Raw genomic sequence first — 54,632 nt, 5'->3', positions numbered from 1 at the left:
AAGAAGGGCGACCTGCACGCTCGCCGTCAGGCCATCAGCGCCGTGCGCGACGTGACCCAGGTCGGCAAGCTGTTCGACACCCTGGCTCCCCGCTACGCCGAGCGTAACGGCGGCTACATCCGCATCATGAAGGCCGGCTTCCGCCACGGCGACAACGCCGCCATGGCCGTGATCGAGTTCGTCGATCGGGACGCCACCGCCAAGGGCGTGGACTCCGGTCCGGTGCTTGCTTTCGAGGGCGACGACGAAGCCTGATAAGGCTTTATCGTTGGGGCAAAAGAGGCCTCGCCGCATCCGCGGCGGGGCCTTTTTCTTTGGCCGGTGGCGAAGCGCAGCCGTCGGCGAGTGTCAGGGCGGCGATGCCGGCGATGACGAAGGCCCAGAGCGCGTAGGCGATCTCGTCAGGTCGGGTGCGGCGGGGCGGGGGAAGGGGCGAGGGCGACATCGTCCAGTCTCAACCCGATTTGCCGATCCCGCGAAATCGATTAGATGGGCGCGAGGTTGTGAGCTGAGATCACATGTCGACCCATGCGCCGCCGCCGCTTTCCGCATTGAGAGCCTTCGAGGCCTTTGCGCGCCATGGCTCGATGACGCAGGCGGCGAAGGAACTGGCGGTGACCCACGGCGCCGTCAGTCGCCAGATCGCCACGTTGCAGGCCGCGTTGGGCGTCGAGCTGGTCGAGGGACCTCGGCATCGATTGGCGCTGACTCGCGCCGGCGTCGCTCTGGCTGAAGACCTGACGCCAGCCTTCGCTGCGATCCGCCGGGGCGTACAGGCGGCGCGGGGGGCTGGCCCGGTGGAGATCGAGGTGTCGTGTCTCGGGACGCTGGCGGTGAAATGGCTGATCCCGCGGCTGCCGGACTTCGTCGCTCGCCATCCCGATGTCCGGGTGCGGCTATCGGAGTCTTACGCGCCGGTCGACTTCCGCAAGGACCGGTTCGGCGCCGCGATACGCATCTTCGAGGCCGGCCAGATCGCGCCGGCTGCCCGGGCCGTGGACATCATGCCCCAGATGCAGGGTCTCGTCGGGGCACCCCGCCTTGCGCCGCTCGGGAGCCATTGGGCCGATCTGGCCGGTTTGCCGCGTTTGCACGCCAGCACCTTTCCTGAAAGCTGGCGGGTGTGGAGCGAACTCGCCGGCGTGAAGGCGGGCAGGGCGACGGTCGAGCGGGAGTTCGGCCACAACCACTCCCTGATCGAGGCGGCGGCGTCCGGGCTGGGCCTCGCCATCGTTCCGTGGGTCTTTGTCGCGCCGGATCTTGAGGCGGGCCGGCTGGTGGCGCCGTTCGGCTTCGTGCGGCGCACGTCTCGCTTCGTCTTCCTGAAGCCTGCGGACCGGTCGAGCGCGGCCGTGGACGCGTTCGGGGACTGGCTGGCCGAACAGGGCGCGGCGACGGACCAGCCGGAGCCGGGCGTCGCCGCCTGAAGCCTATTCCTTCGACAGATCCTGCCGTTTGAACCACGTCAGGGCGCCGATGGCCGGAAGCAGGGTCCACAGGGCCATGCAGATCCACGCCTTCATCACCATGCCGGCGGGCAGACTTGCAGCGTCCGGACCACCCTCGGCCCAGGCCTTCAGCGCGTCCGTCGCCGCGGCCGGGTTTAGAAGGGCGGGGACCCAGTGATCCGGTGTCATGCCCATTCCGCCAAACAGCTGGGGCGAGAAGAACTGCGCCACACCCACCACCAACGGCACGAACAGGGCCGCCAGCAAGGACCGCGTCACCGTCGCGGCCAGCAGGCCGAGGATCGTGAACTGCACGATCCGCAGCAGCGACAGGCCCGAGAAGGCGAGGAAGTGGCTGAACATCGCGCCGGTCGGCTGGAAGACCAGTCCGCGCTTGAAGATCGCAGCCTGCACCAGCGTCTCTGCGACGCTCGACAGCAGCATGATCAGCATGGCCACGACCGCCAGCAGGGTCGTCACCGCGATCTTGCCGATGACCAGATTGGTGCGCCCGTTTCGGGCGCTGATCAGACGCCAGGTCTCCCAGCGATAGTCGGCGGCGTAGAGTGTCGCCGCGCCGATCAGCATGAAGGCCAGCAGCATGGGGTTGTCCAGCTTGGACGCCGCCTCGGTCAGGCTTTCGGCCATGTTGATCGGCGCCTTGCCGAACATGGCGATCGCTTCTGGCGGCAGCTTGGTCGCTGACGCCATGATCTCGGTTTCCTTGGCCTGCATGAACCAGGCGGCGATGACGCCCAGCACCAGCGAGACGATGGGCACGAAGAAGACCGACCAGAACCAGGTCGTGCGGCTCTTGGACAGGCGGAAGCTTTCCGCGCGGATGGCGTCAGCCAGCATGATCGGCCTCCACGGTTTGAACGGAGCCGGTCTCGGTGAAGAAGATGCTTTCCAGATCGGTGCCGACCCAGCGCGCCTCGGTAATGTCGACGCCCTTTGACGCCAGCGCCCGGATCAGGGCGGGAGCCTCGGCGCGGGTGACATCGGCCATGACGGCCTCGCCCTCGACCGCGCCCTTGGCGCCCAGCGTATCCAGCACCTGCGCCATCGGGGTGACGGACAGACGCAGGCGTTCGCCGACGGCGGTCAGCTCATTGACCGTCCCCTCGCGCACCAGCCGGCCCTTGTTCAGGATGGCGACGCGGTCGCAGACGCGCTGGACCTCCAGCAGCTGGTGGCTGGCCAGAACGACGGTCACGCCATCGTCGGCCGCAAGGCTGCGGATCAGGGCGCGCATCTCCTGAATGCCGGGTGGATCCATGCCGCTGGTCGGTTCATCCAGAATGACCAGATCGGGCCGGGTCATCAGCGAGGCCGCGACGCCCAGCCGCTGGAGCATTCCGACCGAGAAACCGCGCACCCGCCGGTCCGCCGCTTCGGTCAGGCCGACGCGTTCGAGCCAGTGCGGGATGTCCGCCGTCTTTCCGGCGCCGTGCTCCAGCGCCAGCCAGCTCAGCACCTGACGCGCGGTCAGATAGGGCGGGAAGCGAGGCGTCTCGATCATCGAGCCGGTCTGGCGCATATGGGCCACATCTCCGACGGGCCCACCCATGATCGTCGCCGAACCGCTGGTCGGCCGGATAAGGCCCAGCAGGATGCGGAACAGGGTCGACTTGCCCGCCCCGTTCGGTCCCAGCACGCCATAGACGCCGCCTCGGGGAATGGTCAGGTCCAGACCCGCGAGGGCGTGGACGGTTCCGTAGGTCTTGGTCAGCCCACGGGTTTCGATCACAGCGTTCATTGGGGGAGCTTGGCTTTGCTCAGGGCGAGAGGCAAGGCGTTGCAGGGCTGTCGCAGATTAAGCTTAGGCAATGTCCGCCCCAATCCGGAGTTCAGTATGCTTGTTCGCCTTCTCGCCTCGCTTGCGTTCGCCGCCGCGCTCGCAGGTGGTTCACCTGCCTCGGCGCAAGAGCCATATCGGCCGGTCATCCTGATCGGCATCGACGGCTTCCGTGCGGACTATCTGGATCGCGGGCTGACCCCGACCTTGTCGCGGCTGGCGCAAGAGGGCGTGCAGGCGGAGGGCGGCATGCGTCCCTCGTGGCCCAGCGTGACCTTTCCGAACTTCTATACACTCGCAACAGGTCTGCATCCCGACCACCACGGCCTCGTCTACAACACCATCACGGACCGGGACCTGCCGGGCCGCCGCTTCTCGCTGGGCAACCGCGCCGAGGTGATGGACCGGGTCTGGTACGACGCCGGGGAGCCGATCTGGGTGACCGCCATGAACGCGGGCCTGCGTACAGCCACCCTGTTCTGGCCCGGTTCCGAAGCGCCGATCCGCGGCGTACGGCCAACCTACTGGCTGCCGTTCGAGCAGACGGTGCCGTCGCTGGCGCGGGTCAATATCCTGCTCGCGTGGCTGAGCCTGCCCGAAGCCGAGCGGCCGCAGCTGGCGACGCTGTATTTCGACGTTCTGGACTCCGCAGGACACAAGTATGGCCCGGATGCGCCGGAGACCGATGCGGTGCTGTCCGATGTCGACGCCGCGGTGAAGGCGCTGCTCGACGGGCTGGCGAAGCAGGGCGTTGAAGCGAATCTGGTGATCGTCGCCGACCACGGCATGGCGCCGATCTCGGGCGAGCGACTGGTTTTCCTCGACGACAAGGTCGCAGCTGATGCCTTTACCGTCACAGCCCATGGCCCGGTGGCGACGCTGGACCCCAAACCCGGTCGCGAAGCCGAGGTGGAGGCCGCGCTGCTGGGCCGCTCCGACCATTTGGAATGTTGGCGCAGGGGTGAAATCCCGCCGCGGCTGGCCTACGGGACCAACCCGCGTATTCCCGCGATCGTCTGTCTGGCTGAAACCGGCTGGATGGCGACGACGCATGAGCGGACGCCAGACCCCGCCCGCATACGGGGCGGCGCCCACGGGTATGACAATGCGTCGGAGGAAATGCGCGCCCTGTTCATCGCCCACGGCCCTGATCTGGCGCGTGGCGCGACCCTGCCGGAGATGGACAGCGTAGACGTCCAGCCCCTGCTGGCCCGTCTGCTGGACCTGTCCGCGCCCGCGGGCGACGGTCAGGCGCAGGATACCGAAGCCGCCATGGCGCGATGATCGCGGGAGCCTTCGACGGCGGCGTTTCCGTCGGCTAGAAGGCGCGTCCCATGTCCGCACTGAACCGTTTCCGCACCAAGCGGGCCGCCTTGGCCTTCATCCTGATCACCGCGATGCTGGACATCGTGTCGATGGGGTTAGTCATTCCGGTACTGCCGTCCCTGATCGAGGAGTTCGCGGGCTCGAACGCGGCGGCGGGCATCTGGAACGGCGTGTTCGTGGCCCTGTGGGCGGCGATGCAGTTCTTCGCCTCGCCAGTGATCGGCTCTCTGTCCGATCAATACGGGCGACGGCCGGTGATCCTGATCTCCTGCGCCGGGCTGTCGCTCGACTGGATGCTGATGGCGCTGGCCCCAAACCTCTGGTGGCTGGCCTTGGGGCGCATTCTGGGCGGGCTCACCTCGTCCAGCTTCACCACGGTCTACGCCTATATGGCCGACATCACCGAGCCGGATAAACGGGCCAAGGCCTACGGACTGATCGGCGCGGCCTTCTCGGGCGGTTTCGTGCTGGGCCCGGTGATGGGCGGGCTGCTGGGCGAGATGGGGCCGCGCATTCCGTTCTGGGTAGCCGCCGGAATGTCGGGCGTGGCTTTCCTGTACGGCTGGCTTGTGCTGCCCGAGAGCCTGCCGGTCGAGAAACGGATGCCGTTCAGCTGGGCGCGGGCCAATCCGGTCGGGTCGCTTGTGTTGTTGAAGCGGCATGCCGAGCTGGCGGGCCTCGCGATGGTGAACTTCCTGCTCTACTTCGCCCACCACGTCTTTTCGGTCGTATTCGTGCTGTACGCGGCGCTGCGCTACGGCTGGGGGCCGCTGCAGGTCGGCCTTCTGCTGGCTGCGGTGGGCGTACTGGACATAATCGTGCAGGGGCTGCTGGTCGGAAAGGCGGTCAAGCGGTTTGGCGATCGCGCGACCATGGTCTTCGGCCTGTTCGGCGGTACGGTCGGCATCGCCATGATGGGCTGGGCGCCGACCGGCTGGATGTTCATGCTCGCCATGCTGCCGAACGCGCTGTGGGGTCTGGCCATGCCGACGCTGCAGGCCCTGATGACCCGTCGTGTGGGCGAGGACGAGCAGGGCCAGCTTCAGGGTGCGAACATGAGCGTCGCCTCGATCGCCGGGGTGGCGTCGCCGCTGTTCTTCGGCTGGATCTATGCGCAGTCGGTGTCGGGGCAGTTCGCCGGGTTGGCGCGCTGGTTTGAGGGGCTGGGTCTTCCGTCCGCGATTGTGAAGCCGCTCGTGGGCGGCCTGTTCGATCCGGGTCTCGCCTTCTACATCGCGGCGGCGGTCCTGCTCCTGGCGGCGGCGGTTGGGTGGGTTACGGCGCGACAGGCGGAACGCGACGAAAGCGTGGCCGTTTGAAACGGCGCCGCCATCATCCCGTCGAAATGCGGGGACGTGATGGGCGGATCGACCACCGACATTTCCAGCGGACGATGATGAAGACCAGCTCGCTTGCCCTCGCGCTCTCCCTGACCCTCGCCGCCTGCGGCCAACCCGACCCTTCCAAGGCCCAGGACGGCGCATTTGCCGACGCCAATCGTGTCGTGCCCGGCGACTCCGCCTCGATGAAAGCGAGCTTTGCGCCCGTGGTGCGGCGTGCGGCCCCGGCGGTCGTCAACATCGCGGCGCGCGGCGTCCAGCGGGTGCAGGACCCCTTCTGGTCCATGTTCGGCTACAACGCCCAACGGGCGCAGCAGGTGGGCTCGATCGGCTCCGGCGTTATCGTTAGGCCGGACGGCGTGGTGGTGACAAACAACCACGTCATTCAGGGCATGAGCGACATCCGCGTCACCCTGACCGACCGGCGCGAGTTCTCGGCGCGTGTGGTGCTGGCGGACGAGCGGTCCGACATCGCCGTGCTGCAACTGGAAGGCGTGGACGGCCAACTGCCGACGCTGAACATCGACGATCGCGAGCAGCAGCAGGTCGGCGATCTGGTTCTGGCCATCGGCAACCCGTTCGGGGTCGGCCAGACGGTCACCAACGGCATTGTTTCCGCTTTGAACAGGACCGAAACCAACATCGCGGACTCCGGCTCGTTCATCCAGACGGACGCAGCGATCAATCCCGGCAACTCCGGCGGCGCGCTGGTAGACATGGACGGCGATCTGATCGGCATCAATTCGGCGATCTTCTCGCGGTCGGGTACATCGTCAGGCGTTGGCTTCGCGGTGCCTGCGGCGCAGGTACGCCGGGTCGTGGACAGCGCCGTCGGCGGCGCCACAGCGGTGGTGCGGCCGTGGCTGGGCCTGAAGGGCGACACGGTCACCGGCGACATCGCCCGCAGTCTCGGTCTGGACCGGCCACAGGGTCTGGTGGTCACCCAAGTCTACCCGGGCGGCCCGGCAGCGGACGCCGGCATTCGCGAAGGCGACGTGGTCACCTCCGTCGACGGGCAAGAGGTCAACGATCAGGGTGGCCTGAACTACAATATCGGTCTGCGCGATCCGAACACGCGAGTGCCGGTCACGCTGTTGCGGGATGGACGGTCGGACACGGTGCAGGCGCGTATAGAGCCGCTGCCGGGCGACGCTGACCCGAAAGGCGGTCAGGTCATCCAGTCCGGCTCGTTCGCAGGCGCCCGTGTGCTGACCCTCAACCCCGCGCTGGCCGATCGGCTGGGCGGCGACCCGTTCGCGTCGGGCGTCATCATTGGTGAGCTGGTCGGCAACAGTTACGCCGCGGCCAACGGTTTCCAGCCGGGCGATGTCGTTCTCCGGGTCAACGGCAGTGCGGTGACCTCGGCGGGCCAACTGAACGGCGTGCGTCGGGGGTCGGAAGTCTCGATCAACCGTGGCGGACAGCTGAGAACCGGCCGGGTTGGCTAGACCTCAGCTCTTCCGGCTGGGCGACCCGATTGACCAGATGTGGCCGAACGGGTCGGTCATCCGGCCGTAGCGGTCTCCCCAGAACTGGTCGGCCAGCGGCATGACGGGCACGCAGCCAGCGATGATGGCGCGGCTCCACCACTCGTCGGCGTCGTCTACCTGAAGGTGCAAGGTTACGCCTTTCGGTGTAATGTCGGCCTCGTTCCCGTACTCCGGAAACTCATCGGACAGAAAGATCAGCCCGCCGTTGATCAACAGACGGCTGTGCATCACCCGCTCGCCGTCCTCGGCCAGCGTACGCATCAGCTCTTCGGCCCCGAAGGCAGCGCGATAGAACTCGACCGCCGCCTGTCCGCCGCGCGAGGGGATGGTCAGATAGGGGATCGCGCCGGAACCTGTGGGCGTGACGTGGGCGGTGGTCATGCGTACTCCGTGAAGGCGACGGCACAGTAACGCGTGAAATGAGCGCCGCGAACGCCTATCTGAATGCGCTCATGAGCGATCTGTTCGAAGCTTCCGGCATCCATCCCCCCGACGCCCCGCTAGCCGACCGCCTGCGGCCGAAGTCGCTGGAGGAGGTTGTCGGTCAGGATCACCTGCTGGGCGAGGGCGGTCCGATTCGGCGGATGATCGAGGCCGGACGGCTGGGGTCGATGATCCTGTGGGGGCCGCCGGGCACCGGCAAGACCACCATCGCCCGCTTGCTGGCCCAGGCCGCCGGCTATCAGTACCAGCAGATCAGCGCCGTCTTCTCGGGCGTGGCGGACCTGAAGAAGGTGTTCGAACAGGCTCGCGTGCGCCGCGCCGCCGGTCAGTCGACCCTGCTCTTCGTCGACGAGATCCATCGCTTCAACCGCGCCCAGCAAGACGGCTTCCTGCCGTTCGTGGAGGAGGGGGTGGTCACGCTGGTGGGCGCGACGACCGAGAACCCGTCCTTCGAGCTGAACGGCGCCCTGCTGTCGCGCAGTCAGGTTTTCGTTCTGAAGCGGCTGGACGACGAGGCGCTGGATCAGCTGCTGAGCCGGGCCGAGGCGCAGGAGGATCGCAAACTGCCGCTGACCGTCGAGGCGCGGCAGGCGCTGACCGCGCTGGCCGACGGCGACGGCCGCTATCTGCTGACCATGGCCGAAACCCTGTTCGCCTTGCCTGACGGGACCGAGCTGGACGTGCAGGGTCTGGCCGGCACGCTCCAGCGCCGCGCGCCCGCCTACGACAAGAGCCGGGAGGAGCACTACAACCTCATATCCGCCCTGCATAAGTCGGTGCGCGGCTCGGACCCCGATGCGGCGCTTTACTGGCTGGCGCGGATGCTGAACGGGGGCGAGGACCCGTTGTATCTGGCCCGCCGGATCGTGCGGATGGCGGTGGAGGACATCGGTCAGGCCGATCCCCTGTCCATCCTCGTCGCCAACGCGGCCAAGGACACCTACGACTTCCTCGGCAGTCCCGAGGGCGAATTGGCGCTGGCGCAGGCGGTGGTTCATCTCGCCACCGCGCCGAAGTCGGTGGCTGTCTACAACGCCTGGAAGGCGGCCTCGAAGGCGGCGCGTGAGACGGGCTCGTTGATGCCGCCCGCCAACATCCGCAACGCGCCGACGAAGCTCATGAAGCAGCTCGGCTACGGCAAGGGCTACCAGTATGATCCGGACGCCGAGGATGGCTTCTCGGGCGCCAACTACTTCCCCGAAGGCATGGAGCGCCGCACCTTCTACGATCCCCCGGGCGAGGGACACGAGGCGAAAGTCAGGGAGCGGCTCGAGCGTTGGGCTGAGCTGAGGGCCCGGAAGCAGGGCGGGTCCGCCACCTCAGATTCTGAATAATTACACATTTGAAATCAAAGTGTTGTGGCACGTGACTTGCTAGGTGTCTCCGGTCAGGGAGGTCACCATGCCCGCGCCGATCACCAGTTCAGTCTATCAGGCGGACTATTCCAGCCCGTTCCGCGAACGCTGGGCGGGGCGCACCGTTAATGACGGCGATGTCCGCGATATTCGCGGCTTCCATATCGATGTCTCCGGACAATCGACGCGTGGAGAGAAGACCTACCGGTCGACGGTCACGGGCGGATCGGGGACGACTCTCTACGATCCAGAGCACCCACCCCATGCGCCGCGGCCATTGGACACGGGATTGCCCAGCTCCAGCCTGTTGATCCTGCAAGATAATTTTAACGACCGGTTCCAAGCCGCGCAGCAGGCGGATGCTGCGGGCGTCCTGTCACCAAAACAGAACCCCTATGCCGTTTCCATGCCCGCATGGGTCGACATCCAGCAGCGCGAGGAGACCCGTCCTGAGCAGATCACTTCAGTCGGCTACTTCAACGGCGTCGAAGATATCACCGACCTCGATTCCCAAAAAGCCTTCACTTCCACTCAGGTGGAGCGACTAAAGGCGCTGGCTAAGATCGAGCGGGACCTGGGCTCTGAATACGGTGAGCCGGTAAAACTTGCCTGGGACGGCGCGGCCGGTGAGTACATGATGCTTCGTCCGGGGCAGGCAGGTTACGACGAAGTGCTCAGCGTGAATGACCTCGTCCGAAATCTGGGAAAGGACCTCGGGCGACTGGGTTTGTTCAACCCTGATGAGATCGCCCGTCTGATCGCGTGACACCCTGTCGGTCGGCCGGTTAACGCTGTTCATTGTCGTCAGGCGCATGCCGACCTACCCTTCCCTGATCAGGAATCCTTGGGAGGGGACGATGACCGATACGACAATGACTGTGAGAACGCCGTGGCACCTGTGGGTGGTGGGGATCATATCCCTGCTGTGGAATGGCTTCGGCGCCTTTGATTTCATCAACACCACGACGCGCGGCGAGGCCTATATGCGCGAGATGAAGTTCGATCAGGCGATGATCGACTACTTCATCGCCATGCCGAACTGGATGTATGTGCCGTGGATCCTCGGCGTCTGGGGCGCGGTGCTTGGCTCGATCCTGCTGCTGTTGCGCAACAAGCTGGCCTTGCCTGTGTTCGCGCTTTCGCTGCTGGGGGCGGTGGTCAGCCTGATCTACGGGCAGTTCATCAATCCGCCGCCGCTGGCGCCCGAAATGGCGGCGATGAAGTGGATGCCTTACGTGATCACGGCCATCGCCGTGTTCCTGCTCTGGTACGCCTGGTCGATGCGCAAGAAGGGCGTGCTGCGCTGAGCCTGATCGGACGGTTCTCGCCTTGAGGGCCGTCCGGCGCTAAGCGGGGCAGGTGAGTACGCGCCAGCCCGTCCAGTTGTCCGAACAGGAAATCGCCGCCGTCCGCTCGTGGGTCATCCACGAGGACGCGCAGGTGCTCGCCTTCAGCAAGCCGGCCGGCCTGTCCAGTCAGGGAGGGCGTATTCAGGCGCATACGCTGGACGACCTGTTGTGGGCCTTCATGCGCTCGAACGGCAAGCGGCCGGAGCTGGTGCACCGTCTGGACCGCGACACATCCGGCGTCATTCTGGCGGCCAGGACGAAGCCGGCGGCGGGTTTTCTGGGCAAGGCGATCCAGATGCGACGGTTCAAAAAGACCTATCTCGCTCTTGTGTCGTCCGCGCCGGAGCCGGCGTCGGGCCGGATCAACAAACCTCTGGTGCGTCAGGAGATTGGACGCGAAAGCTATATGCGAGTCTGCGAGTTCGACACGCCGGGCGCCCAGGGGTCGGAAAGCCGGTACCGGACGCTGTCCGCCTCGGACGGCGGTGCGCTGGTTGAGCTGGAGCCGCTGACAGGACGGATGCACCAGCTGCGGGTCCATATGGCCTCGATCGGCCGGCCGCTGGTCGGAGACGTCCGCTACGGCGGCGCCCTTACCTTCGCCGGACGCTCGGCGCCACGGCTGATGCTGCATGCCGCGAAGCTGACCTTCCCCCATCCCGACGGCGGCGAAGTGACCGTTGAGGCGCCACCGCCCGAGGATTTTCAGGGCCTTGTCCAGGAGGCCGGCCTCTAGCGCCCGGCGTACACAGGAACCGTCCTGTCGGGCCGGCGCTTTGTCTGGACAGAGTTTCGGAGCCCCGCCATGAAGCGTTTCGTTCTTCCGGTCATCGCCGCCTCCGCACTGGCGTTGTCGGCCTGCGCCAGTCTCGCGCCCTATTCCGCCCAGACAGGGCCGGGAGGGCAGGGCTATACCGAACAGCGGATCGAGAATGACCGCTACCGTGTCACCTATTACGGTGTCGGCGCGCCGGGCCCTGTGGCGGATTTCGCCCTGCTGCGCGCCGCCGAGCTGGCGACGGCCGAGGGCTACGACTGGTTCGAGGTCACCCAGCGCTGGACCGACGGCCGTCCTGACAGCGCGGGCGGCGTGCGACCCAGCGTCGGCGTCGGCTACGGCTCCAGCCGCTATGACGGCCGGTACGGGCGATATTCATCGTCCGGCGTCGGCGTGGGGGTTGGTCTGAACTTCAGCGGTCCGTCGCCAACCTCGACCTCGCTGGAAGTGGTCATGGGCCGCGGTTCGAGGCCCGACCGGCCGAACGCCTATGATGCGCGCGGCGTGCAGGACGCCATCCGCCCGCGACTCTAGAGCGGTCCCTTCGCTTCGCCGCAATCGGCGCTATAAGCCAGCGGATGACACGTTTCCTCATCGTCGCCGCGGGAGGCGCGCTGGGCGCCATGGCGCGCTACGGGCTCGGACGGGTATTGCCCGCGACCGGTTGGCCGTGGCCGACGCTGTCGGCGAACGTGGTGGGCGGTCTGACGATGGGCGCACTGACAGGCTGGCTGGCGTTCCGGGGTGGCGCGCACGCTGAGAGCATCCGCCTGTTCGCCGCTGTCGGCGTGCTGGGCGGCTTCACGACCTTTTCGGCCTTTTCACTTGAGACAGCGCTGATGATCGAGCGCCGCCAGCTAGCGATGGCCGGCGGCTATGTCGCCGCCTCGGTCGCCCTTTCGATCCTCGCCCTGTTCGTCGGCCTGTTCCTGGCCCGCCGCGCCTTCGGAGCCGCCCTTTGACCGACGAGACCCCCGCCTCCGATGCGCCGAAGCGCGAGGTCCAGACCATCTATGTCGCGGAGGCCGAGGACGGCATTCGTCTGGACCGTTGGTTCCGTCGTCGCTGGCCGCACCTGTCCAACATCCAGGTGCAGAAGATGGCCCGCAGCGGCCAGATCCGCGTGGATGGGGCCCGCATCAAGCCCGAAGGCCGCCTGACCGCCGGCGCCGCGGTGCGCGTGCCGCCGATCCCGGACGACACCTCGAGACAGGCCGGTGACGCCCATACTCTGTCGGCCAAGGACATCGCATTCGCCAGGTCGCTGGTCCTTTATGAGGACGACATGGTCATCGCCATCAACAAGCCCCACGGGCTGGCGGTGCAGGGCGGGACGAAGACCAGCCGCCACGTCGATCGCCTGCTGGGGGCCTGGGGTGAGGGGATGGACCGGCCGCGGCTGGTGCATCGGCTGGATCGAGACACCTCCGGCGTCCTGCTGCTGGGCAAGGGGCCCGAGGCGGCAAAGCGGCTGGCCGGCGCCTTTGCGCGGCGTCAGGCCAAGAAGACTTACTGGGCGATCGTCATCGGCAATCCGAAGCCGGCGGCGGGCCAGATCGACATGCCGCTGAAGAAGACCGGCATCAATGACTTCGAGATGATGCGTCCGGCCGACCGCAAGGACCCTCGCGCGGAGCCCGCCGAAACCGCGTTCGCCACCGTCAGCCGGGCGGCGCACCGGGCCGCGTGGATGGCTCTGCGCCCGTTCACCGGCCGGACGCACCAGCTGCGGGCGCACATGGCCGGCATCGGGCATCCGATCCTCGGCGACCCGAAGTACGGCGACGACAAGTCCCGCGAGCTGTCGGGGCCACTGAAGCTGCAACTCCACGCCCGCCGCATCGAGCTGGATCACCCGTCCGGCGGCAAGCTGATCGTCGAGGCGCCGCTGAGCCCCGAGATGAAGGCCGGCTTCACCCATTTCGGGTTCGACCCGCATGAGGGCGACGAAGACCCCTTCGAGGGCGTCAGGCGGATGCGGTGACGGATCTGGCCGCGCGCGCCAAGGCCCTCGCCGATGCGGGGCAGATCGCCGAGGCGGTGGCGCTGCTGAAGGCCGAACAGCGGCTGGATCTGGTTCTGGAACTGCGTGAGGCCGCGGTGGCGGCGCGCCCGGCCAGCGCGGTCGCCGAGCACAATCTGGCGGCCATTCTCGGCGATCTCGGACGCGGCGCGGACGCAGAGGCTGCGGCGCGCCGGGCGCTGGGCAAGGGCGGCGATGCGCCGGAGACCTGGCTGGTGCTGGCCCGCGCGCTGTTGGCGCAGAACCGACACGAAGAGGCGGAAGACGCCTATCGCCACGCCGTGCGGCGCAGGCCCGGCTACGTCGACGGGGTACGCGAGCTGTCCCAACTGATCTGGATGCGGACCGAGGATCGCACGGCGACTCTCGCGCCGTTCGGAGATGCGAGGGTGCAGGGGGCGGAAACGCCGCCGCTGGCCGCCGCATGGGCGCAGGCGATGGAATACGCGGGCGCCCCGCCCGAAGAGATCCTGCAGGCCCTCAGGCCAGCCGCGGGCGATCCCAACATCGCGGCCGTTTGCGCCCACGCCGCGATGTCAGTCGATCTGGACGAGGCGTTGATGCATGCCCGGACCAGCCAAACCGTGCGTCCGGGGTTGGCGTCGATGCTGAAGCTGGCGGAAATCCATCTGGCGCGCCACGAGGTAGAGCCGGCGCTGTCGCTGATCGAAACGGTCCTGACCGCTGTGCAAGAGGATCAAAACGCCCTCAGCCTGAAGGCCGTCGCCTTCCGCCTGCTGGACAGTCCGCGTGCGCACGAGCTTTACGCCTATGACGCCATGGTCGGCGCGTATCTGATCGACACCCCTGAGGGGTGGCCGTCTCTGGAGGCTTATCTGGTGGACCTCGCGCCGGCCCTGCGTCGGCTGCACGCGCTGCAGACCCATCCGGTAGGACAGAGCCTTCGCCACGGGACCCAGACGACGGCGCCCCTGACCGCCAGCGACGACCCCGTCATCCGGGCCTTCTTTCGGGCCGTCGATCGTCCGATCCGTCACTACATCGCAGCCTTGGGCCACGGGAACGACCCACTGCGTCGGCGCATCACCGGTGACTATCGCATCGCGGGTGCGTGGTCGGTCCAGTTGCGACCCGGCGGTTTCCACGCCAGCCATGTGCACCCGGAGGGCTGGCTGTCGTCGGCCTGCTATATCGACCTGCCGGACGCGATCGCGGAGGGGCGACAGGGCTGGATCGGCTTTGGCGCGCCGCCTTTCCTGCCGGATTTGCGGCCCGAATACTTCCAGAAGCCCGAGCCCGGCATGCTGGTGCTTTTCCCCTCCTATATGTGGCATGGCACCCAGCCCTTCGCGGGCGAGCAGCCCCGTCTCACCATCGCCTTCGACGTCGTTCCCGCATGACCCGACCCCTCGCCATCTTCGATATCGACGGCACACTCGTCGACAGCCGCGCCTCGATCCATCGCGCCGCCTGCGAGGCTGCACGGGACATCGGCCTGCCCGAGCCTGAGTATGACCGCGTCCGCATGATCGTCGGCCTGTCGCTGGAGCACGCCATGGCGGTGCTGGAGCCCGGGTTGAACCCCGACGAGCTGGCCCGCTTCGTCGCCGGCTTCCGCGCCAGCTTCAACCGCATGTACGCCGAGGGGCACGAGGAGCCGCTGTACGACGGCGCGATGGATCACCTGCGCCGCCTGCACCGCGACGGCTGGCGGCTGGCGCTGGCGACGGGCCAGAACCGGCGCGGCGTGGCCCGCAATCTGGCGCGTCAGGGCTGGGCCGACCTGTTCCTGTCATCCCACTGCGCCGAGGACGGGCCGGGCAAGCCGGATCCGGCCATGCTGCACGCCGCCATGGCCGCCTGCGACGCTGATCCGACCACGACGGTGATGATCGGCGACACAGCCCATGACGCCGAGATGGCGGTTAAGGCGGGCGTGCATCCGCTGGGCGTCGCCTGGGGCTTCCATACCGCCGAGGAGCAGATCGCCGCCGGCGCCCGTCATGTGGCCACAAGTTTCGGCGAACTGTCCGTCGTGCTGGACGGCTTCGCCGCCCGCGCCCGCGCCGCCTGAGAGACCGCGAATGAGCCACATCCCGCCGCTTGATCCCAATGTCGCCGCCCGCAAGGGCTTCCGCGAATCCGAGGAACGGCTGAAGCGCTTCTGGACGGCGGTAGATGTAGCCGAAGGGGAGGGCGGCTGGACGGTCATGCTGGACGGCCGCGCGCCGAAGACGCCGGCGCACGCGAAGCTGACCCTGCCGACCGAGGCCGCCGCCCGACTGGTCGCCGACGAATGGGCGGCGCAGGGCGAGTTCATCGACCCGGCGACCATGCCCGCGACGCGTCTGGCCTCGACCGCCATCGACCGCATCAGTCAGGCGCGCGAGCCCGTCGCCGACGAGATCGCCGCCTACGCCGGTTCGGACCTGCTGTGTTATCTGGCCGAGGCTCCGGGATCGCTGGTGGAGCAGCAGGCGCGCGAGTGGGGGCCGTGGCGCGCATGGGCTGCGGTCGAGCTGGGCGTCCATCTCGAGCCCGCAGAGGGCATCGTCCACAAGCCTCAGGATCCCGCCGCGATCGCCCGCGTGCGCGAACTGGCTCTGCGGCTGGACGATTTCGCCCTGACCGGCCTCGCCACGGCCGTGCCCCTGCTGGGCAGCGCCGTCCTGGGGCTGGCGGTGCAGCGGGCCGCGGTGTCGGGCGAGCTGGCATTCGACCTGTCGCGTCTGGACGAGGCGTTTCAGGAGGCCCGCTGGGGCGTCGACGCCGAGAACGCCGAACGGACCGCCGCCCGACGGGCCGAAGCGGTCCTGGTCGACCGGTGGTTCCGCGCGCTCGAGGGCTGACATCCGCTCCGGACGTCCCATCCTTGCCAGCCTGACCGCGTCTCCTTAAGCCAGCACCCAAGGAGACGCCCGATGAAAGACATCCTCGACCAGCTCGAAGCCCGCCGCGCCGGGGCCCGCCTCGGCGGCGGCGAGACCCGCATCGCCAGCCAGCACGCCAAGGGCAAGCTGACCGCTCGCGAGCGGATCGAGGTGTTGCTGGACGAGGGCTCGTTCGAGGAAACGGACATGTTCGTCGAGCACCGCTCGACCCAGTTCGGCATGGAGAAGCAGCGTATCCCCGGCGACGGCGTGGTCACCGGCCGCGGCACCATCGGCGGTCGTCTGGTCTACGTCTTCTCCAAGGATTTCACAGTCTTCGGCGGCTCTCTTTCCGGCGCGCATGCGGCCAAGATCGTCAAGATCCAGAAAATGGCCCTGACCAACGGCGCGCCCATCATCGGCCTGTTCGACGCCGGCGGGGCGCGGATTCAGGAAGGGGTCGAGGCGCTCGCCGGCTATGCCGACATCTTCCTTCAGAACACACTCGCCTCGGGCGTCATCCCGCAGATCAGCGTAATCATGGGCCCCTGCGCAGGCGGCGACGTCTATTCGCCCGCCATCACCGACTTCATCTTCATGGTGAAGGACACGAGCTACATGTACGTGACCGGCCCCGATGTGGTGAAGACGGTCACCAACGAGGTCGTCACCCACGAGGACCTGGGCGGCGCCCGCGTCCACTCCCAGAAGTCCGGCGTCGCGGACGGCGCCTTCGAGAACGATCTGGAGGCCTTGTCCGAGGTCCGCCGTCTGATCGGCTTCCTGCCCCTGTCGAACCGCGAGAAGCCGCCGGTTCGCGACAGCTATGACGATCCCGAGCGCGACGAGGCCAGCCTCGACACCCTCGTCCCCGCCAATCCGAACCAGCCCTATGACATCAAGGAGCTGATCCTGAAGACGGTCGACGAGGCCGAGTTCTTCGAGATCGGCGCCGACTTCGCCCGCAACATCGTCACCGGCTTTGGCCGGCTGGACGGTCAGTCCGTCGGCGTCGTCGCCAACCAGCCGCAGGTGCTGGCCGGGGTGCTGGATATCGACAGCAGCCGCAAGGCCGCCCGCTTCGTGCGCTTCTGCGACGCCTTCGACATCCCGATCGTGACCTTCGTCGACGTGCCCGGCTTCATGCCCGGCACCCGTCAGGAGTACGGCGCCCTGATCAAGCACGGCGCCAAGCTGCTGTTCGCCTACGCCGAGGCCACCGTGCCCAAGCTGACCGTCATCACGCGCAAGGCCTATGGCGGCGCCTATGACGTGATGAGCAGCAAACACCTGCGCGGCGACGTCAACTACGCCTGGCCCTCGGCCGAGATCGCCGTCATGGGCGCCAAGGGCGCGGTCGAGATCATCTTCCGCAAGGAAGCCGGCGACCCCGAGGCGCTGGCGGCCCGCGAGGCCGAGTACAAGGAGAAGTTCGCCAACCCGTTCGTGGCGGCGGGGCTGGGCTACATCGACGACGTGATCATGCCGCACGGGACGCGGCGGAGGCTGATCAAGGCGCTACGGACGCTGAAGAACAAGCAACAGGATAACCCGTGGAAGAAGCACGATAATATTCCGCTTTAGACGGGCTGTAGCGGGAAAGGTCTACCGTGAAAAGATTGAGAACGTCCGGATTCATTCTCGCTGTCGCGGTTCTGTCCGCTACGACCGCAATCTGGGAAACGGCGGCAGCCTGCTCTTTGGTCAGGTACTCCGACAATGGGCGTTATGTTGGCGGCAACCTCGTCGCGCAGGTCGCCGCAAAGGCTGACCTGATCCAGCTCGTCAGAGTGACGGAGAAGCGTGTTGTCTATCGCACCTACTCGCTGGGCCGTTGGTACCGGGACTATGGCGACACGGAACTCCCGGCTGGCCAGCCGGAGTACGTCGACCACTTCGTCTTCACGTTAGAGGCAGTCGACACGCTCAAGGGAACCTTGGACTCGGAGCCTTTCCTGATCGAGGATCCCCTTCGCGTCGTCGGATACGATTCTTCGACATTCGGGTCAGGCGCCTATCCAACGTCGAGGGAAGGTGAGTCCCATCCAAATCAGCTGCCGACGTGGGTCTTTGACCGTCCAGCAAACGCTGGGTACGCCTTCATCGGCGCCAGCGAGGAGGCGGGCTTGGGTAGCGGCGAATGCTCCTTACCCTACTTCGTGGAAGTGGGTCAGTTGTTCGTGGCCCTTCGGATGTCGGATGGGCGTCTCTATCCGCCCGGTGGCGGCTTCCCCCTTGAACTCGATGTGGAACTTGCGCGGGAACGTGGTGGCAGGCGACGTGAATCGCTGAACATGCAGTCTCTGATCCCCGTCACCTCTGCCGACGATCCATTGATCGCACAGCTCCGGCAGAGCATTGCGGGGGTCGATTAGCTTGGTCATGGTCGCCTGACCAACGTGCTCTTCCTGCTCCCGCAAAAGCCTCCGCTCTGAACGGCGGAGCAAGTATTCGCCTTTTGACCGAGGCCGAGACAGCGTCCGCTTATGCGGAGGGCATTGCTCGGCCGAACTGTTGAGCCTCCTCCCCTCGGGGGAGAAGGTGGGCGGCGGAGCCGTCCGGATGAGGGATAGGGCGGTTTCGGATATGCTGGCGGCGAGCCTGACCTTGGCAGCCCCCTCATCCGTCTCGCTTCGCGAGCCACCTTCTCCCCCGAGGGGAGAAGGCGCATGATCAGGGGATGATCACCCTCCACGCCTTCGCCAACATGTTCCCCGGCGGGATTGGCGAGACCAAGGACATCCGCATCCAGTGGGCGCTGGAGGAGATGGGGCTGGCGTATGAGGTGCGCGGGCTGGACTATCTGGGCGGGGAGGCGGAGAGCCCCGAGTTCTCGGCGATCAGCCCGTTCAACCAGATTCCGGTGCTGGAGGACGACGGTTTGGTCGTCGCCGAGTCCTGCGCGATCCTGATCCATCTGGCCGAAAAGTCCGGCCGGCTGATGCCCGCTGACCCGGCCGGAAAACTGAAGGTGATCCAGTGGTGTTTCGCGGCGACGGCCACCGTCGCGCCGGCCTTGTCGATGATCGCGATGGTCGACGCCGGCTTCATGGGCAAGGACCCTGCGGCGCGCGAGTTTCTGGTCGGCATCGCGACCCGCTGGCTGTCCGGGCTGGAGCGTCAGCTGGAGGGGCATGAGTGGATCACGGGCGACGACTTCACCACCGCCGACATCGCCATGGCCGACGTCCTGCGCGAAATCCGCGAGACCGATCTGATGGACGGCTACCCCCGGGTGAAGGCCTTCTACGCCCGCGCCTTCGCCCGCCCGGCGCGGCAGAGGGCCCGCGAGCTGACGGCGGCGCGGATGGGCGTCGCGCTGGACCAGATCGCCTAGGTGTTCAGGCGGCTCATTCCACCAGCGTGTTGGCGGCGATCACCAGCCCGGTCGTGAACATGTACAGCGCCACCGCCCAACCCCACGCTCTCAGTTGGGTCATGCCGGGTATGAAGGTCAGCCACAGGTGCTGGACGGCCACGTACCAGACCGTGGTGACGACCACGATGGCGATCCCGGCGATGGTGCTCCAGATCGCGGGGTCGTTCACGCCCAACGTCCCCAGACTGACCAGTATCGAGGTCGCGCCTGACAGGTAGCACTGGGCGAAGAAGGGCGTGCGCAGGCTGTCGCGATCGATCTTGTGTTTCGACAGCTTCAGGAACGCCCACGAGAACACCAGCGGATGAAGGCTGAACATCAGGGCGCGGAAGGCGAGCAGGTTCTGCTGGCTGGCGGTGATGAAGCGGCTGACGACGTTCGGCTCATTGGTCATCGCAACGCCGAAAAGCAACTCGAGCCCGTGCGCCAGAAGGATGCTGAGCACCAGAAACAGCGGCGGGCTCAGCGTTTCGAGATACTGTTTCTCGGGCTTGTCCCTCTGTTCCGCGTCCGAATACTGCATGGTCCGCAGCGGGTGCTGAAGGGTCATCAGCAGGGTGCGCGGATAGAAGAGCAGCCAGGACATCACCTCATAGAGGAGTTCCTCGACCGACTGCAGGATCTTCATCGCGTTCATGCGTCGGCCCTCCGTCGCTAAGCCTAACGCCGATCCGCGCGCCACGGAAAGGGCTCAGATCACGCCTTCGATTAGGCCGAGATCCATCGCCTCCTGCGCCTCCAGATACCAGTTCTCCGTGGCCCGCGTCTTCAGGTCGTCAGCGCTCAGCGTAGAGCCGAGCGCCAGCCCCTCGAACCCTTCATTCTGGATTTTGATGGAGTGCTCCAGCTCATGCAGCAGGGCCTTCACCGAAGCGACGCAGTTGGTCAGCGGACCGACCACGTGGAGATGCTTGTCCATCTTGCGCTCGTGGATCATCAGCCTGGTGCCGCGCGTGAGATAGCGATTGGGGCGGGCGAAAAAGCTCATGAAGGTCGCGCCGGCCGAATAGACGGCCGCCTTGCCCAGAAACACATAGCGGCAGGCCGGGTTGGTGTCGGAATGAAAGCGGATGTCCTCGCCCATCATCCGGGCGACCTCAGGATCGCCGCCCAGCGTCGACAGCTCGACCACCACCAGCCCTTCGCGCGGCGCGGCGACCAGCTGGGTGCGAAACCGCTGGTACAGATTGTAGTCCACCTCTCCGGCCAGCAGGATCGCCGGCCATCGGAACTGACTGGCTTCGAGCGGCGCGTTCATGGTCGTCTCCTTGAGAGGAGCGATAAACCCTGTCCGCGCGGCTGGTTCCGGCATCGGGGGATCAGGCGACGGCGCGCAGGCCCTCGCGCAGAGCGTCGCCGCGACCGTCCAGTTCGTCTTCCAGACGCCCGTGCTCCGCGATCCAGATGGGCCACGCCTGCTGAAGCAGGGTTCGTCCCTGATCCGTCAGTCCGATCCGCCGCCCGCGGCGGTCCTTCTGGTCCACCGCCGAGACGACGAGCCCGGCCCGTTCCAGCGGCTTGAGGTTGGCCGTCACCGTCGACCGGTCCATGGCCAGCAACTCGGCCACCGCGCCGATGGTCGGCGGCTCCGGCCGGTTCAGCCCGTTCAGCAGCGAGAACTGGCCGGAGGTGACGCCCAGCGGTCTGAACGCCTCGTCGAACCGCCGCGCCAGGGTCCGTGCCGCCCGCTGGGCGTGCAGGCACAGGCAATTGTCGCGGATATGAAGGGTTGTCGCGTAGGCGGCGTTTGACATGGGTCAAAGTATGTTGATATCAACCTTTCAAGTCAATCGCTTCAGAAGGAGCCGGCCATGATCAAGGTCACCGCGTTCAAATGGGTGCCGCCGTTCGCGCAGGGCTCGGTCCGCGACATTCGGGTGCGCTGGGCGCTGGAAGAGGCGGGGCTGGGCTACGACGACCACCTGATCGGCTTCGAGGATCAGGCGACCTCCGAATACCGGGCCATGCAGCCCTTCGGGCAGGTGCCCGCGTTCCGGGACGGCAAGGTCGAGATGTTCGAGAGCGGCGCCATCGTTCTATACATCTCCCAGAACTCCGACCAGCTGATGCCGTCCGACGATGCTGGACGGGCGATGGTCATGACCTGGCTGTTCGCCGCCATGAACAGCGTCGAGCCCTTCGTGGCCGAGCTGGCGGGAATCGACCTGTTCAACGCCGGGAAAGACTGGGCGAAGGCGAGGCGTCCCGACGTCGAGACGCAGTTGCGGAAGCGGCTGGCCGACCTTCAGACCGCGCTGGGCGATCGCAAGTGGTTCGCCAACGACGTCTTCAGCGGCGCCGACATCCTCATGACCCACGTGCTCCGCGACCTGCGCCACACGGACATCATCGCGGACTATCCGGCGCTGGCGGCCTACGTCGCCCGCAACGAGGCGCGGCCGGCGTTCAGACGCGCGCTGGCGGACCAGCTGAAACCGTTCAGGGCGGCAGAAGAGAAGAACCCGGCGCTGGTGGGAGGCTAGACCCATGGCCCGGATCGTTTTCGGAATGAACGTGTCGCTCGACGGCTATGTCGACCACGATCGTTTCGCCCCGGGCGTCGAACTGTTCCGGCACTGGATCGAGCAGGTAGGCGGTCTGACGGGTAGTCTCTACGGACGACGACTCTATGAGCTCATGAGCTACTGGGAGGAGGACGATCCCGAATGGGGCGACGATCACCGCGTATTCGCGGCGGCGTGGCGTAAGCAGCACAAGTGGGTGGTGTCGCGCACCCTGACCTCCGTCGGCCCGAACGCCACCCTGATCAACGATGACGTCGAAGCTGCCGTGCGGAGGCTGAAGGCCGAGCAGCCCGGTGAAATCGATGTCGGCGGTCCGGTGCTGGCGAAGACGCTGACCGATCTGGGTCTGATCGACGAATACCGGCTCTATTATCGGCCCGTCGTGCTCGGGAACGGGGCGCCCTTCTTCGTCGGCTCACCGCCGCCGCTCAGGCTCGTGGCGCACGAACGGTTTGGCGAGGACGCGGTGAGGCTGACCTACGTTCCCGGGTAGGAGGGTTCAGGCCAGCAGCGCCGTTCGTTCGGCTATCGTCAGCATCCGCCAGCGCCCTTCGGGCAGGTCGCCGAGTTCGAGCGGGCCAATACGGATACGCAGCAGGTCAACGACGTCCAGCCCGACCAGCTCGCACATGCGCCGGATCTGTCGGTTACGGCCTTCCTTCAGGATGAAACGCAGGCGGTTTGGCTCAATCTGCGTCACGCGCGCTGGCTTCAGCTGGCGACCGTCCAGCTCCAGCCCATGGCGCAGCTTTGACAGCTTCGCCTCGGTTACCTGACCGGAGACCTCGACGAGATATTCCTTGTCCAGTTCCGACTGCGGCCCGATCACCGCCTTGGCCACGACGCCGTCCGAGGACAGCAGCAGCAGGCCGCGGGAATCCTCGTCCAGCCGGCCGATCGGGGGCAGGACGGCGCGGCCGGGCGGCTCGCCCTCGCCGATGCGGTTGGCCATGTTCAGCAGCCGGGCGGCCGGAATCTTGCCGGGCTCGGGCTGGCCGGAGACGTAGCCGACGGGCTTGTGCACCACCAGCGTCTGACCCTGCGCCAGCGCTGCCGTCGCCCGGTCGTTCAGGGTCAGAGTCTGGCCGGCTTCAAGCTTGCGGCCCGCGTCGCGCACCACCTCGCCGTCGACGGACACCAGCCCGTCGGCGATCAGGGCGTCCGCCTCGCGCCGGGAGCAGACGCCGGTCTGGCCCAGCCATTTATTGATGCGAACCGGCTCGGGTCCGTCATAGGTCCGTGTGAACGCCATGCGCCCTTAAGGCCCGAGCCGTCGTCGCGTGCAAGCCTATCGCGCGGCGAGCGCCGCCTGGGCGATCTCATGATCTTCCAGCGAGGCGGCGCCGGAGACCCCCAGCGCGCCGACGATACGGCCGTCGACGAGGATCGGCACCCCGCCGGCGATCGGCAGGCTGTCGTCATTGGCCAAGGTCACCGTGCGTCCGGCCAGCGTCCGCTCCTCCATTGTCAGCGTCGCCAAGCGGTAGCGCGCCGCGCTCCACGCCTTGCGCTGGGCGACGCGGATCGAGCCGTACTGGGTGTCGTCCATGCGGGCGAAGGCGACCAGTTCGCCATTGGGCTCGACGATCGCGAAGGCCATGCGGAATCCTCTGGCGCGCGCGGCCTCGACGCCCCGTTCGATCAGGGTCTGGGCCGCTTCCATCGAGATGGGTTGGCCATAGGCGGGCGCGGGCGGCGTCTGGGCCACGGCGGGTGCGGCGACGGCGACGCTGGCGGCGAGGGCGGAAAGCAGGCGTTTCATGGATTCGTCTCCCGATTATTGGCGTTGGTAGATCAGCGACACGTTGTTTGAGGGCATCTCGACCCGCTCGATGAAATTCATACCTGCGTCTTCAGCCAGCCGGGTCACGGCCTCGACCTCACGCAAGCCCCAGTCAGGGCTTCGGGCCTTCAGACTCTCGTCGAAGTCGGCGTTCGACGGCGCCAGCGGCGTTCCGGCCTCGCGATATGGCCCGTAGAGGTAAAGCAGTCCGCCCGGCGTGAGCCGCGTCTCCGCCAGCCGCATCAGGCCCTCGGTCGCAGCCCACGGGCTGATGTGGACCATGTTGATGCAGAGGATCGCGTCGAACTCGCCTGCTGGCCAACTCGCCGGGTCCGTTGCGTCGAGCGCCAGCGGAGGCTGCAGGTTCGGCAGCGATGACGTCTCCCTCCACGCCGCGATGCTGGCCCGGGCCTCGGCGCTCGGATCGGCGGGCGTCCATTCCAGCCCAGGAAAGGCCGCCGCGAACGTTGCGGCGTGCTGGCCGGAACCGGCCGCGACCTCCAGCACACGGCCCCGGCTCGGCAGGATGCGAGCCAGCACCGCACGGATCGGACCCGCGTTGCGAGTCGACGACGGGGAGGCGAGGGCGCCCGAGGGAGTCGCGACTGGCGGGTCCATCGTTTCCATGCGTCCGGCATACCGCGTCTCGCTGAAGCTTGCACCAGTCGAGCGGCGACACCGGTTTCCAGCGGTGGAAAAATGCTTGGTTTGACGCCTGTCGCCCTTTCGCGGCATCTCCCGCCTGTAACATTGCGTGATCAGCACGCGGGCCACGCTCACGGCGGCGGAGATCGCCGGGCGACCTTCAGGAGAGCTTCAGTGACCGCTTCGTCGATCCCGGGCCTGCACCCGGCGCCCACCCGTCATTCCGGCCTGATCGCCTGGGTCGAGCAGATCGCCGCCCTGACGAAGCCTGCTCGCGTTCATTGGTGCGACGGCTCGGAGGCCGAGAAGGAAGAGATCGTCGCCGACCTGATCGGCAAGGGCACTCTACGCGCACTGGATCCCATCAAGCGCCCGGGGAGCTATTACGCTGCCTCCGACCCCCGCGACGTCGCCCGGGTCGAGAGCCGCACCTTTATTTGCTCAGCCAATGAAATCGACGCCGGCCCGACGAACAACTGGGCCGATCCGGTCGAGATGCGCGCCCGCATGAACGGCCTGTTCGACGGCTGCATGGTCGGCCGGACTATGTACGTCGTGCCCTTCTCCATGGGCCCGCTTGGCTCGAAGATCAGCCCGCTGGGCGTCGAGATCACCGACAGCGGCTACGTCGCCGTGTCGATGGGCATCATGACCCGCATGGGCAAGGCGGCGCTGGACGTGCTGGGCGATGACGGCGAGTTTGTTCCGGCGGTGCACACCCTCGGCGCACCGCTGGCCGATGGACAGCAGGACGTCGCCTGGCCCTGCAACGACGACAAGTGGATCGTCCACTATCCCGAAACGCGCGAGATCTGGTCCTACGGCTCGGGTTACGGCGGCAACGCCCTGCTCGGGAAGAAATGCTACGCCCTGCGCATCGCCTCGGTCATGGCCCGCGACGAGGGCTGGCTGGCCGAGCATATGCTGATCCTCAAGCTGACCGATCCGAAGGGCCGCGCGAAATATGTGGCCGCCGCCTTCCCGTCAGCCTGCGGCAAGACCAACCTCGCCATGCTTCAGCCCGCCATTCCCGGCTGGAAGGCGGAAACGGTCGGCGACGACATCGCCTGGATGCGTTTCGGCGAAGACGGCCGTCTGTACGCCGTGAACCCCGAGGCCGGCTTCTTTGGCGTCGCGCCGGGCACGAGCCGCAACACTAACCACAATGCGCTTGAGACCCTGAGCCGGAACACCGTCTTTACCAATACGGCCCTGACCGCCGATGGCGACGTCTGGTGGGAAGGGCTGTCCAAGGATGCGCCTGAGGGTCTGACCAACTGGAAGGGCGCGGCCCACGACGTCGCCTCGGGCCAGCCCGCCGCCCACCCGAACGCCCGTTTCGCCGCGCCGGCGCATCAGTGCCCGACCATCGCGCCGGAATGGGAAGACCCCAGGGGCGTGCCGATCGATGCGATCCTGTTCGGCGGCCGCCGCGCCTCCGCGGTGCCGCTGGTGACAGAGGCGTTCGACTGGGAGCACGGGGTGTTCATGGGCTCGACGGTCGCCTCCGAAGGCACTGCCGCGGCCGAGAACGCCATCGGCGAACTGCGTCGCGACCCGTTCGCGATGCTGCCCTTCTGCGGCTACAACATGGGCGACTATTTCGCCCACTGGCTGGCCATGGGCGGCCGGACCGATGCGGCGAAGCTGCCGCGCCTCTACTTCGTCAACTGGTTCCGCAAGAACGACGACGGCAAGTTCGTCTGGCCGGGCTTCGGCGATAACGCCCGCGTGCTAAAGTGGATCGCTGAACGTCTGGATGGCGAGGCGACCGCCGTCGACACCCCGGTCGGCCGCGTGCCGTCTGTCGAGGCGCTCGACCTGTCGGGCCTGAGCCTGAGCGACGCCGATCTGTCGACCCTGCTGGATGTCGACGCCGACGTCTGGGCCGAGGAAGCGGCGCTCATCCCCGCCTTCTACGAGAAGTTCGGCGATCGCCTGCCGAAGGCCCTGTGGGACCAGCATGCGGCGCTGACCGCGCGCATTGACGCCCGTCGCTCGGCGGCCATCGCGGCCGAATAGGGCCTTGCATTCAGAGGCGCGGCGGTCGATCTGACCGCCGTGACTTCCCCGGATGTGATCGTTGTCGGCGCCGGCGTGCTGGGCCTGTGCACCGCCGCCGAACTGGCGAGTCGGGGGCGTCGGGTCGTGGTCGTCGATCCGGGCGGGCCCAACGCCTCATCCGTGGCCGCCGGCATGTTGGCCCCGGCGCTGGAAAGTCTTCTGGATCGCGCGACGCCTGAACGCGCCGCCCTGCTGTTGCGGGCGCGCGATCTGTGGCCGGCCTTTGCCGCCGCGCACGACATCATAGTCCATCGCGAAGGCGCGGACTGGCGGGGGCCGGGCGCGTCCGGCCATGTCGCGGACCTGAGGGCGCTCGGTTTCCACGTCGAGCCGGCCGACGGCGGCCTGACGACGCCCGACGACTGGCGGGTCGAGGCGAAGGCGGCGCTCGACTCTCTGGCGCGAACGAAGGGGTTGGAGGTACTGCGGGCTCATGTACGCGGCGCGGATCATAGCGGGACCGGCTGGCGGATTGAGACTGATGGTGGCGAGGCGCTCTCGGCCGTCGATCTGGTCATTTCGACCGGCGCGGCGAACAGTCTGCCGGGGTTGCCCGAGCCGGCGGCGCGGCTGATCGATTCCGTCCAGCCGATCAAGGGGCAGCTGACTTATGTTCGGGTCGATCCGCCGGAGCGGGTCCTGCGCGGGCCCAACTCCTACGTGGCGCCGACGCGGCAGGGGGTTCTGATCGGCGCGACCATGCAGGCCGGCCTGCGCGATCTCGAGCCCGACGCCGCGGAGGCCGGGCGTCAGGTGGCCGAAGGGCTTGGAATGCTGGGGCGAACGGCGGCTGAGGCGGGCGACATACGGGTCGGCGTCCGCGGCTCGGTCGCGGACGGATTGCCGATGGCGGGCAGGGTGGGGCCCGGCCTCTATCTCGCGCTCGCCCCTCGCCGGAACGGCTGGCTGCTGGGGCCGATGGTCGGCCGGATCGTGGCGGACGAGATCGAGGGCGCGGCGCGGTCACCCGACGCCGCGGCCCTCGACCCGCTCAGGTTCACTCCGGCAGGTTGAAGCGCAGGTTGATGTTGACCCGCGAGCCTTCCGCCGCACCGTTCACCGTCCGGGGATTGATCCGGAAGTAGCGCGACAGGCTCTGCGCCGCCCGGCCGAAGCCATAGCTGCCGGGCGTTTCGCGCACGACGTTGCAGTCGCTGACGCTGCCGTTTGAGTTGACGAGGCAGTTCATTCCGACCGAGCCCTCGATGTTCGCCTGCACCGCGCGGTTGGGATAGGCCCGCATCATCTGCTCGCCGCTGGGCTGGCTGCTCCAGCTAGGATTTCGGATCAGCGGGGGCTGGGGCGGTTGCGGCGGGGCCGGCGGCGCCTCAGGCGTCGGCTCCGGAACGGGAATCGCCAAGGTTATGGTCGTGCCGGTGGTCGGCGTATCGCCGCTGACCGCCGTGATGACCTCCGTGTTCACCGGGGGCGCGGGGGTTTCGTTGAACACGGTGTTGGCGGGTTGAGGCTTGATCTCCGGCTCGATCGTCGGGGGCGGTGGCTCCTTTTGCGGTCTCCAGATCTCCACGTCGATCGGGTTGGGCGGCGTAGCGACCGGCGGCTTCAGCTCGAAGCGCTGGGCGTAGAGCACCGCGCCGAGCCCGACATGCGCCGAGCCCACGATGGCGATGGCGATCCAGGTGTTGCGCGTGAAGCGGGGTGTCTTGCGTTCGTTGAAGTCGATGGGGCTGACGCTGGGTCCGCCCGCGGTTCTGATCATCATGGCCGTCACTCCCTGTCACCGCCCCCGCAGCAACACCCATGGATGAAAGTGGAGCGCTGCCGTTGCGGCGGGTTTGCGGCGGAGCGGTGTCCTGTGGATGGCCGGGGTCCTGTGTGTCGCTGCAGCCACGCGTTAGGAAGTCGTTAACCATCGTAAACGACCGTAAACCCTATGAGCATCGGAGCGATTCCCTCGTCCGGCGGTGTGGAGGCGGCGATCAGACGCGCCTCCAACGCGACCGGCGTGGACGCAGAGTTTCTGATCAAGACGGCGCGTCGCGAAAGCGCGATGAACCCGTCCGCGCGCGCGCCGACATCCTCGGCCGCGGGCCTGTTCCAGTTCATCGAGCAGACGTGGCTGGGCACGGTGAAGGCCCATGGGGCGAAGCACGGCTATGGCCAGTACGCAGACCTGATCTATCGGGGCTCGGACGGACGCTGGAAGGTCGAGGGCTCGGCGCGGAACGTCGTGCTTGATCTTCGCTTCGATCCGCAGGCGGCCTCGACAATGGCGGCGGAGCTGACGGCATCGAACGCCGCCTATCTGCGCGGACGCACGGGGCAGGAGCCGGGCGCAGGCGATCTCTACGCCGCCCACTTCCTCGGACCAGCGGGCGCCGCACAGCTGATGGAGGCGATGAATCGCAACCCGTCCGGTAGCGCAGCAGCGATCTTCCCGCAGGCCGCGTCGGCGAACCGGTCGATCTTCTTCAAGGGCGGCCGTCCCGCCACGGTCGCCGAGGTCCACGCCAACCTGCAACGCACGGCCGGCGAGGGCGCGCCGGCGGCCATGACCGGGGGGCCTTCCGCCCTGCAGCGCGTGCCGGACCTGTCCGAGAAGGACCAGATGCTGGCCGCGCGGCTGGATCGGTTGAAGCAGGATCAGAACCTGCTGGCCCTGCTGCTGGGTCAGGACGGCGAGGGCGGCAAGAGCACAGGCTTCGGCGGCGCGTTCGGACCCGGTCAGAGTACGGGCGTCTGAGCGCGAATCTGGACATGGTGAACCGATCGTTAAGCATGACCGGTTCAGAGTGCCGGCTACCTCTGTTCCAGAACGTCCATTCATGACCGCCTATCGCGCCTCCCTGACCGAGATAGACCTGCGCCGCCTGATCAAGGCGACGGACGAGGACGAGCGCGCGGCTGCTGCTCACAAGCTGTGCCGGAACATGGACCGCGCTGAGCTGGGCGAGGAAGAGCGCGAGGCCGCGCAAAAGATTCTTCGCCTGCTGGCCCAGGATGCGGCCGAGCTGGTGCGGCGGGCGCTGGCGGTGACGTTGAAGGCGTCCGACCTCATTCCCCGGGACGTGGCCCGCAAGCTGGCCGCCGATGCGGACAGCGTGGCCTTGCCGCTGATCGGCTTCTCACCCGCTTTCACCGACGATGATCTGATCGAGATCATCGAGGCGGGGTCGGCCGTGCGCCAGACCGCCGTGGCCGCACGTCCAACCGTGGGGCGTGACGTGGCGACGGCGATCGCCGAGGTCGGCTGCGAACAGGCGGTGCGGGCGCTGGCTTCCAACGACAACGCCGATATCTCCGAGAGCGCGCTCGGTCGCTGTGTCGACCGCTTCGGGACGTCGCAGGACGTGGTGGCGGCGCTGGCCTATCGTCAGGTTCTGCCGATCTCAGTCACCGAGCGGCTGGTCGAGGCGGCGTCGGATGCGGTGCGCGCGCACCTGATCTCGCGGCACGCCATCGCGCCTGAGACGGCGATTCGGCTGGCCGCCTTCGCGCGCGAGCGGGCGACCGTCGATCTGGTTGATCAGGCGTCGGCGCAGGCAGATCTACCGGCCTTTGTCGCCAATCTGAACGCTCGCAAGGCGCTGACCGGCTCCCTGCTGCTTCGTGCGCTGGCGCGTGGGCAGATCGCCCTTTTCGAGCACGGGCTCGCGGAACTGGCGGGTACGCCGCACCATCGGGCGTGGCTGATGATCCATGACGCCGGCCAGCTGGGGCTCAAGGCGATCTACGACCGGGCTGGCTTGCCGCCACGGCTGTTCCAGGCGGTTCGTGCGGGGATAGACACCTGGCGCGATCTCTCTGCAGAGGGCGCCGATACGTCCAGTGACGAGTTCCGGCAGAAGATGCTCGAGCGCTTCATGACCCAGCGGCCGAACGCGCCGCGGGACGATCTGGCCTATCTGATGGAACGGCTCGACCACGCTCCGCTGCCGGCGCGTCCCGGGATTACCGAAGCGGCCTGATCTGAAAACAGAAACGCCCGCGCAAGGCGGGCGTTTGCAGTCGTTTGAAGTTCGGCTTCAGGCGAAGTGTTCGGCGACCCGCGCTTCCAGAGTTTCCACCAGCACCTTGCCAGTCGGGTGATCGGCGGTCTGGATCTTGTCGCGGACCACGGCCTTGATGGCGTCGATGTGGGCGTCGAGCAGCACCATCGGGGCGGCCATGCGCTTCTCGGGATCATCCATCATCTTGCACAGCGATCCGGCCATGCGGGTCACCAGCGGATACTGGTAGGTGGTGCCGAGACCCTTCAGATCGTGGGCGCGCATGTACAGGAACTCGGCCGTCTGGACGTTGTAGCCTTGGGCGCGGATGTCGGCTTGGGCCTTGTCCAGCTTGACGATCTCGTCGTCCAGCCACTGGGCGAACTGACCGGACATCGCCTTCAGGGCTTCTTCGGCCTTGGCGATCGCCAGGGCGTCGATGCCGCCGAAATTGCCGCCGACCTTCAGCCGGAGGGTGTTTGGCGGACGAATGACCTGGGCCGGGTTGCTCACGGGGGACTCCCAAATTTAGAGCCCGAACCGTCGCACGTTGACCTTAAGAACCGGTTTCCGGTTGGTTTCAGGACGCGAATTGTTCCGCCAGCACCCGCTCCTCGAAGGATCGGCCTGCATCGAATAGCATGGTCAGGGCGATGTCGCGGCGCTCGCGCACGTCGACCCGGGTCACCCGCCGGACCTCGAAGCTGTCCGCCGTGGCGCTGACAGGACGCTTGTCCGCTTCCAGAACCTCGAAACAGACCTTTGCGGCATGAGGGAGCAAGGCGCCGCGCCAGCGCCGGGGGCGGAAGGCGCTGATCGGGGTCAGGGCCAGAGCCTGCGCATCCAGCGGAATGATGGGGCCGTGGGCGGACAGGTTATAGGCGGTCGATCCCGCCGCTGTGGCGACCATGCAGCCGTCGCAGGACAGCTCTTCCAGCCGCACGCGGCCATCGACCGTGATCTTCAGCTTGGCGCTCTGACGGGTCTGGCGCAGCAGGGAAACCTCATTGATCGCCAGCCCGCTGTGCGCCTGACCGCTCTCGGTCCATGCGTCCATCTGCAAGGGGTGGATGACCGCGCGACCCGCGGATTCCAGCCGCTCCACCAGGCCGTCTTCTTCATAGTCGTTCATCAGGAAGCCGACCGAGCCCCGGTTCATCCCGAACACCGGCGTGCGGCGCTGCAGGTTGGCGTGCAGGGTCTCCAGCATGAAGCCGTCACCGCCAAGGGCCACTATGACGTCGGCTTCTGACGGGTCGACCGAGCCATATCGCTCCACAAGGCGAACACGCGCCGACTGGGCTTCCGGGCGGTCCGAGGCGGAGAAGGCGATGCGCTGGGTCACGCCACTACGCAAGCCGAGGCGGGAGGCGAAGTCAAACGGGTTGCGTCAGGCCGCCATCAGGGTGCGGAAGGCGCGGATGGCGGCGGCGGGCTCGATCGCCTCCTGTCGCCACACGCGTTCACCGCCGTCGCCGGGCCTGCGCTCGTTCAGAAGGCGGATCTCGGTCAGCAGGGCGGGGAAGACCGCCCGGTCGATGCCGACGGCGGCGCAGATGTAATACAGCGCCTCTGGCGTGCCGCTAACCAGCGCCTTGTGAATGTGGGCGACCGGCTGGCCGCTGAGGGCCGATAGACCGTGCACGAACAGGCCGAGCCGACGTTCGCGGATCGATCGCACGAGATATCCCGCCTTCAGCTGTCCGGCCGCCTGCAACTTGTCGATCAGTCGCCGCTCCATCTCGTCGCGCTCTTTGTCAGGAGCGGCGCCGGTCAGGGGACGTTCGCCGCGGTGAGCGTCGGCAACGGCCTGATCGACGACACTCGCCAGTCGCGCCTCGTCGACGTCAAACCGGGCGCAGATGGACTGCCGCAGGGCCACGCCGACCCACTGGTACATCTGTTCCGCCAGCTGCTCGGTCAGGCCGGGGTGGCGGGTCAGGGGGCCGCGCAGGGCGGCGACACGGCGGGAATGCTCGACCAGCCTGCGGACGCCTTCCAGACTGATCTCGGCCGTCCGGTTGGAGGCCAGGGCGGTCAGGGTTGCAGGGTCGCCCTTGTCGATGATGGCGTCGGCCACGCGACCGGCGAGGTTTGGACGTCGGGCGACCGCGATTTGGTGCTCCAGCGTCGCTTCCACGAGGACGCGCAGCAGGTCCTCGTCCTGCAGGACAGGACTGGCCGCAAGAATGGGGCGCGCGATTTCGATCTCGTCCAGCGCCAGCACATTGATCAGCTCCCGCGGCGCCCAGTCGGCCTCGGCCAGCCGCATCGACAGCGCCTTGCGCACGTCGCGTTCGGCCTGACGGGCGAGGGTGAGGAAAATCTCGCCGAGGATGGGCGACAACTCGCCGACCGGTGGATGGGCGTCGCAGAGCGAAAGCACGCCCAGAAGAAGGCGTTCGCGGGCGTCCGCCGACCGATCCCGGGCGAGCGTCAGCAGTTCCTGCACTGCCGGAGCCTCGGCGGATGTCGGACGAAGCTGGACCAGGACCGACAAAGGCGTCTCCGCGCGCCGGGGATTCGACGGCCAAGGTTAATGCGCCGGACGTTTCGACAGGGTTAATGGAAGCTGAATCCTTGACGCCGTCCCGGCCCGGCGCGACCGTGCTGAAAAAGGACGAACCTCGGGAGGTCCGGCATGGCTGACGGCGCAATCACATCACTGAAATCCAGGGTCTCTGAGGCCGAGTGGCAGACCCGCGTGGATCTGGCGGCCCTGTATCGGCTGGTCGCCCTCCATGGTTGGGACGACATGATCTTCACCCATATCTCGGCGCGCGTGCCGGGGCCGGAGAAGCATTTCCTGATCAACCCCTACGGCTTCTACTTCGAGGAGATGACGGCCTCGTGCCTGGTGAAGGTCGATCTGCAAGGCAACATCGTTCAGGAGACGACCAACTTCATCAATCCGGCCGGCTTCACGATTCACTCGGCGATTCACGAGGCGCGGAATGATGCACACTTCGTCATTCACCTGCACACCATCGCCGGTGTGGGCGTCGCCGCGCAGCAGGAAGGGCTGTTGCCGATCGGCCAGAACGCCTGCCTGCTGCAGCATCAGATCGCATACCATGGGTATGAAGGTCTTGCGCTGAATCATGAGGAGAAGGAGAGACTTGTCGCGGACCTTGGCGACAAGCCTCTAATGCTGCTACGCAACCATGGGACGTTATCTGTGGGGCAGACGGCGGCGGCGGCATGGATCGGCATGTTCTTTCTGGAGCGGGCCTGCGCGCAGCAGGTGGCGGCTTTGTCCGTAGGTCGCGATCATGTGCTGTTCGCGCCGGAAGCCGCTCAGGCCGAGACGAAGGAGCAGGGGCGGGGCATCGGCTTCATCTCGGCGCTGGCATGGCCTGGCGCGCTTCGAATGCTGGAGCGTCGCTCGCCGGGATACGACGCCTAGGGCTGGCTCTCGCCGGCCTGCTGGCGATCGCACAGCCGGCCCACGCCGGCGCATGGACCAAGCCAAAGGGCAAGGGGCTGGTCATCGCCAAACATGAGGCGATGCGCGCGGATGAGGGGTTTGATCCGCTGGGACAACCTGTCCATTTGCCCGCGCCGCGACGGGACCGGTCCACAGGCGTGTTCGCAGAGTACGGTCTCTCCGACCGGATCACGGTCCAGTTCAAGGGCGACTGGCAATCGGGCGAGGACGCCTTCGTCGACTACGAAGGTCGCGGGCCGCTTGAATTGGGCGTGACGTGGCAGGCGTGGCGTGACGACCGGACGGCAGTCAGCCTTTACGCGGCTTACGCAGACGGCGGCGAGGGACGCAACGCGGGCTATGCGGCGCCAGGGCAGGGCGACAGTGATTGGGAAATACGCGCCGAGGTCGGCCGCCGCTTTGACGGTCGCCGCTGGTTGCCACCCGGCTTCGTCGAGATCCAGGCGGCGCGGCGAATGCGAGCTGGCTTGCCGGATGAGACCCGACTGGATCTGACGCTCGGCGCCCATGTCAGACCCGGCTGGATGGTGCTCAGTCAGGCTTACGCCGGACAGGCCGACAGGAACGGCGCCCGCTGGCTGACAGGCGAGACTTCGGTCGTGAAGGATTTTGGGCCGTGGAGCGTTCAACTCGGCTGGCGGGAGACGGTTGAAGGCCGCGAGACGCCACGATCCCGGGGCCCGGTCATCGGCATCTGGCGCAGGTTCTGAAGCCGCGACAAATTGGCTGGCGGTTTCCGCGACGGAATTGGGAACGCCAACCGTTACTGACTCTTTAGTTGCGTCGACGGCGGTAGCCGCTAAGTCGGCCGTTCCAACATCGTGGAGACCGCCCCGCGTGATCAAGCGTCACTTCTTCCTGATCGCAGCCGGCGTGCTCCTGATCCTCATGGTCGTTGCGGTCATTTTCCGCATGGCGTTCGCCGGCGACGAAAAGGCCGGCGGACCGGGTGGTCCCGGTGGCCGTGGCGGCCGCGGCGGCGGTCAGGAAGTGTCCGTGGCCGTAGCGACGGCGCGCGAGTTCAGCGACCAGATTCGTGTGCTGGGCGTCGCCCGTGGCCGCCGGTCGGTCAACATCACCTCCTCCACCAGCGAGCTGATCACCCGCGTCCTGTTCACCGACGGCCAGCGGGTCGCCGCGGGCACGCCTTTGGTCGAACTGCAGGCCGGGGAAGAAGACGCCGCCATCTTCAACGCCCGCGCCCAGGTCGCGCAGGCGCGCCGGAACTACGACCGATACAAAACCCTCTCCGACAGGGGCTTCGCCTCGGCGGCCATGCTTGAGCAGTATGAAACCGAGCTGGAGGCGGCGCAGGCCACCTTGTCGGCGGCGCAGGCGCGTCGCGGCGACCGGATCATTCGTGCGCCGTTCAGTGGTGTACTGGGGCTGAGCACCGTCACCGCCGGCACTCTTGTGAACCCGGGCGGCGTCATCGCCACGCTGGACGACATCGATGTCGTCCGCGTCGATTTTCCGATCCCCGAGCGCTATCTCGGCATCCTCCGCACCGGCCAGTCGATCACGGCCACGGTGGACGCCTATGGCGACGAGACGTTCAGCGGCCGCATCGCCCTGATCGACACCCGGGTGAACGAACAAACGCGTGCCGTCACGGCCCGCGCGGAGATTACGAACCCCGGCGGTCGTATCCGGCCCGGCATGGCGATTCGTGTCGCCGTGGCCCAAGGGCAGCGGACGGCTCCGGGCGTGCCCGAGGCGGCCGTGCAGTATGAAGGCGACGGGGCCTTCGTCTATCGCATCGCCGCCGGTGAGCGGGGCTCGACCGCCCAACGCGTCGAGGTGGAAACCGGCGCGGTTGAAGGCGGCTTCGTCGAGATCGTTTCGGGCCTCAGCGCCGGTGATCGCGTCGTCGGTTCGGGCCTGAACCGCATCCAGCCGGGCGCGCCGATCCGCGTGGCCGGGCAGGGCGGGGGCCGTCAGGCCGGCCGGCCCGCCGCCCAGGGCGCCGCCAAATGATGCTCTCCGACGTCGCTGTCCGGCGTCCCGTCTTTGCGGCCGTGGCCGCGATCGTGCTGTGCGTCATCGGCGCGGCGGCGTTCTTCTTCCTGCCCGTCCGGGAACTGCCGGACGTCGATCCGCCCGTGGTTTCGGTCAACACCACGTACGCCGGCGCCTCGGCCGAGGTGATCGAGAGCCGGATCACTGAGCCGATCGAGCAGCAGATCGCCGGCATCCAGGGTGTCGACCGCATCACCTCGACCAGCCGCGACGGTCGCTCGAGCGTGAACATCGAGTTCTCGCTGGACCGCAACATCGACGACGCCGCCAACGATGTGCGCGACCGCGTGTCCCGCGTCGTGGGCCGTCTGCCGGATCAGGCCGACCCGCCCGAAGTGGCCAAGGCCGACACCGACAGTCAGCCGATCATGATCCTGTTCCTGCGCTCCACGTCGATGAACCGGCTGGAGCTGACGGACTACGCCGACCGCTATTTGATCGACCGTCTGGCGACCGTGCCGGGCGTGGCGCAGGTCAACATTTTCGGCGAGCAGCGCTACGCCATGCGTATCTGGCTGAACGCCCCGGCTCTGGCGGCCCGTGGCCTGACCGTCACCGACGTCGAAACGGCTCTGACAACCCAGAACGTCGAACTGCCCGCGGGATCGCTGGAGTCCGGCCAGAAAGACTACACCGTCCGCGTCGCCCGCACCTACGCCCGCGCCGAGGACTTCCGTCAGCTGCCGATCGGTACGCGCGGCTCGGCGTCGAACGCCGCCTCATCGAACAACACCAGCGGTCTGGCCTCGAACACCGGCGCCCTGCCCAGCGGCGCGACCGGCGCCATTCAGGGGCAGGCCGGCTACGTCACCCGTCTGGGCGATATTGCTCGCGTCGAAGAGGCGCCTGCAGAGGATCGCCGCCTGTTCCGCGGCAACAGCCAGGACCAGATCGGTCTCGCCGTCACCCGTCAGGCCCAGTCGAACGACCTCGCCATTTCCGAGGGCGTGGAGAAGATGATCGAGGAGGTCCGGCCCAGCCTGCCGCAGGGCGTTGAGTTGACGATCGGCTCGGACAACTCCGTCTTCACCAAGCACGCGATCGACGAGGTGTGGATCACCATCGGCATCTCGATGGCGCTGGTGGCGCTGGTGAACTTTATCTTCCTCGGCAGCCTGCGGGCCGCCTTCATTCCGTCGATTGTGGCCCCGATCTGCCTGCTGTCGACCTTCATCGTGCTGGCCCCGCTCGGTTTCTCGCTCAACCTTCTGACCTTGCTGGCGCTGGTTCTGGCGATCGGTCTGGTGGTCGATGACGCCATCGTCGTGACCGAGAACATCCAGCGACGTCTCGATCACGGCGAGCCGCCTCTGGTCGCCGCCGAGCGTGGCGCGCGTCAGGTGTTCTTCGCCGTTGTGGCGACGACGGTGGTGCTGCTGGCGGTGTTCGCGCCGCTGTTGTTCCTGCCGGGCTATGTCGGACGCCTGTTCGTGGAGCTGGCGGCGGCGATCGCGGCGGCCGTGGCCTTCTCGGCCTTCCTCGCCCTGACCCTCTCGCCGATGCTGGCGTCGAAAATTCTGAAGCCCGCCACCAACAGCGGTTTCGTCGCCCGCAAGGTCGACTGGGCGATGGACAAGCTGCGCTCGTCTTACGGCAATTCGCTTCAGGCTCTTCTTGGCCGGCGGATCGCCGTGTGGGGCGTGGCGGGTCTGATCCTGCTTGTCGGCGCCGGCGCCGCGACGATGTTCCTGACCTTGCCGGACGAACTGGTCCCGGCCGAAGATCGCGGACGGGTGCAGATCCGGGTTCAGGGCCCCGAAGGCGCGGGCTTCGACTACACCCGCCGCATCATGCTGGGCCTCGAACCCATCCTCGCCGAGTACAAGAATAACGGCGAGGCCGACAGCTATCTGGTCTCGGCGCCCGGCTTCGGCGGCGGCAGCTTCAACTCCGGCAGCGGCAACCTCGTGCTGGCCGACTGGTCGAAGCGCCAGCGCTCTGCCGACGAGATCGCGCAGGAACTGAACGGCAAGCTGCGCGGCCAGACGGACGCCCAGGTCAACGCCTCGGTCCCCGGCGCCTTCCAGCGCGGCGGCGGCAACTCGAACTCCGTCGAGATGATCGTGACAGGGTCGGAGTACAGCGACATCTACAACTGGCTGCAGCCGGTGCTTGCCCGCGCGCTGGAAAACCCCGGCTTCTCGCGGCCCCGCCTGAACTATGAGCCCAACGCGCCACGTCTGTTGGTCGACGTCGATCCGGAGAAGGCGGCGTCGCTGGGAGTCTCATCCCAGTCCATCGGCCGGACGCTCGAGACCATGTTCGGCTCCCGTCGCGCCACGACCTACATCAAGGGCGGGCAGGAGTACGACGTCATCCTGCAGACGGAGCGCGACAACCGCCGCAACGTCGGGGATCTGGAGGCGCTGTACGTGAACACGGGCGCCGGTCAGCTCGTGCCCCTGTCGTCGGTCGTCACAACCAAGACCTCGGGCGATACGCCGGATCGTCGCCGGCTGGATCGCCAGCGGTCCATCAGCCTCTCGGCCGACCTGAACCCGGGCTACACCATCGCCGACGCCGTCCAGTTCCTGAACCAGGTGGCGGCGGAGCAGCCTCAGGGCGCCGTGACCACCCAGTGGGGCGGTGCCGCGCGGGACCAGCAGGAGGCCGGCGGCGCCGTCGCGGCCGCCTTCGGTCTTGCCCTGTTGCTGGTCTTTCTTGTTCTGGCGGCCCAGTTCGAGAGCTGGATTACCCCGGCGGTGATCATGCTGACGGTGCCGCTCGCGGCGGCTGGCGGTCTGTTCGGCCTGACGATGGCGGGCTCCAGCCTGAACATCTACTCGCAGATCGGCCTGATCATCCTGATCGGGGTGGCGGCGAAGAACGGCATCCTGATCGTCGAGTTCGCCAACCAACTGCGGGATCAGGGTCGGTCGATCACGGAAGCCATCGTCGAGTCCTCGACCCTGCGTCTGCGCCCGATCATCATGACCTCCATCGCCACAGCCTTCGGCGCGCTGCCGCTGGTGCTGTGGCAAGGGGCGGGGGCGGGCAGCCGTCAGACCATCGGCGTGGTGATCTTCGCCGGCGCCATGTTCGCCACCCTGCTGACCCTGTTCATTGTGCCGATCATCTACGGCGTGCTGGCGCGCTTCACCAGGTCGCCCGAGTACACCGCCCGCAAGATCGAGGAGTGGGAGGCGCAGGAGATCACGGCCAACGACGGCGTTCCGCAAGCTGCTGAATAGCGGCTGCGGCGTCTCGTCGGGGTGGACGGTGCCGCTTCGCACCTGATAATCACTGTCAGGAAGGCCGCCCCCCGGCGGCGATTGCGAGCGTCATGTCCGATACCGTTTCCCTGAGCCAATTCCGCCCCGGTGACCGCGGCGTCATCGTGAAGGTCGGCGAGCACTGCCACCATCAGGACCATGGGGTGGAGCTGGAGCGCCGGCTGATCGAACTGGGCTTTGTCGAAGGCGCGCGGATCGAACTGTTGCACGAGGGCCTGTTCGGCCGGGATCCGATGGCGCTGAAGGTCGACGACATGCGCGTGGCCCTTCGACGGCACGAGGCCGCAAGCCTGATCGTCCGCGTCGACGGAGCCGTCGCCTGATGGACATGCAGGTGCGCACGGCCCGGGTCGCCCTGGTCGGGAATCCCAACAGCGGCAAGACGGCCCTGTTCAACGCCCTGACTGGCGCACACCAGAAGGTCGCCAACTATGCGGGCGTCACCGTCGAGCGGAAGGAAGGCCTGATCCGCGCCGGCGACGGCCGGTCGATGTCGGTGCTCGACCTGCCTGGCACCTATTCCCTGCGCGCCCGCAGCCCGGATGAGGAAGTCACCCGTGACGCCGTCCTGGGCCAGCTTGAAGGCGAGATTCCGCCAGACGTGATCGTGGCTGTGGCGGACGCCACCAACCTGCGACTGGTGTTGCGTCTGGTCCTTGAGCTGAAGGCCGTCGGGCGACCCATGGTGCTGGCGCTCAACATGTACGACATCGCCCAGCGCCAAGGGCTGCGGATCGATCTGGAAAAACTTCAGGCCGAACTGGGCGTGCCTGTCATCCCGACTACCGCCACCCGGCGGCGGGGGATCGAGGACCTGATCGCCGCCATCGAAGGCGTAGCCGGCGTACAGTCCGCGACGGCCGAGAACGTCTGGTCCGCGCCTGATGCCGACGCCCTGCGCGGCAAGGCCCGTGAGGCCGAGCGGATCATGCGGGCCTGCGTGAAGCCGCCAGAGCGGCCGGACACGCTGACGGGCCGGATCGACTCCGTGTTGCTGCATCCCGTGGCCGGGCTGGCGATTCTGTTCGCCCTGCTGTTCGTCATGTTCCAGGCCGTCTTCACATGGGCGACGCCGCTGATGGACGGGATCGAGGGCAGCCTCGGCGCGCTGGGCGGGCTGGTGGCGACCGTCGTTCCCGACGGGATCTGGCAGAGCCTGATCGTCGACGGCCTGATCTCGGGTGTCGGCAGCGTGCTGGTCTTCCTGCCGCAGATCCTGATCCTGTTCCTGTTCATCATCCTGCTGGAAGACTTCGGCTATATGGCCCGGGCCGCCTTCCTGATGGACCGGATCATGGGTGGGGCCGGGCTGCATGGCCGCGCCTTCATTCCGCTTCTCTCCAGCTTCGCCTGCGCCATTCCCGGCGTCATGGCGGCGCGGGTGATCGACAGCAAACGCGACCGGCTGACGACTATTATGGTCGCCCCGTTGATGACCTGCTCGGCGCGCATTCCGGTCTATGTGCTGATCATCGGCGCCTTCATTCCCGACCAGACGGTCTGGGGCTTCGTCAGCCTGCAGGGGCTGGTGATGTTCGGCCTGTACGCCGCCGGCATCGTCAGCGCGCTGATCGTCTCCTTCGTGATCCGCAAGGTGTTCTGGAGAGGCGCGGTCGAGCCGTTCATGATGGAGCTGCCGGCCTACAAGACCCCCGATTTCAAGAGCGTGCTGTTCAATCTCTGGCTCCGCGCCCGCATCTTCCTGGAGCGGGCGGGGCGGATCATCCTGCCGTTGATGATCATTGTCTGGGCGCTGTCGACCTTCCCCTATCCGCCCGAGGGCGCGACCCAGCCGGCCATCGACTATTCCTTCGCCGGCATGATCGGAAAGGCGCTGGAGCCCCTGTTCGCGCCGATCGGCTTCAACTGGGAAATGGTCATCGCCCTGATCCCCGGCATGGCCGCGCGTGAGGTCGCCGTGGCGGCGCTGGGCACCGTCTATGCGGTAGCAGACCCCGAGAGCGCCGGGAGCGTGCTGGGTGCGACGCTGGCCGCCAACTGGTCGCTGGCGACGGGTCTCGCCTTCCTGGCCTGGTACATCTTCGCGCCCCAGTGCGTGGCGACGCTGGGCGTGGTCAAGCGCGAGCTGAACTCGTGGAAATGGATGTGGGTGATGGTCGTCTACATGTTCGGCCTCGCCTATCTGGGCGCTTTCATCACCTATCGCGTCGCCGTGGCGATGGGCGGCGGCTGAGGGCTTGACCCGGCGGCGCTCAGGTCGAGACTGCCGGGATGACTGAAGAACCTGAACTGTACCCCGTCGATCCGGCATGGGCGGCCCGCGCCCATATGAACCGTGAGACTTACGAGGCCGCCCGGATCGCCGCACGCGAGACGCCGGACCTCTTCTGGGCAGAGCAGGCGAAGCGCCTCGACTGGATCACCGCGCCGACGAAGATCAAGGACGTTAGCTTTGACAAGGCCGACTTCCGCATCCGCTGGTTCGAGGATGGCGTCCTGAACGTCGCGCACAACTGCGTCGACCGGCATCTGGCCGAGCGGGCCGACCAAACGGCGATCATCTGGGAAGGCGATGATCCCGACCAGTCCGGCGGCCTGACCTATCGGCAGCTGCATGCCGAGGTCTGCCGCATGGCCAATGTGCTCAAGGGCCTTGGCGTTGTGAAAGGCGATCGGGTCACGATCTACCTGCCGATGATCCCGGCGGGCGCCGTCGCCATGCTGGCCTGCGCCCGGATCGGCGCGGTCCATTCGGTCGTGTTCGGCGGCTTTTCGCCGGACAGCCTGGCGGGCCGGATCGAGGATTGCGGCTCGAAGGTCGTGATCACCGCCGACGAAGGCCTGCGCGGCGGCAAGCGGGTGCCTCTGAAGGCCAATGTCGACGCAGCGCTGGAGAAGGTCAGCGTGGACAAGGTGCTGATCGTCTCGCACACAAATGCCGACGTCCCGATCGTAGAGGGCCGCGATGTCCGATACGGCGAGGCCAAGCAGGGCGTCTCCGAAGAGTGCCCATGCGAGCCGATGAACGCCGAGGATCCGCTTTTCATCCTCTACACCTCCGGCTCGACCGGGAAGCCGAAGGGCGTCCTGCACACGACAGGCGGCTATCTGTTCTGGGCGTCGTGGACGCATGAGTTGGTGTTCGACTACCGCCCGGGCGAGGTGTTCTGGTGCACCGCCGATGTCGGCTGGGTGACCGGCCACAGCTATGTTGTTTACGGCGCGCTGGCCAATGCGGCCACGACGCTGATGTTCGAGGGCGTGCCCAACTATCCGGATAACAGCCGCTTCTGGCGGGTCGTGGACAAGCACCAGGTCGAGATTTTCTACACGGCCCCGACCGCCCTGCGGGCCCTGATGCGTGACGGCGATGCGCCGGTGAAGTCGACCAGCCGCAAGTCGCTGCGCCTGCTGGGCACGGTCGGGGAGCCGATCAATCCTGAGGCGTGGCGCTGGTATCATGAGGTGGTGGGCGAGGGACGTCTGCCGATCGTCGACACCTGGTGGCAGACCGAGACGGGCGGCATCCTTGTCTCACCGCTGCCGGGGGCGACGGATCTGAAGCCGGGGTCGGCGACGAAGCCCCTTCCGGGGGTGGAGCTGGAACTGGTTGATGCGGACGGGGCCGTGCTGGATGGCGAGGCGTCCGGCAATCTCTGCATCACCGACAGCTGGCCGGGCCAGATGCGCACCGTCTACGGCGACCATCAAAGGTTCTTCGAGACCTATTTCAGCGCCTATCCCGGCAAGTATTTCACCGGCGACGGCTGCCGACGGGACGCGGACGGCGACTACTGGATCACGGGGCGGGTGGACGACGTCATCAACGTCTCCGGCCACCGTATGGGCACCGCCGAGGTCGAGAGCGCGCTGGTGCTGCATGACGACGTGGCCGAGGCGGCGGTCGTCGGCTTTCCGCACGACATCAAGGGGCAGGGCATCTACGCCTATGTGACGCTGAACGCGGGCGTCGAGCCGACGGAGGACCTGCGCAGGGCGCTGGTCGCCCATGTGCGCAAGGAGATCGGGCCCATCGCGGCACCGGACGTGATCCAGTGGGCTCCGGGCCTGCCCAAGACGCGATCCGGCAAGATCATGCGTCGCATCCTGCGAAAGATCGCGGAGAACGAGGTGCACGCGCTCGGCGACACCTCGACGCTCGCGGACCCGGGAGTGGTGGACGATCTGGTTCGAAACCGGGCAATGGCCAGCAAGTAGAGGCCGCTTCGTCGCGGACCCGTCTTTTCGGGACTTCATTTCGTATCTGCATGACCGGCGCCGGGGATGCGTTCCGGCATGCATTCCGGGACCGGTGAGGAAGCGCGACATGCAAGGACCGGTCAACATAATCGTCGGAGCGGCAGGCGGCGTGGGCCGGGCGTTGGCGTCCGAGCTTTCGGGGCGAGAGTCCGCCGGTCTGATCGTCGGTCTGGCGCGGTCGCGGCCTGTCGACTGGCCGGATGACGATCGTCATCTTTTTCTGGAAGCCGACATCACCCGCGAGGCCTCGCTTGAGGCGGCGGCCGACCCACTGAAGACGATGGGTGCGATCAGGCGAATCGTCGTCGCGACGGGCCTTCTTCACGCCCCCGGGGTGACGCCCGAGAGATCCATGAAATCCATCGAACCCGAAGCGTTGGCGCGCCTGTTCGAGATCAACGCTATCGGTCCGGCCCTGATCGCAAAACATTTTCTACCGCTGATGTCGCGGGACGGACCATCAGTGTTCGCCGCCTTGTCCGCACGGGTGGGCAGCATCGGGGACAATCGGCTGGGCGGTTGGTATGGCTATCGGGCGTCGAAGGCCGCGCTGAACATGCTGGTCGCGACTCTCGCCGTCGAGTATCGGCGCACCCATCCGCAGGGGATCTGCGTCGCGCTTCACCCCGGAACCGTCGAAACGAAGCTGAGCGCCCCGTTCCGGCAGGGAGCCGCCACGCGGCCGGCGAGACTTGCGCCTCGGGACGCCGCTCAGGCTCTGTTGAAGGTTATGGACGGTCTCAAACCGCAGGATACCGGCAAGTTCTTCGCTTGGGACGGCGCGGAAATCCCGTGGTGATCCCCGCGGCGGTGGAGGCCGCCACTGTGGCCTCAGACGAGCTACATTTCGTGGTCTCGGGTGTTGACCCGGTCCGGCCAGACCGACGGCGTGCGTGGTAAATTGGAGAGCTTGATGTCCTCAGATCAGTCGTCCGTCATCGTCTGGTTTCGTCGTGATCTGAGACTTGCGGACAATCCGGCCCTTGCCCACGCCGTCGCGACGGGACGACCGATCGTGCCGGTCTATATTCTCGATCGGGACGAGAATCCCGCCCCCGGCGGCGCCGCGAAGTGGTGGCTCGACAAGTCACTGAAGGCGCTGGACATAAGTCTGACCGCCGCGGGATCACCCCTTGTTCTGCGAAGCGGTCACGCCGAACTCGAACTGCCGAGGCTGGCGGGGGAAGTCGGGGCCGGACTGGTCGTCATGAACCGCCTTTTCGAGCCCGTCGCCTGGGCCCGGGACGCGGAAATCGCTCACGAGCTCAAGTCGGCGGGAGTTGATTGCAAGGGATACAATGGCAGCCTGCTGTGCAGCCCCGGTTCGGTTTTGAACGGGTCGGGCCAGCCCTACAAGGTGTTCACCCCGTTCTCGAAATCCCTCCTTTCGACCGCCGAGCCCCGCGATCTCGGACCGGCCCCGACAGGACTGTCCTCCGTTCCAGGAACAGGGTCGGAGGCGATTGAGGACTGGAATCTGCAGCCCTCATCTCCGGACTGGTCAACGGGGTTCGACTGGAGCCCGGGGGAGATTGGCGCACGCCGGGCTCTGGAAGAGTTCATCAAGGGAGGGCTTGCCCGGTACAGCTCAGGTCGCGACAGGCCTGCTGAACAGGGCAGCAGCAGATTGTCTCCGCATCTGCACTGGGGCGAACTCCACCCATGGCGCGTCGTGGAATCGGTCCGGGCCGCGGCGGAGTCCGGCAAGGCGCCGAAAAGCGAAGCTGAAGCCTTCGTGCGCGAGATCGTCTGGCGTGAGTTCTCCGCTCACCTGCTTCACCATTTCCCCCGGCTGCCAGAACGCGCCTTCCGTCCGGAATACGACGCCTTCGAATGGCGCGACGATCCCGCGGGGTTTGAGGCCTGGACACGGGGTCGGACGGGCTATCCGATCGTCGACGCCGGTATGCGTCAGCTCTGGACGACGGGCTGGATGCACAACCGGGTCCGGATGATCGTCGCCTCCTTCCTCGTGAAGGATCTGCTGATCGACTGGAGGCGGGGCCAGGCGTGGTTCTGGGATACCCTCGTCGATGCGGATCTGGGCAACAACAGCCAGAATTGGCAGTGGATCGCCGGGTCAGGCGCCGATGCATCGCCGTTTTTCCGGGTCTTCAACCCGACGACCCAGGGCGAGAAGTTCGACCCCAAGGGTGACTACGTCCGACGCTGGGTTCCCGAGCTGGCCGCCCTGCCGGCGAAATGGATTCACACCCCGCATGACGCACCGTCTGACGTTCTGTCGGCCGCGGGCGTGACGCCCCGGACCTATCCCAAGCCGATCGTCGATCACAAGGCGGCCCGGGAGCGTGCGCTGGCGGCGCTGAAGCAGATCGCGCGCGCCGACTGACCGATCCCGGGGGTTAGAGCAGCAGGTCTGACGCCAACGGCTTTCAAACGCCCTATGAGGCGGGAATGGTGCCGGCTGCAGGAATCGAACCCGCGACATCCAGTTTACAAAACTGGCGCTCTACCAACTGAGCTAAGCCGGCTTACCGTTTGACGGGCGCCCTTATGCTGTCGCATGGGCGATGACGCAAGACGGGACCGCACATGCCGACATCCTTCGCCCAGATCGCGCCGATCCTCATGCTGGCGGCGTCCAACATCTTCATGACCTTCGCATGGTACGGACATCTGAAGTTCGGGTCGAAGCCGCTGTGGCTGGTGGTGATCGTCAGCTGGGGGATCGCCTTCTTCGAATACTGCCTCGCGGTGCCGGCGAACCGGATCGGGCATCAGGTCTATTCGGCGGCGGAGCTGAAGACGATGCAGGAGGTGATCACCCTTCTGGTGTTCGCCGTCTTCTCGGTCACCTTCCTCGGCGAGAAGCTGACCATGAATCATGCGGTCGGCTTCGCCCTGATCTTCGCGGGCGCGTGGTTCGTGTTCCGGGGGCCGCTCTAGTCCAGTTCGGCGGCGATGCGGTCCGCGAGCGCGCGCAGGGCCTCGGTGTCGGCCATGGGCGCGTGGCCGTGGCCCTTCATCTGCCGGCCCGCCCACCGCGGCACGATGTGGAAATGCAGGTGGAAGACGGTCTGTCCGCCCGCCTCGCCATTGTACTGGAAGACCGAAAAGCCGTCCGGCTTCAGCGCCTTCTGGATGGCGTGAGCGGTGCGTTGGGTCGCAGCCACGACCTTCTGGAGGGCCTCGGGCTCGATCTCAAGCAGGGTACGGGCGGTCGAGGTCTTCGAGATGATCAGGACGTGGCCTTCCGACTGAGGGAAGACGTCCATGAAGACGAGCACGTCGTCGTCCTCCCAGACCTTCACGGACGGGATCTGGCCGCGCAGGATTTTCGCGAAGACGTTATCGGGATCGTAGGCGGCGTGAAGGGTCATGGCGGGCTCCGTCCGGCGAGCATAACGGGGACCTCGACGGATGGGGAGCCGGATCGCGGTTCGGGTGTTATGGTCAAGCTGAGAGGAGACGCCGCATGCTTCGTTTTATCGTCCAGTTTCTGGTGACCGCGCTGGCTCTTTGGCTGGCGGCGCAAGTCGTCACGGGGGTCGGCTTCAGTGATACGACGTCCCTGCTGCTGGCGGCCTTCCTGCTGGGGATCGCCAACGCCGTGGTGCGGCCGATCCTGACGATCCTCACCTTCCCGCTGACCATCATCACCTTCGGCCTGTTTCTGCTGGTCGTGAACGCGGCGGTGATCGGACTGGTGGCGGCGCTGCTGCCGGGGTTTGCGGTCAACGGTCTCTGGGCCGGGATCGGAGCGGCGATCGTGACCGGCGTGGTCAGCTGGATCGCGGGCTGGTTCATCGGCGCACCCGAGGTCGAGCGGCGACGCGACTGATCTAGTCGACGTTCCGCCGGAAAGGCGACAGCTCTTCCGTCATGGCATGCATCTCCGCCTCCACCGATGGACGCTCCCGCTCGAGATAGTGGGCGACAGGTCCCCGCAGCGCCGGGTCGGCGATGTAGTGGGCTGAGTAGACGGGAGAGGGCAGGTAGCCCCGGGCGATCTTGTGCTCCCCTTGCGCCCCGGCCTCGACGCGCGACAGACCACGCGCGATGGCGAACTCGATGGCGCGATAATAGCAGAGCTCGAAGTGCAGGAACGGGACCTCTTCCAGCGCGCCCCACTGACGGCCGTACAGGGCGTCGCGGCCGATAAGGTTGAGCGCGCCGGCGATCGGCGTCCCGTCGCGGAAGGCCATCACCAGGGCGATGCGGTCAGCCATCGTCGCGCCGATGCGGCTGAAGAAGTCGCGGGTCAGGTAGGGGCGGCCCCACTTTCGCGAGCCCGTGTCCATGTAGAAGGCGAAGAAGGCGTTCCAGTGGGAGTCCTCGATCTCCGCACCGGTCAGGACGCGAATATCGAGCCCGGCCTGCGCTTCGCGGCGCTCGCGGCGGATGGTCTTGCGCCGGTTGGAGGACAGGGCGGACAGGAACTCGTCGAAGGTCTGATAGCCGCCGTTGCGCCAGACGTACTGGATGTCCTGCCGACGCAGCAGGCCGGCCTCGCCCATGGCGTCCCAGTCGCCGCGATCGGGGAAATTTACGTGCAATGACGAAGCGCCCAACCGCTCCGTCAGCGCCAGCGCGCCCTGCAGCAGGGCCTCGCGGACGGTGGCGTGGTCGGCGTCGGGGTGAGCGAGGAAGCGCGGACCGGCAGCGGGGGTAAAGGGCACGGCGCCCAGCAGCTTGGGATAGTAGCGGCCGCCGGCCCGTTCGTAGGCGTCGGCCCAGCTGTGATCGAAGACGTATTCGCCCTGGCTGTGACCCTTGAGCCAAAGCGGCATCACGCCAATGACGCGGCCGTCGTCGTCGCTCAGCGCGAGGTGGCGGCCGGCCCAACCCTGACGGGGGACCGCACTCCCGGACGCCTCGCAGGCGTCAAGAAAGTCATACGAGACGAACGGATCGCCCGACGGAGCGGCGCAGGCGTCCCACGCGCTCCGTCCGATGTCGGCGACCCGATCGTTGACCCGTATCGTGAAACTCACCGCACCTCGACGATCGCATCGACCTCGACGGCGAAGCCGAGGGGCAGTTTGTAGACGCCGACGGCGGAGCGGGCGTGGCGGCCCTTGTCGCCGAACACCTCGACCATCAGGTCCGAGCAGCCGTTGATGACGGCGGGAATGGCTTCGAAGTCGCCAGCGGCCTGGACGAAGCCTCCCAGCTTGACCACGCGCACGACGCGCTCAAGATCGCCGTCCAGTGCGGCCGAGATCTGGGCCAGCAGGTTGACGCCGCACATGCGCGCGCCCCTGACCGCGTCGTCCTGCGAGACATCAGCGCCGACCGTGCCCTTGAGTCCGCCCGAGGCGTCGTTCGACAGTTGTCCAGAGATGTGGAGCAGATTGCCCGTCTGGACGTAGGGCACATAGTTCGCGACCGCCTTGGCGGGTTCGGGCAGGCTGATGCCGAGTTCGGCGAGGCGGGCGGCGACGGTCATGGGATGCTCCTTGATTTGGCGGCGGTTTAGCGCGGCGCAAGGGCATGCGGAAGCTTGGACCTGTGGAAGGTCCGCCGGCGCAGCCTGTCGCCCGGCTGTTTCGATCAACTTCGCCTTGGGTTACGCTCGGGACCATGCCCAAGACCGTACCCACAGATGTCCCGGTCGCCGACTTCATCGCAGCGGTCGAAAATCCGACCCGCCGTGCCGACGCCGAGGTCGTGCAGACCATGCTGGCGGAGATAACCGGCGAGCCTGCCGTGATGTGGGGACCGTCGATCGTGGGCTATGGCAGCTACCGGAGCCCGACCGGCGACTGGCCGATCATCGGCTTTTCACCGCGCAAGGCGGAGCTGGTGCTTTACGTGCTGGGCGACGTCCCCGGGCAGGACGAGCTGCTGGCGAAACTCGGCAAGCACAAAACCGGCAGCGCATGCCTGTATGTGAACAAGCTGGCCGATATAGACATGTCCGTGCTGCGCGAGCTGACGAAGCGGTCAGTCGCCCGGATGCGGGAAAAATATTCGACCTAGCCTGCGCCGTAAGCGTCGAAGAACGGCTTCAGCTTGTCCTCATAGCGTTTCCACGCCTCCTTGGACGAGGCGTACATGGGCTTGCGGACCTGGGCGAAGCTGGCGGTGGTGACGGCGCGTTCGGTCTTGTGGAAATCGCGGACGCCGTCCTCCCACTCCAGGCCGGCGTGGGCGATGATGCGGCGCATCCACGTTTCGGGATCGTCGACCAGCGCTTCGTAGGGCACCGTCAGCAGGTCATCCCCCAGCACGGCCGACCAATGCGCGTGCAGACGGTCCTGTCCCCGGAAATAGGCGGCGATGTCGGCCATTGAGCGTGTCCAGTCGACGCCGCGGGCGAAGCGGGTGCGGTAGCAGGACCAGGCGATGCCGGCGGGATGGCGACGCAGCCAGATCAGCTTTGCGCCCGGGAGAACCTGACGGATCAGGCCGAGATACTGGGTCTGGTTCAGCGTCTTGTCGACGAACCGTACGCCCTTGCCGAAGCGCTCGTCGGCAAGATGCAGGTAGGCCTTCGCGATCCGGGTCGGCAGCGTGGCTCCGTCCGGGCGGGAGAAGGCGGCGCGGACTTCCTCAGGCGTATAGCCGGGGATGGCCATGGCGGCCGGCCTGAACAGGTTGGCCTCGGCGCCGTCGGCGACCTGCGAATGGCTGACCAGAATCTGTTCGACCAGCGTGGTGCCCGAACGAGGGAGGCCGAGCACGAAGATCGGGCGTTCGCTGTGCTCCTCGCTCTTCGGGAGGCTGTCGATGAAGGCGCGGTCGTAGCCTTTGACGACGGCATCGACGAAAGCCTTGTTCCGCTCGGCGTTGAAAGTGCTGTCGATCTTCTGCAGCCGCGCCGCCTCGTCGAAGCAGGCGAAGGCGCGGTCAGTTTCGCCTGCATCATCCAGCGCCTTGCCGAGCGCATACAGCAGCACGGTGCGATTCTGGCGATGGGCCTCCGACGTTCCGATACGTTCGAGCAGCGCCTCCATCTGCGCGATATCGGGGTCGCCGGGTGCAAACTTCTTGATATCGGCGATGACGTGCCAGGCGTTCTCGGCGCCCAACGCGACCGTCGGCAGGGCGATGGCGCGGCGGAGGTTGGCCTCGGCAGTCGCATGGTCGCCCAGCTGGACCTGACAGGTGGCGAGAAAGTGCAGCACGGCCGGGTCGTTCGGTCGCTGCCGGAGCAGGGCCGCCGCCTGACGCGCCGCCTCGTCGGCCCGCCCGTTCTGCATCAGTAGTTGGGCGTAGGCGAGGTGGTTCTCGGCCGTCGGCTGGGCCTGAATCTGGCGGCGGGCGGCTTCGAGGGCCAGTGAGACCTCGCCGATCGTGGCCGCCATCCGGGACACCGAACCCCACTTGCCGCCGAGGGGCGGGTTCATCTGGATCGCCTTGGCCAGCAGGTATGCGGCGTCGTCGCGCTCGCGCGCCTTGAAGGCGTCCACGGCGGCGTTGATCAGCTGGGCCCCGTCGGCCGGCTGGCCTTGCATCGTATCGGACATGCCCCGAGCGCTACCGGGCTGGACGCCTCGCCGCAAGGCCGACTATGACCCGCCGGTGACAACCCCCGGCAGGCACAGATTCGAGGCGCTGGATTCCCTGAGGGGAGTCTGCGCGGTGCTGGTCGTAGCGTTTCACATGCCGCTGGCTGCACACTGGCGCGACTGGCCGCTGATCCAGCACGGCTATCTGTTCGTCGACTACTTCTTCGTTCTGTCCGGTTTTGTGATCGCGCACGCCTATGCGGAGCGGCTGAAGACGCCGAGCGACGCCGGGCGGTTCATGGTGCGGCGGCTCGGGCGGGTGTGGCCGCTGCATGTTCTTGTGCTGGCCGCCTTCATCGGGCTGGAGCTTCTGCGGTTGTGGACTCACTTCGACGCCATCACACCGTTCGCGCGGGATCGGTCGGTCGAGGCGATCTTCACCAACCTGCTGCTGATCCAGGCCTATGACATTCACGGCTATCTGACGTGGAACGGGCCGTCGTGGACGCTGAGCGTCGAGGTCGGCTGCTACATCGTGTTCGCGGCGCTGCTGTTGCTGCTTCCGGGGCGGAAGTCCGGGGTGTGGCGCTGGGTCGGGGCGGCGCTTGCCGTTATGGGCGCGGTCATCGTCGTGACTCAGGCTCCTCGCTGGATGAATACGACGCACGACTTCGCCTTCTTCCGTGCGCTGTACGGCTTCTTCCTCGGCTGCCTGCTACAGGGCTGCTGGACGCGGCTGCCGCGGCTCAGGGGAGGGTGGGCGACGGCGCTCGAGATCGCGAGTGTTCTCGCAATCGGCCTGTTCGTGGCGTGGGCGCAGGGTCCTTTCGCCGTGCTGGTGACTCTTTTGTTCGTGCTGGGCGTCTGGGTGTTCGCCGGCGAGGGCGGAGCCTTGTCGCGCCTGCTGAACGCACCGGCGCTGGTCACGCTCGGCCGGTGGTCGTTCGCGATCTACATGGTGCACATGTTCGTCCTGACCGTTCTGCTGATCCTCGCGAGGAAGCTGGGCTGGATGCCCAATGGTCGCCGCATCGATTTCGGCTCGCCGTGGGTGAACGACCTGTTCGGCATCGCCTTGTTCCTGGGCATCGTGGCTCTGGCGGTCGTCGTGCATCGGCTGGTCGAGGTTCCGGCCCAGCGCTGGATCGACAGCAAAACCAAACCGAAGGCGGCCTGATCGCTCAGGCGGCCAGACGGAAGTCCTCGGCCGGGGCGAAGACAGGGCGGGCTTCGTCCCACAGCGCGTCCTCATCGGCGTAGCGGGCCGACAGCCGGGCGTCGATCACGTCGATCACCTGCTCTTCAAGACGATCCCAGATCACGGCCAGATCGCCACAGCCCTCGGCCTCGCAGGGCACGATCAGATAGCGGTTGGCGGCGATTGCGGCGTGGGGGGCGAAGGCGCGGGCCATGTGAAGTTCTCCGGGACGGGTGTCTCTGTCGATGTTGTGACTATGAACCGGCGTTGCGTCAGAAACGGTCGTATCCTATGGGTTGTGCATGCGACACGAGAAGGCGGCGATGGTTCTGGATCTGGCGCGGCGGATGGCCGCCAGCGCTGAGGGGCTGACGCTGGACGAGATGGCGCGTGGGCTCGATGTCGGCCGGCGGACCGCCGAACGCACAAGGGACGCCGTGCTGTCCCTGTATCCGCAGGCCGAAGAGGTGTCGGACCCGCCGAACAAGCGCTGGCGCATCCGCGGCGGGCTGTCGGCCTTCGAACAGGCCCCAACGGCCGAGGAGTTGGTCGAACTGGCCAAGGCCGCTCAGGGATTGCGGCTCGCGGGCGAACCGGCCCGGGCGGCGGCGCTGGAGGAATTGGAGCGTAAGCTGAAGTCCGCGATGCGCTCGACGACCTTGAACCGGCTTGCGCCCGATCTTGAAGCCTTGGTGCGTGCGGAGACGATCGCCGTGCAGGCTGGGCCGCGTCCGTCGGCGGACGAGGCTGTGCTCGCGGAAATCAGGCAGGCGGTGCTGGCCGGCCAGCCGCTGGGCTTCATCTACAGCCGGCCCGGCGCTGAGGCCCGCCGCCGGTCGGTCGCGCCCTGCGGCGTCATGTTCGGCCGCGCCAACTATCTGGTCGCCGCCGATCGCGAGAGCGGCCGCATCCAGACCTTCCGCCTCGACCGCATGAGCGGTGTCCGGGCCGAGGCGGGCAGTGCGTCGCCGCCCGCCGACTTCGATCTGTCCGTCTTCGCCAGCCAGTCCTTCGGCATCTATCAGGACGAGATCGAGAATGTGGTCCTGCGGGTATCGCAGGAGGGCGCGACCGAGGCCCGCGCCTGGCGCTGGCACCCGACACAGGCCATCGAGGACGAGCCGGACGGCGGCGTCATCGTCCGCTTTCGCGCCTCGGGTATGCGCGAACTGGCGTGGCACCTGTTCACCTGGGGCCATCAGGTCACCATCGTCGCGCCGCCCCGCCTGCGGGCCGTGATGAAGGGCGAGCTTGAGGCGGCCGGGCGGGCGTTGATTACAGAGGCCTAGGCCGCCCTGGCTTCAGCGTGGCTGGGCAGGTTCACGACGAGGCTGAGCAGATCGGACGCGTCGAAGGGTTTGGCCAGGTGGCGGTCGGCGCCGGCGTCCTCGGCGGCGGTGATGTGTTCGGCCAGTGCGTTGGCCGTCAGCATCACGATGGCCGAGCGGGGCAAGCCCATGGCGACTTCGTGCAGGCGGATCTCGCGAGTTGCGGTCAGGCCGTCCATGACGGGCATCTGCATGTCCATTAGGATCAGGTCGAAGGCGGTTTCGCGCGAGGCGTGGACAGCCTGGGCGCCGTCCTCGACGGAGGTCAGGTCGACGTGCGCCTGCGCAAGGATCATCTCAACCACCTTGCGGTTCACCGGGTGGTCGTCGGCCAGCAGCACCCGAACGCGATCGCCGCCGTGGGCCACGGCGTAGTCGATCGCCTGGGGGGTGGCCGGGGCGGCGGCGGGACGCCACGGCAGGGTCAGCATGAAGGCCGAACCGCCGCCGGGCTCGCTTTCGCAATCCAGATGCCCGCCCATCATCTCGGCCAGCTGGCGCGAGATGGCGAGGCCGAGGCCTGAACCGCCGAACTTGCGGGTGATCGCCCCGTCCGCCTGCTCGAAACGGCTGAACAGCCGGTCGCGCGTGGCGCTGTCGAAGCCGATTCCCGTGTCCTCGATAGAGAAGCGGATCGTGGGATGAAGCGAAGCGGGGCCGGGCGCGACAGTCAGGCCGACGAAGCCTTCGCTGGTGAACTTCACGGCGTTGGAGACGAGGTTCGTCAGGATCTGTTTGACCCGCACGACATCGCCCGACGCCCAGCTGTCGACGGCGGGATCGATCTCGACGAAGAACTGTAGGCCCTTCTCGCGAGCGTTGGCGCCGTAGAGCTGGGCCGCCTCGCGGACGGCGCGGCCGAGGTCGAAAGCCTCATCCGCCAGTTTCATCTGGCCGGACTCGACACGGGCGAGGTCGAGCAGGTCGTTCAACAGCACCTGCAGCGTGTCGCCGGACGACTTGATCAGGTCGACCATCTCGGTCTGCTGGGGCGTCATGGAGGTGCTGGCCAGCACCTGGGCCACGCCGATGACGCCGTTCAGCGGCGTGCGGATTTCGTGGCTCATATTGGCGAGGAACTGGCTCTTGGCCGTATTGGCGGTCTCGGCGGCGTCCCGGGCTTCGGACAACTCCTGCGCCGCACGTTTCAGGTCCGTGATGTCGTTGACCACGGTGACGATGCCTCCTTCGGCGGTGCGTCGTTCCTGAATGCGCAGCCAGCCGTCGCCGATGATGTGCTGC

At 67.0% G+C, this 54,632-nt stretch carries 57 protein-coding genes and 1 tRNA gene (2 of these 58 cut by a window edge); 38 read left to right on the top strand and 20 right to left on the bottom strand.

Annotated features, from left to right (window positions below; genetic code table 11):
• On the top strand, positions 1-255 hold the 3' portion of the coding sequence (gene rplQ / locus ACIQC9_RS07760; protein ID WP_400614138.1) for a 50S ribosomal protein L17. The gene continues 165 nt to the left of window position 1, outside the view; only the last 255 of its 420 coding nucleotides appear in the window; its start codon lies off the left edge, out of view; the stop codon is at positions 253-255.
• Positions 256-518: 263 nt separating this feature from the next.
• A complete protein-coding gene (locus ACIQC9_RS07755; RefSeq protein ID WP_400614135.1) occupies positions 519-1,427 on the top strand; it encodes a LysR substrate-binding domain-containing protein in 909 nt (302 codons plus the stop codon).
• A 3-nt stretch (positions 1,428-1,430) separates the two neighbouring features.
• Here ACIQC9_RS07755 and ACIQC9_RS07750 read toward each other — a convergent pair whose 3' ends face one another.
• Together ACIQC9_RS07750 and ACIQC9_RS07745 are read right to left on the bottom strand one after the other, a co-directional pair.
• On the bottom strand, positions 1,431-2,306 hold the full coding sequence (locus ACIQC9_RS07750) for a hypothetical protein (protein WP_400614132.1): 876 nt from the start codon (positions 2,304-2,306) through the stop codon (positions 1,431-1,433).
• Positions 2,296-3,207: an ABC transporter ATP-binding protein gene (locus ACIQC9_RS07745; protein WP_400614130.1), complete on the bottom strand. Its 912-nt coding sequence runs from the start codon at positions 3,205-3,207 to the stop codon at positions 2,296-2,298. The genes ACIQC9_RS07750 and ACIQC9_RS07745 overlap by 11 nt, the downstream gene beginning before the upstream one ends.
• 96 nt (positions 3,208-3,303) lie before the next feature.
• Between ACIQC9_RS07745 and ACIQC9_RS07740 the strand changes: the two genes are divergently transcribed.
• From ACIQC9_RS07740 to ACIQC9_RS07730, 3 genes are all read left to right on the top strand, one after another.
• Positions 3,304-4,530 carry an ectonucleotide pyrophosphatase/phosphodiesterase gene (locus ACIQC9_RS07740; protein ID WP_400614128.1) on the top strand — a complete coding sequence of 409 codons (1,227 nt, stop codon included), beginning with the start codon at positions 3,304-3,306 and terminating at the stop codon, positions 4,528-4,530.
• Positions 4,531-4,580: 50 nt separating this feature from the next.
• On the top strand, positions 4,581-5,891 hold the full coding sequence (locus ACIQC9_RS07735; RefSeq protein ID WP_400614126.1) for a TCR/Tet family MFS transporter: 1,311 nt from the start codon (positions 4,581-4,583) through the stop codon (positions 5,889-5,891).
• A gap of 77 nt (positions 5,892-5,968) precedes the next feature.
• The gene (locus tag ACIQC9_RS07730) at positions 5,969-7,360 is read left to right on the top strand and encodes a trypsin-like peptidase domain-containing protein (protein ID WP_400614123.1); all 1,392 of its coding nucleotides are present in this window, start codon (positions 5,969-5,971) and stop codon (positions 7,358-7,360) included.
• A gap of 3 nt (positions 7,361-7,363) precedes the next feature.
• Here the strand turns inward: ACIQC9_RS07730 and ACIQC9_RS07725 are convergent, their stop codons facing one another.
• Complete coding sequence (locus ACIQC9_RS07725) at positions 7,364-7,783, bottom strand: VOC family protein (protein WP_400614121.1); 420 nt, start codon at positions 7,781-7,783, stop codon at positions 7,364-7,366.
• A gap of 71 nt (positions 7,784-7,854) precedes the next feature.
• Here ACIQC9_RS07725 and ACIQC9_RS07720 point away from each other — a divergent pair, with 71 nt between their 5' ends.
• The 13 genes from ACIQC9_RS07720 (at position 7,855) to ACIQC9_RS07660 (ending at position 19,519) form a co-directional block, all read left to right on the top strand.
• Positions 7,855-9,180 carry a replication-associated recombination protein A gene (locus ACIQC9_RS07720; protein WP_400615426.1) on the top strand — a complete coding sequence of 442 codons (1,326 nt, stop codon included), beginning with the start codon at positions 7,855-7,857 and terminating at the stop codon, positions 9,178-9,180.
• Positions 9,181-9,247: 67 nt separating this feature from the next.
• Positions 9,248-9,967 (top strand): hypothetical protein, encoded by a 720-nt coding sequence (locus tag ACIQC9_RS07715; RefSeq protein WP_400614118.1) that lies wholly within the window; start codon positions 9,248-9,250, stop codon positions 9,965-9,967.
• Between the two features lie 91 nt (positions 9,968-10,058).
• Entirely contained in the window at positions 10,059-10,508 is a 450-nt protein-coding gene (locus ACIQC9_RS07710; protein WP_400614116.1) for a hypothetical protein, read from the top strand.
• A gap of 52 nt (positions 10,509-10,560) precedes the next feature.
• A complete protein-coding gene (locus tag ACIQC9_RS07705) occupies positions 10,561-11,286 on the top strand; it encodes an RluA family pseudouridine synthase (protein ID WP_400614113.1) in 726 nt (241 codons plus the stop codon).
• Between the two features lie 69 nt (positions 11,287-11,355).
• The gene (locus ACIQC9_RS07700; RefSeq protein WP_400614111.1) at positions 11,356-11,862 is read left to right on the top strand and encodes a CC0125/CC1285 family lipoprotein; all 507 of its coding nucleotides are present in this window, start codon (positions 11,356-11,358) and stop codon (positions 11,860-11,862) included.
• A gap of 44 nt (positions 11,863-11,906) precedes the next feature.
• Positions 11,907-12,290: a fluoride efflux transporter CrcB gene (gene crcB / locus ACIQC9_RS07695; protein WP_400614109.1), complete on the top strand. Its 384-nt coding sequence runs from the start codon at positions 11,907-11,909 to the stop codon at positions 12,288-12,290.
• Positions 12,287-13,312 carry an RluA family pseudouridine synthase gene (locus tag ACIQC9_RS07690; RefSeq protein ID WP_400614107.1) on the top strand — a complete coding sequence of 342 codons (1,026 nt, stop codon included), beginning with the start codon at positions 12,287-12,289 and terminating at the stop codon, positions 13,310-13,312. Before crcB ends, ACIQC9_RS07690 begins: the two co-directional genes overlap by 4 nt.
• Positions 13,309-14,712 (top strand): putative 2OG-Fe(II) oxygenase, encoded by a 1,404-nt coding sequence (locus tag ACIQC9_RS07685; protein WP_400614105.1) that lies wholly within the window; start codon positions 13,309-13,311, stop codon positions 14,710-14,712. The genes ACIQC9_RS07690 and ACIQC9_RS07685 overlap by 4 nt, the downstream gene beginning before the upstream one ends.
• Positions 14,709-15,386, top strand: a complete 678-nt coding sequence (locus ACIQC9_RS07680; RefSeq protein ID WP_400614103.1) for an HAD-IA family hydrolase — start codon at positions 14,709-14,711, stop codon at positions 15,384-15,386. Before ACIQC9_RS07685 ends, ACIQC9_RS07680 begins: the two co-directional genes overlap by 4 nt.
• Positions 15,387-15,396: 10 nt before the next feature.
• Complete coding sequence (locus tag ACIQC9_RS07675; RefSeq protein WP_400614101.1) at positions 15,397-16,161, top strand: ATP12 family chaperone protein; 765 nt, start codon at positions 15,397-15,399, stop codon at positions 16,159-16,161.
• 72 nt (positions 16,162-16,233) lie between these two features.
• A complete protein-coding gene (locus ACIQC9_RS07670; protein ID WP_400614099.1) occupies positions 16,234-17,766 on the top strand; it encodes an acyl-CoA carboxylase subunit beta in 1,533 nt (510 codons plus the stop codon).
• 26 nt (positions 17,767-17,792) lie between these two features.
• Complete coding sequence (locus ACIQC9_RS07665) at positions 17,793-18,557, top strand: hypothetical protein (protein ID WP_400614097.1); 765 nt, start codon at positions 17,793-17,795, stop codon at positions 18,555-18,557.
• A gap of 305 nt (positions 18,558-18,862) precedes the next feature.
• A complete protein-coding gene (locus ACIQC9_RS07660) occupies positions 18,863-19,519 on the top strand; it encodes a glutathione S-transferase family protein (protein WP_400614095.1) in 657 nt (218 codons plus the stop codon).
• 13 nt (positions 19,520-19,532) lie between these two features.
• On the opposite strand, the gene ACIQC9_RS07655 is transcribed toward ACIQC9_RS07660, so the two are convergent.
• The 3 genes from ACIQC9_RS07655 to ACIQC9_RS07645 form a co-directional block, all read right to left on the bottom strand.
• Complete coding sequence (locus tag ACIQC9_RS07655; RefSeq protein WP_400614093.1) at positions 19,533-20,198, bottom strand: hypothetical protein; 666 nt, start codon at positions 20,196-20,198, stop codon at positions 19,533-19,535.
• A gap of 54 nt (positions 20,199-20,252) precedes the next feature.
• On the bottom strand, positions 20,253-20,819 hold the full coding sequence (locus ACIQC9_RS07650; RefSeq protein WP_400614090.1) for an ATP-dependent Clp protease proteolytic subunit: 567 nt from the start codon (positions 20,817-20,819) through the stop codon (positions 20,253-20,255).
• 61 nt (positions 20,820-20,880) lie between these two features.
• Entirely contained in the window at positions 20,881-21,315 is a 435-nt protein-coding gene (locus ACIQC9_RS07645) for a MarR family winged helix-turn-helix transcriptional regulator (RefSeq protein WP_400614087.1), read from the bottom strand.
• A gap of 57 nt (positions 21,316-21,372) precedes the next feature.
• On the opposite strand from ACIQC9_RS07645, the gene ACIQC9_RS07640 reads away from it, so the two are divergent.
• Positions 21,373-22,044 (top strand): glutathione S-transferase family protein, encoded by a 672-nt coding sequence (locus ACIQC9_RS07640; RefSeq protein WP_400614085.1) that lies wholly within the window; start codon positions 21,373-21,375, stop codon positions 22,042-22,044.
• Positions 22,045-22,048: 4 nt separating this feature from the next.
• A complete protein-coding gene (locus ACIQC9_RS07635; protein WP_400614082.1) occupies positions 22,049-22,579 on the top strand; it encodes a dihydrofolate reductase family protein in 531 nt (176 codons plus the stop codon).
• Positions 22,580-22,585: 6 nt separating this feature from the next.
• Here the strand turns inward: ACIQC9_RS07635 and ACIQC9_RS07630 are convergent, their stop codons facing one another.
• From ACIQC9_RS07630 to ACIQC9_RS07620, 3 genes are read right to left on the bottom strand one after another with little or no spacing between them, the layout of a single operon-like run.
• Positions 22,586-23,338, bottom strand: a complete 753-nt coding sequence (locus tag ACIQC9_RS07630) for a pseudouridine synthase (RefSeq protein WP_400614079.1) — start codon at positions 23,336-23,338, stop codon at positions 22,586-22,588.
• Between the two features lie 36 nt (positions 23,339-23,374).
• A complete protein-coding gene (locus ACIQC9_RS07625) occupies positions 23,375-23,848 on the bottom strand; it encodes a heme-binding protein (RefSeq protein WP_400614076.1) in 474 nt (157 codons plus the stop codon).
• Between the two features lie 15 nt (positions 23,849-23,863).
• Positions 23,864-24,496, bottom strand: a complete 633-nt coding sequence (locus ACIQC9_RS07620) for a DUF938 domain-containing protein (protein ID WP_400614073.1) — start codon at positions 24,494-24,496, stop codon at positions 23,864-23,866.
• Between the two features lie 192 nt (positions 24,497-24,688).
• Between ACIQC9_RS07620 and ACIQC9_RS07615 the strand changes: the two genes are divergently transcribed.
• Positions 24,689-26,536, top strand: a complete 1,848-nt coding sequence (locus tag ACIQC9_RS07615) for a phosphoenolpyruvate carboxykinase (GTP) (RefSeq protein ID WP_400614070.1) — start codon at positions 24,689-24,691, stop codon at positions 26,534-26,536.
• 39 nt (positions 26,537-26,575) lie between these two features.
• Complete coding sequence (locus ACIQC9_RS07610; protein WP_400614067.1) at positions 26,576-27,592, top strand: NAD(P)/FAD-dependent oxidoreductase; 1,017 nt, start codon at positions 26,576-26,578, stop codon at positions 27,590-27,592.
• Here the strand turns inward: ACIQC9_RS07610 and ACIQC9_RS07605 are convergent.
• Positions 27,576-28,301, bottom strand: coding sequence for a TonB family protein (locus ACIQC9_RS07605; RefSeq protein ID WP_400614064.1), 726 nt, complete (start codon positions 28,299-28,301; stop codon positions 27,576-27,578). The two genes, ACIQC9_RS07610 and ACIQC9_RS07605, sit on opposite strands and share 17 nt — an antisense overlap.
• A gap of 171 nt (positions 28,302-28,472) precedes the next feature.
• Here ACIQC9_RS07605 and ACIQC9_RS07600 point away from each other — a divergent pair, with 171 nt between their 5' ends.
• Both ACIQC9_RS07600 and ACIQC9_RS07595 read left to right on the top strand, forming a co-directional pair.
• Positions 28,473-29,282, top strand: a complete 810-nt coding sequence (locus tag ACIQC9_RS07600; protein WP_400614061.1) for a transglycosylase SLT domain-containing protein — start codon at positions 28,473-28,475, stop codon at positions 29,280-29,282.
• 82 nt (positions 29,283-29,364) lie between these two features.
• Positions 29,365-30,507, top strand: a complete 1,143-nt coding sequence (locus ACIQC9_RS07595; RefSeq protein ID WP_400614059.1) for a DUF2336 domain-containing protein — start codon at positions 29,365-29,367, stop codon at positions 30,505-30,507.
• Positions 30,508-30,564: 57 nt separating this feature from the next.
• Here the strand turns inward: ACIQC9_RS07595 and ACIQC9_RS07590 are convergent, their stop codons facing one another.
• From ACIQC9_RS07590 to ACIQC9_RS07580, 3 genes are all read right to left on the bottom strand, one after another.
• A complete protein-coding gene (locus tag ACIQC9_RS07590) occupies positions 30,565-31,041 on the bottom strand; it encodes an Hpt domain-containing protein (RefSeq protein WP_400614057.1) in 477 nt (158 codons plus the stop codon).
• A gap of 67 nt (positions 31,042-31,108) precedes the next feature.
• Positions 31,109-31,873, bottom strand: a complete 765-nt coding sequence (locus ACIQC9_RS07585) for an NAD kinase (protein WP_400614055.1) — start codon at positions 31,871-31,873, stop codon at positions 31,109-31,111.
• A 45-nt stretch (positions 31,874-31,918) separates the two neighbouring features.
• On the bottom strand, positions 31,919-33,028 hold the full coding sequence (locus tag ACIQC9_RS07580; RefSeq protein WP_400614054.1) for a DUF2336 domain-containing protein: 1,110 nt from the start codon (positions 33,026-33,028) through the stop codon (positions 31,919-31,921).
• 141 nt (positions 33,029-33,169) lie between these two features.
• Here ACIQC9_RS07580 and ACIQC9_RS07575 point away from each other — a divergent pair, with 141 nt between their 5' ends.
• The 9 genes from ACIQC9_RS07575 (at position 33,170) to ACIQC9_RS07535 (ending at position 45,799) form a co-directional block, all read left to right on the top strand.
• On the top strand, positions 33,170-33,934 hold the full coding sequence (locus ACIQC9_RS07575; RefSeq protein WP_400614053.1) for a class II aldolase/adducin family protein: 765 nt from the start codon (positions 33,170-33,172) through the stop codon (positions 33,932-33,934).
• Positions 33,880-34,686: a hypothetical protein gene (locus ACIQC9_RS07570; RefSeq protein WP_400614052.1), complete on the top strand. Its 807-nt coding sequence runs from the start codon at positions 33,880-33,882 to the stop codon at positions 34,684-34,686. The genes ACIQC9_RS07575 and ACIQC9_RS07570 overlap by 55 nt, the downstream gene beginning before the upstream one ends.
• Positions 34,687-34,813: 127 nt before the next feature.
• On the top strand, positions 34,814-35,953 hold the full coding sequence (locus tag ACIQC9_RS07565) for an efflux RND transporter periplasmic adaptor subunit (protein ID WP_400614051.1): 1,140 nt from the start codon (positions 34,814-34,816) through the stop codon (positions 35,951-35,953).
• Positions 35,953-39,186: an efflux RND transporter permease subunit gene (locus tag ACIQC9_RS07560; protein WP_400615424.1), complete on the top strand. Its 3,234-nt coding sequence runs from the start codon at positions 35,953-35,955 to the stop codon at positions 39,184-39,186. Before ACIQC9_RS07565 ends, ACIQC9_RS07560 begins: the two co-directional genes overlap by 1 nt.
• A gap of 92 nt (positions 39,187-39,278) precedes the next feature.
• Positions 39,279-39,551, top strand: a complete 273-nt coding sequence (locus ACIQC9_RS07555) for a ferrous iron transport protein A (protein ID WP_400614049.1) — start codon at positions 39,279-39,281, stop codon at positions 39,549-39,551.
• On the top strand, positions 39,551-41,422 hold the full coding sequence (locus ACIQC9_RS07550; RefSeq protein WP_400614047.1) for a ferrous iron transporter B: 1,872 nt from the start codon (positions 39,551-39,553) through the stop codon (positions 41,420-41,422). Before ACIQC9_RS07555 ends, ACIQC9_RS07550 begins: the two co-directional genes overlap by 1 nt.
• A 38-nt stretch (positions 41,423-41,460) precedes the next feature.
• A complete protein-coding gene (acs, locus tag ACIQC9_RS07545; protein WP_400614045.1) occupies positions 41,461-43,407 on the top strand; it encodes an acetate--CoA ligase in 1,947 nt (648 codons plus the stop codon).
• 109 nt (positions 43,408-43,516) lie between these two features.
• Positions 43,517-44,248, top strand: a complete 732-nt coding sequence (locus ACIQC9_RS07540) for an SDR family NAD(P)-dependent oxidoreductase (protein WP_400614043.1) — start codon at positions 43,517-43,519, stop codon at positions 44,246-44,248.
• Between the two features lie 114 nt (positions 44,249-44,362).
• Positions 44,363-45,799, top strand: a complete 1,437-nt coding sequence (locus tag ACIQC9_RS07535) for a cryptochrome/photolyase family protein (protein WP_400614041.1) — start codon at positions 44,363-44,365, stop codon at positions 45,797-45,799.
• A gap of 66 nt (positions 45,800-45,865) precedes the next feature.
• Here the strand turns inward: ACIQC9_RS07535 and ACIQC9_RS07530 are convergent.
• A tRNA-Thr gene (locus ACIQC9_RS07530) sits at positions 45,866-45,941 on the bottom strand.
• 61 nt (positions 45,942-46,002) lie between these two features.
• Here ACIQC9_RS07530 and ACIQC9_RS07525 point away from each other — a divergent pair.
• Complete coding sequence (locus ACIQC9_RS07525) at positions 46,003-46,356, top strand: DMT family protein (protein ID WP_400614039.1); 354 nt, start codon at positions 46,003-46,005, stop codon at positions 46,354-46,356.
• Here ACIQC9_RS07525 and ACIQC9_RS07520 read toward each other — a convergent pair.
• The gene (locus ACIQC9_RS07520; protein WP_400614037.1) at positions 46,353-46,790 is read right to left on the bottom strand and encodes an HIT family protein; all 438 of its coding nucleotides are present in this window, start codon (positions 46,788-46,790) and stop codon (positions 46,353-46,355) included. The genes ACIQC9_RS07525 and ACIQC9_RS07520 overlap by 4 nt on opposite strands.
• A 95-nt stretch (positions 46,791-46,885) precedes the next feature.
• Between ACIQC9_RS07520 and ACIQC9_RS07515 the strand changes: the two genes are divergently transcribed.
• Positions 46,886-47,251, top strand: coding sequence for a phage holin family protein (locus ACIQC9_RS07515; protein WP_400614035.1), 366 nt, complete (start codon positions 46,886-46,888; stop codon positions 47,249-47,251).
• A 1-nt stretch (position 47,252) separates the two neighbouring features.
• Here the strand turns inward: ACIQC9_RS07515 and ACIQC9_RS07510 are convergent, their stop codons facing one another.
• Together ACIQC9_RS07510 and ACIQC9_RS07505 are read right to left on the bottom strand one after the other, a co-directional pair.
• Positions 47,253-48,404, bottom strand: coding sequence for a GNAT family N-acetyltransferase (locus tag ACIQC9_RS07510; protein WP_400614034.1), 1,152 nt, complete (start codon positions 48,402-48,404; stop codon positions 47,253-47,255).
• Positions 48,401-48,859: a RidA family protein gene (locus ACIQC9_RS07505; RefSeq protein WP_400614032.1), complete on the bottom strand. Its 459-nt coding sequence runs from the start codon at positions 48,857-48,859 to the stop codon at positions 48,401-48,403. Before ACIQC9_RS07505 ends, ACIQC9_RS07510 begins: the two co-directional genes overlap by 4 nt.
• Positions 48,860-48,993: 134 nt before the next feature.
• Between ACIQC9_RS07505 and ACIQC9_RS07500 the strand changes: the two genes are divergently transcribed.
• Positions 48,994-49,392 (top strand): DUF1801 domain-containing protein, encoded by a 399-nt coding sequence (locus ACIQC9_RS07500; RefSeq protein WP_400614030.1) that lies wholly within the window; start codon positions 48,994-48,996, stop codon positions 49,390-49,392.
• Here ACIQC9_RS07500 and ACIQC9_RS07495 read toward each other — a convergent pair.
• Positions 49,389-50,882, bottom strand: coding sequence for a sulfotransferase (locus tag ACIQC9_RS07495; protein ID WP_400614028.1), 1,494 nt, complete (start codon positions 50,880-50,882; stop codon positions 49,389-49,391). The two genes, ACIQC9_RS07500 and ACIQC9_RS07495, sit on opposite strands and share 4 nt — an antisense overlap.
• Here ACIQC9_RS07495 and ACIQC9_RS07490 point away from each other — a divergent pair.
• Positions 50,881-52,041 carry an acyltransferase family protein gene (locus ACIQC9_RS07490; protein ID WP_400614026.1) on the top strand — a complete coding sequence of 387 codons (1,161 nt, stop codon included), beginning with the start codon at positions 50,881-50,883 and terminating at the stop codon, positions 52,039-52,041. The genes ACIQC9_RS07495 and ACIQC9_RS07490 overlap by 2 nt on opposite strands.
• A 4-nt stretch (positions 52,042-52,045) precedes the next feature.
• Here ACIQC9_RS07490 and ACIQC9_RS07485 read toward each other — a convergent pair whose 3' ends face one another.
• Positions 52,046-52,276 carry a hypothetical protein gene (locus tag ACIQC9_RS07485; RefSeq protein WP_400614024.1) on the bottom strand — a complete coding sequence of 77 codons (231 nt, stop codon included), beginning with the start codon at positions 52,274-52,276 and terminating at the stop codon, positions 52,046-52,048.
• An 88-nt stretch (positions 52,277-52,364) separates the two neighbouring features.
• Here ACIQC9_RS07485 and ACIQC9_RS07480 point away from each other — a divergent pair, with 88 nt between their 5' ends.
• Positions 52,365-53,351 (top strand): helix-turn-helix transcriptional regulator, encoded by a 987-nt coding sequence (locus ACIQC9_RS07480; protein ID WP_400614022.1) that lies wholly within the window; start codon positions 52,365-52,367, stop codon positions 53,349-53,351.
• Here ACIQC9_RS07480 and ACIQC9_RS07475 read toward each other — a convergent pair.
• Positions 53,348-54,632, bottom strand: the 3' portion of a protein-coding gene (locus ACIQC9_RS07475; protein WP_400614020.1) for an ATP-binding protein. It continues 995 nt past the right edge of the window; the window shows 1,285 of its 2,280 coding nt (coding positions 996-2,280); its start codon lies off the right edge, out of view; its stop codon occupies positions 53,348-53,350. The two genes, ACIQC9_RS07480 and ACIQC9_RS07475, sit on opposite strands and share 4 nt — an antisense overlap.

It is taken from the genome of Brevundimonas sp. NPDC092305 (assembly GCF_044755415.1).
Classification (GTDB): Bacteria; Pseudomonadota; Alphaproteobacteria; order Caulobacterales; family Caulobacteraceae; genus Brevundimonas.
The sequence above is the reverse complement of the archived record's forward strand: the minus strand, read 5'-3'. Positions and strand labels throughout refer to the sequence as shown.

Excerpts from the sequence above, each read along its gene's own strand:
- ACIQC9_RS07755 (WP_400614135.1), top strand. The coding sequence starts at position 519 with ATGTCGACCCATGCGCCGCCGCCGCTTTCCGCATTGAGAGCCTTCGAG.
- ACIQC9_RS07750 (WP_400614132.1), bottom strand. The coding sequence starts at position 2,306 with ATGCTGGCTGACGCCATCCGCGCGGAAAGCTTCCGCCTGTCCAAGAGC.
- ACIQC9_RS07745 (WP_400614130.1), bottom strand. The coding sequence starts at position 3,207 with ATGAACGCTGTGATCGAAACCCGTGGGCTGACCAAGACCTACGGAACC.
- ACIQC9_RS07740 (WP_400614128.1), top strand. The coding sequence starts at position 3,304 with ATGCTTGTTCGCCTTCTCGCCTCGCTTGCGTTCGCCGCCGCGCTCGCA.
- ACIQC9_RS07735 (WP_400614126.1), top strand. The coding sequence starts at position 4,581 with ATGTCCGCACTGAACCGTTTCCGCACCAAGCGGGCCGCCTTGGCCTTC.
- ACIQC9_RS07730 (WP_400614123.1), top strand. The coding sequence starts at position 5,969 with ATGAAGACCAGCTCGCTTGCCCTCGCGCTCTCCCTGACCCTCGCCGCC.
- ACIQC9_RS07725 (WP_400614121.1), bottom strand. The coding sequence starts at position 7,783 with ATGACCACCGCCCACGTCACGCCCACAGGTTCCGGCGCGATCCCCTAT.
- ACIQC9_RS07720 (WP_400615426.1), top strand. The coding sequence starts at position 7,855 with ATGAGCGATCTGTTCGAAGCTTCCGGCATCCATCCCCCCGACGCCCCG.
- ACIQC9_RS07715 (WP_400614118.1), top strand. The coding sequence starts at position 9,248 with ATGCCCGCGCCGATCACCAGTTCAGTCTATCAGGCGGACTATTCCAGC.
- ACIQC9_RS07710 (WP_400614116.1), top strand. The coding sequence starts at position 10,059 with ATGACCGATACGACAATGACTGTGAGAACGCCGTGGCACCTGTGGGTG.
- ACIQC9_RS07700 (WP_400614111.1), top strand. The coding sequence starts at position 11,356 with ATGAAGCGTTTCGTTCTTCCGGTCATCGCCGCCTCCGCACTGGCGTTG.
- crcB (WP_400614109.1), top strand. The coding sequence starts at position 11,907 with ATGACACGTTTCCTCATCGTCGCCGCGGGAGGCGCGCTGGGCGCCATG.
- ACIQC9_RS07680 (WP_400614103.1), top strand. The coding sequence starts at position 14,709 with ATGACCCGACCCCTCGCCATCTTCGATATCGACGGCACACTCGTCGAC.
- ACIQC9_RS07675 (WP_400614101.1), top strand. The coding sequence starts at position 15,397 with ATGAGCCACATCCCGCCGCTTGATCCCAATGTCGCCGCCCGCAAGGGC.
- ACIQC9_RS07670 (WP_400614099.1), top strand. The coding sequence starts at position 16,234 with ATGAAAGACATCCTCGACCAGCTCGAAGCCCGCCGCGCCGGGGCCCGC.
- ACIQC9_RS07660 (WP_400614095.1), top strand. The coding sequence starts at position 18,863 with ATGATCACCCTCCACGCCTTCGCCAACATGTTCCCCGGCGGGATTGGC.
- ACIQC9_RS07655 (WP_400614093.1), bottom strand. The coding sequence starts at position 20,198 with ATGAACGCGATGAAGATCCTGCAGTCGGTCGAGGAACTCCTCTATGAG.
- ACIQC9_RS07650 (WP_400614090.1), bottom strand. The coding sequence starts at position 20,819 with ATGAACGCGCCGCTCGAAGCCAGTCAGTTCCGATGGCCGGCGATCCTG.
- ACIQC9_RS07645 (WP_400614087.1), bottom strand. The coding sequence starts at position 21,315 with ATGTCAAACGCCGCCTACGCGACAACCCTTCATATCCGCGACAATTGC.
- ACIQC9_RS07640 (WP_400614085.1), top strand. The coding sequence starts at position 21,373 with ATGATCAAGGTCACCGCGTTCAAATGGGTGCCGCCGTTCGCGCAGGGC.
- ACIQC9_RS07635 (WP_400614082.1), top strand. The coding sequence starts at position 22,049 with ATGGCCCGGATCGTTTTCGGAATGAACGTGTCGCTCGACGGCTATGTC.
- ACIQC9_RS07630 (WP_400614079.1), bottom strand. The coding sequence starts at position 23,338 with ATGGCGTTCACACGGACCTATGACGGACCCGAGCCGGTTCGCATCAAT.
- ACIQC9_RS07625 (WP_400614076.1), bottom strand. The coding sequence starts at position 23,848 with ATGAAACGCCTGCTTTCCGCCCTCGCCGCCAGCGTCGCCGTCGCCGCA.
- ACIQC9_RS07620 (WP_400614073.1), bottom strand. The coding sequence starts at position 24,496 with ATGGAAACGATGGACCCGCCAGTCGCGACTCCCTCGGGCGCCCTCGCC.
- ACIQC9_RS07605 (WP_400614064.1), bottom strand. The coding sequence starts at position 28,301 with ATGATGATCAGAACCGCGGGCGGACCCAGCGTCAGCCCCATCGACTTC.
- ACIQC9_RS07600 (WP_400614061.1), top strand. The coding sequence starts at position 28,473 with ATGAGCATCGGAGCGATTCCCTCGTCCGGCGGTGTGGAGGCGGCGATC.
- ACIQC9_RS07595 (WP_400614059.1), top strand. The coding sequence starts at position 29,365 with ATGACCGCCTATCGCGCCTCCCTGACCGAGATAGACCTGCGCCGCCTG.
- ACIQC9_RS07575 (WP_400614053.1), top strand. The coding sequence starts at position 33,170 with ATGGCTGACGGCGCAATCACATCACTGAAATCCAGGGTCTCTGAGGCC.
- ACIQC9_RS07570 (WP_400614052.1), top strand. The coding sequence starts at position 33,880 with ATGGCCTGGCGCGCTTCGAATGCTGGAGCGTCGCTCGCCGGGATACGA.
- ACIQC9_RS07560 (WP_400615424.1), top strand. The coding sequence starts at position 35,953 with ATGCTCTCCGACGTCGCTGTCCGGCGTCCCGTCTTTGCGGCCGTGGCC.
- ACIQC9_RS07555 (WP_400614049.1), top strand. The coding sequence starts at position 39,279 with ATGTCCGATACCGTTTCCCTGAGCCAATTCCGCCCCGGTGACCGCGGC.
- ACIQC9_RS07550 (WP_400614047.1), top strand. The coding sequence starts at position 39,551 with ATGGACATGCAGGTGCGCACGGCCCGGGTCGCCCTGGTCGGGAATCCC.
- acs (WP_400614045.1), top strand. The coding sequence starts at position 41,461 with ATGACTGAAGAACCTGAACTGTACCCCGTCGATCCGGCATGGGCGGCC.
- ACIQC9_RS07540 (WP_400614043.1), top strand. The coding sequence starts at position 43,517 with ATGCAAGGACCGGTCAACATAATCGTCGGAGCGGCAGGCGGCGTGGGC.
- ACIQC9_RS07535 (WP_400614041.1), top strand. The coding sequence starts at position 44,363 with ATGTCCTCAGATCAGTCGTCCGTCATCGTCTGGTTTCGTCGTGATCTG.
- ACIQC9_RS07525 (WP_400614039.1), top strand. The coding sequence starts at position 46,003 with ATGCCGACATCCTTCGCCCAGATCGCGCCGATCCTCATGCTGGCGGCG.
- ACIQC9_RS07520 (WP_400614037.1), bottom strand. The coding sequence starts at position 46,790 with ATGACCCTTCACGCCGCCTACGATCCCGATAACGTCTTCGCGAAAATC.
- ACIQC9_RS07515 (WP_400614035.1), top strand. The coding sequence starts at position 46,886 with ATGCTTCGTTTTATCGTCCAGTTTCTGGTGACCGCGCTGGCTCTTTGG.
- ACIQC9_RS07505 (WP_400614032.1), bottom strand. The coding sequence starts at position 48,859 with ATGACCGTCGCCGCCCGCCTCGCCGAACTCGGCATCAGCCTGCCCGAA.
- ACIQC9_RS07500 (WP_400614030.1), top strand. The coding sequence starts at position 48,994 with ATGCCCAAGACCGTACCCACAGATGTCCCGGTCGCCGACTTCATCGCA.
- ACIQC9_RS07490 (WP_400614026.1), top strand. The coding sequence starts at position 50,881 with ATGCCCCGAGCGCTACCGGGCTGGACGCCTCGCCGCAAGGCCGACTAT.
- ACIQC9_RS07495 (WP_400614028.1), bottom strand. The coding sequence starts at position 50,882 with ATGTCCGATACGATGCAAGGCCAGCCGGCCGACGGGGCCCAGCTGATC.
- ACIQC9_RS07485 (WP_400614024.1), bottom strand. The coding sequence starts at position 52,276 with ATGGCCCGCGCCTTCGCCCCCCACGCCGCAATCGCCGCCAACCGCTAT.
- ACIQC9_RS07480 (WP_400614022.1), top strand. The coding sequence starts at position 52,365 with ATGCGACACGAGAAGGCGGCGATGGTTCTGGATCTGGCGCGGCGGATG.